53 protein-coding genes and 6 pseudogenes are annotated in these 55,773 nt (G+C 72.4%); 34 read left to right on the top strand and 25 right to left on the bottom strand.

Translation table 11 applies throughout. From position 1 onward, the window contains the following. Positions 1-140: 140 nt before the first annotated feature. From BJF80_RS20595 to BJF80_RS20960, 7 genes and pseudogenes are all read left to right on the top strand, one after another. A pseudogene (locus tag BJF80_RS20595) lies at positions 141-1,507 on the top strand (aldehyde dehydrogenase family protein). Positions 1,508-1,628: 121 nt separating this feature from the next. Further along, entirely contained in the window at positions 1,629-1,874 is a 246-nt protein-coding gene (locus tag BJF80_RS20600; protein ID WP_237767680.1) for a hypothetical protein, read from the top strand. Further along, complete coding sequence (locus BJF80_RS17010) at positions 1,865-2,998, top strand: aspartate aminotransferase family protein (RefSeq protein WP_237767684.1); 1,134 nt, start codon at positions 1,865-1,867, stop codon at positions 2,996-2,998. The genes BJF80_RS20600 and BJF80_RS17010 overlap by 10 nt, the downstream gene beginning before the upstream one ends. Before the next feature lie 8 nt (positions 2,999-3,006). Beyond that, positions 3,007-3,732: an aminotransferase class III-fold pyridoxal phosphate-dependent enzyme gene (locus BJF80_RS20945; RefSeq protein WP_202817247.1), complete on the top strand. Its 726-nt coding sequence runs from the start codon at positions 3,007-3,009 to the stop codon at positions 3,730-3,732. Beyond that, positions 3,654-4,340, top strand: coding sequence for an aminotransferase class III-fold pyridoxal phosphate-dependent enzyme (locus tag BJF80_RS20950; RefSeq protein WP_202817248.1), 687 nt, complete (start codon positions 3,654-3,656; stop codon positions 4,338-4,340). The genes BJF80_RS20945 and BJF80_RS20950 overlap by 79 nt, the downstream gene beginning before the upstream one ends. A gap of 10 nt (positions 4,341-4,350) precedes the next feature. Continuing rightward, entirely contained in the window at positions 4,351-4,602 is a 252-nt protein-coding gene (locus tag BJF80_RS20955) for an HIT family protein (protein ID WP_269087421.1), read from the top strand. Next, positions 4,560-4,757, top strand: a complete 198-nt coding sequence (locus BJF80_RS20960; protein ID WP_269087422.1) for an HIT family protein — start codon at positions 4,560-4,562, stop codon at positions 4,755-4,757. Before BJF80_RS20955 ends, BJF80_RS20960 begins: the two co-directional genes overlap by 43 nt. Positions 4,758-4,767: 10 nt before the next feature. Here BJF80_RS20960 and BJF80_RS17025 read toward each other — a convergent pair whose 3' ends face one another. Further along, entirely contained in the window at positions 4,768-5,487 is a 720-nt protein-coding gene (locus tag BJF80_RS17025) for a potassium channel family protein (protein WP_022924813.1), read from the bottom strand. Between the two features lie 120 nt (positions 5,488-5,607). Here BJF80_RS17025 and BJF80_RS17030 point away from each other — a divergent pair, with 120 nt between their 5' ends. The 3 genes from BJF80_RS17030 to BJF80_RS17040 are packed head-to-tail and all read left to right on the top strand — an operon-like array spanning position 5,608 to position 10,656. Then, positions 5,608-9,087 carry a TM0106 family RecB-like putative nuclease gene (locus BJF80_RS17030; RefSeq protein ID WP_075815468.1) on the top strand — a complete coding sequence of 1,160 codons (3,480 nt, stop codon included), beginning with the start codon at positions 5,608-5,610 and terminating at the stop codon, positions 9,085-9,087. Between the two features lie 20 nt (positions 9,088-9,107). After that, a complete protein-coding gene (locus BJF80_RS17035; protein WP_158068557.1) occupies positions 9,108-9,713 on the top strand; it encodes a class I SAM-dependent methyltransferase in 606 nt (201 codons plus the stop codon). Next, a complete protein-coding gene (locus tag BJF80_RS17040; RefSeq protein WP_075815472.1) occupies positions 9,706-10,656 on the top strand; it encodes a prenyltransferase in 951 nt (316 codons plus the stop codon). The genes BJF80_RS17035 and BJF80_RS17040 overlap by 8 nt, the downstream gene beginning before the upstream one ends. 120 nt (positions 10,657-10,776) lie before the next feature. Here BJF80_RS17040 and BJF80_RS17045 read toward each other — a convergent pair whose 3' ends face one another. Together BJF80_RS17045 and BJF80_RS17050 are read right to left on the bottom strand one after the other, a co-directional pair. Beyond that, entirely contained in the window at positions 10,777-11,169 is a 393-nt protein-coding gene (locus BJF80_RS17045) for a hypothetical protein (protein ID WP_158068558.1), read from the bottom strand. Then, positions 11,166-12,233, bottom strand: a pseudogene (locus tag BJF80_RS17050) (ATP-binding cassette domain-containing protein); the annotation flags it as partial. The gene BJF80_RS17045 and the pseudogene BJF80_RS17050, both read right to left, overlap by 4 nt. Before the next feature lie 104 nt (positions 12,234-12,337). Here BJF80_RS17050 and BJF80_RS17055 point away from each other — a divergent pair. Next, positions 12,338-13,399, top strand: a complete 1,062-nt coding sequence (locus BJF80_RS17055; protein WP_143554172.1) for a low temperature requirement protein A — start codon at positions 12,338-12,340, stop codon at positions 13,397-13,399. 440 nt (positions 13,400-13,839) lie between these two features. Here the strand turns inward: BJF80_RS17055 and BJF80_RS17060 are convergent, their stop codons facing one another. From BJF80_RS17060 to lipB, 7 genes are all read right to left on the bottom strand, one after another. Beyond that, positions 13,840-14,130 (bottom strand): DUF4192 family protein, encoded by a 291-nt coding sequence (locus tag BJF80_RS17060; RefSeq protein ID WP_075815476.1) that lies wholly within the window; start codon positions 14,128-14,130, stop codon positions 13,840-13,842. Between the two features lie 168 nt (positions 14,131-14,298). Further along, complete coding sequence (gene glnA / locus BJF80_RS17065) at positions 14,299-15,723, bottom strand: type I glutamate--ammonia ligase (protein ID WP_022924803.1); 1,425 nt, start codon at positions 15,721-15,723, stop codon at positions 14,299-14,301. Between the two features lie 142 nt (positions 15,724-15,865). Beyond that, positions 15,866-16,648 carry a DUF4191 domain-containing protein gene (locus BJF80_RS17070; RefSeq protein WP_075815478.1) on the bottom strand — a complete coding sequence of 261 codons (783 nt, stop codon included), beginning with the start codon at positions 16,646-16,648 and terminating at the stop codon, positions 15,866-15,868. Positions 16,649-16,653: 5 nt separating this feature from the next. Next, positions 16,654-17,700 (bottom strand): lipoyl synthase, encoded by a 1,047-nt coding sequence (gene lipA, locus BJF80_RS17075; protein WP_075815480.1) that lies wholly within the window; start codon positions 17,698-17,700, stop codon positions 16,654-16,656. Positions 17,701-17,817: 117 nt separating this feature from the next. Further along, positions 17,818-18,651 (bottom strand): ABC transporter permease subunit, encoded by an 834-nt coding sequence (locus BJF80_RS17080; protein ID WP_075815482.1) that lies wholly within the window; start codon positions 18,649-18,651, stop codon positions 17,818-17,820. A gap of 201 nt (positions 18,652-18,852) precedes the next feature. Further along, positions 18,853-19,824 carry an ABC transporter ATP-binding protein gene (locus BJF80_RS17085; RefSeq protein WP_321166440.1) on the bottom strand — a complete coding sequence of 324 codons (972 nt, stop codon included), beginning with the start codon at positions 19,822-19,824 and terminating at the stop codon, positions 18,853-18,855. A gap of 165 nt (positions 19,825-19,989) precedes the next feature. Then, positions 19,990-20,655 carry a lipoyl(octanoyl) transferase LipB gene (gene lipB / locus BJF80_RS17090; protein ID WP_075815484.1) on the bottom strand — a complete coding sequence of 222 codons (666 nt, stop codon included), beginning with the start codon at positions 20,653-20,655 and terminating at the stop codon, positions 19,990-19,992. 86 nt (positions 20,656-20,741) lie between these two features. Here lipB and BJF80_RS17095 point away from each other — a divergent pair, with 86 nt between their 5' ends. Then, on the top strand, positions 20,742-22,277 hold the full coding sequence (locus tag BJF80_RS17095) for a serine/threonine-protein kinase (protein ID WP_075815486.1): 1,536 nt from the start codon (positions 20,742-20,744) through the stop codon (positions 22,275-22,277). Next, positions 22,241-22,399 carry a hypothetical protein gene (locus tag BJF80_RS18980; protein WP_158068559.1) on the top strand — a complete coding sequence of 53 codons (159 nt, stop codon included), beginning with the start codon at positions 22,241-22,243 and terminating at the stop codon, positions 22,397-22,399. The genes BJF80_RS17095 and BJF80_RS18980 overlap by 37 nt, the downstream gene beginning before the upstream one ends. 2 nt (positions 22,400-22,401) lie before the next feature. Here the strand turns inward: BJF80_RS18980 and BJF80_RS17100 are convergent, their stop codons facing one another. From BJF80_RS17100 to BJF80_RS17105, 3 genes and pseudogenes are all read right to left on the bottom strand, one after another. Continuing rightward, positions 22,402-23,370 (bottom strand): TIGR01777 family oxidoreductase, encoded by a 969-nt coding sequence (locus BJF80_RS17100; RefSeq protein WP_075815488.1) that lies wholly within the window; start codon positions 23,368-23,370, stop codon positions 22,402-22,404. Between the two features lie 10 nt (positions 23,371-23,380). Continuing rightward, positions 23,381-23,734, bottom strand: a pseudogene (locus tag BJF80_RS21720) (2-oxo acid dehydrogenase subunit E2); the annotation flags it as partial. Beyond that, positions 23,635-25,362 (bottom strand): biotin/lipoyl-containing protein, encoded by a 1,728-nt coding sequence (locus tag BJF80_RS17105; RefSeq protein ID WP_414899306.1) that lies wholly within the window; start codon positions 25,360-25,362, stop codon positions 23,635-23,637. The pseudogene BJF80_RS21720 and the gene BJF80_RS17105, both read right to left, overlap by 100 nt. Before the next feature lie 189 nt (positions 25,363-25,551). Here BJF80_RS17105 and BJF80_RS18985 point away from each other — a divergent pair, with 189 nt between their 5' ends. Beyond that, positions 25,552-25,728: a DUF5302 domain-containing protein gene (locus BJF80_RS18985; RefSeq protein WP_022924794.1), complete on the top strand. Its 177-nt coding sequence runs from the start codon at positions 25,552-25,554 to the stop codon at positions 25,726-25,728. A gap of 72 nt (positions 25,729-25,800) precedes the next feature. Here BJF80_RS18985 and BJF80_RS17110 read toward each other — a convergent pair whose 3' ends face one another. After that, on the bottom strand, positions 25,801-27,327 hold the full coding sequence (locus BJF80_RS17110) for a leucyl aminopeptidase (protein ID WP_075815490.1): 1,527 nt from the start codon (positions 27,325-27,327) through the stop codon (positions 25,801-25,803). A gap of 130 nt (positions 27,328-27,457) precedes the next feature. Between BJF80_RS17110 and gcvT the strand changes: the two are divergent. Continuing rightward, positions 27,458-28,569 (top strand): annotated as a pseudogene (gene gcvT / locus BJF80_RS17115) (glycine cleavage system aminomethyltransferase GcvT). A 104-nt stretch (positions 28,570-28,673) separates the two neighbouring features. Here the strand turns inward: gcvT and BJF80_RS17120 are convergent. From BJF80_RS17120 to BJF80_RS17135, 4 genes are all read right to left on the bottom strand, one after another. Further along, positions 28,674-29,384 carry an HAD family hydrolase gene (locus BJF80_RS17120; protein ID WP_075815492.1) on the bottom strand — a complete coding sequence of 237 codons (711 nt, stop codon included), beginning with the start codon at positions 29,382-29,384 and terminating at the stop codon, positions 28,674-28,676. Positions 29,385-29,571: 187 nt separating this feature from the next. Further along, on the bottom strand, positions 29,572-30,129 hold the full coding sequence (locus BJF80_RS17125) for a bifunctional adenosylcobinamide kinase/adenosylcobinamide-phosphate guanylyltransferase (RefSeq protein WP_022924790.1): 558 nt from the start codon (positions 30,127-30,129) through the stop codon (positions 29,572-29,574). Positions 30,130-30,210: 81 nt separating this feature from the next. Continuing rightward, positions 30,211-30,765, bottom strand: coding sequence for a DUF937 domain-containing protein (locus BJF80_RS17130; protein ID WP_158068560.1), 555 nt, complete (start codon positions 30,763-30,765; stop codon positions 30,211-30,213). A gap of 29 nt (positions 30,766-30,794) precedes the next feature. Next, entirely contained in the window at positions 30,795-31,400 is a 606-nt protein-coding gene (locus tag BJF80_RS17135) for a DUF3043 domain-containing protein (protein ID WP_075815496.1), read from the bottom strand. 78 nt (positions 31,401-31,478) lie between these two features. On the opposite strand from BJF80_RS17135, the gene BJF80_RS17140 reads away from it, so the two are divergent. The 9 genes and pseudogenes from BJF80_RS17140 (at position 31,479) to ctaF (ending at position 40,576) form a co-directional block, all read left to right on the top strand. Beyond that, positions 31,479-32,870, top strand: coding sequence for a dipeptidase (locus tag BJF80_RS17140; protein WP_075815498.1), 1,392 nt, complete (start codon positions 31,479-31,481; stop codon positions 32,868-32,870). Then, the gene (locus BJF80_RS17145) at positions 32,860-33,834 is read left to right on the top strand and encodes a glutathione S-transferase family protein (protein WP_143553834.1); all 975 of its coding nucleotides are present in this window, start codon (positions 32,860-32,862) and stop codon (positions 33,832-33,834) included. The genes BJF80_RS17140 and BJF80_RS17145 overlap by 11 nt, the downstream gene beginning before the upstream one ends. Positions 33,835-33,938: 104 nt before the next feature. Continuing rightward, positions 33,939-34,997, top strand: coding sequence for a tryptophan--tRNA ligase (gene trpS, locus BJF80_RS17150; RefSeq protein ID WP_075815502.1), 1,059 nt, complete (start codon positions 33,939-33,941; stop codon positions 34,995-34,997). Positions 34,998-35,011: 14 nt separating this feature from the next. Continuing rightward, positions 35,012-36,118 carry a glycerate kinase gene (locus tag BJF80_RS17155; protein WP_083653062.1) on the top strand — a complete coding sequence of 369 codons (1,107 nt, stop codon included), beginning with the start codon at positions 35,012-35,014 and terminating at the stop codon, positions 36,116-36,118. 85 nt (positions 36,119-36,203) lie between these two features. After that, positions 36,204-36,554, top strand: coding sequence for an iron-sulfur cluster insertion protein ErpA (erpA, locus tag BJF80_RS17160; protein ID WP_022924783.1), 351 nt, complete (start codon positions 36,204-36,206; stop codon positions 36,552-36,554). 285 nt (positions 36,555-36,839) lie between these two features. Further along, a pseudogene (aat, locus tag BJF80_RS17165) lies at positions 36,840-37,444 on the top strand (leucyl/phenylalanyl-tRNA--protein transferase). 53 nt (positions 37,445-37,497) lie between these two features. Beyond that, positions 37,498-38,388, top strand: a complete 891-nt coding sequence (ctaC, locus tag BJF80_RS17170) for an aa3-type cytochrome oxidase subunit II (protein WP_022924781.1) — start codon at positions 37,498-37,500, stop codon at positions 38,386-38,388. Then, complete coding sequence (ctaD, locus tag BJF80_RS17175; protein ID WP_075815504.1) at positions 38,388-40,175, top strand: aa3-type cytochrome oxidase subunit I; 1,788 nt, start codon at positions 38,388-38,390, stop codon at positions 40,173-40,175. Before ctaC ends, ctaD begins: the two co-directional genes overlap by 1 nt. Next, positions 40,175-40,576: a cytochrome c oxidase subunit 4 gene (gene ctaF / locus BJF80_RS17180; protein WP_075815506.1), complete on the top strand. Its 402-nt coding sequence runs from the start codon at positions 40,175-40,177 to the stop codon at positions 40,574-40,576. Before ctaD ends, ctaF begins: the two co-directional genes overlap by 1 nt. Positions 40,577-40,594: 18 nt before the next feature. On the opposite strand, the gene BJF80_RS17185 is transcribed toward ctaF, so the two are convergent. The 3 genes from BJF80_RS17185 to BJF80_RS17195 are packed head-to-tail and all read right to left on the bottom strand — an operon-like array spanning position 40,595 to position 43,086. Beyond that, the gene (locus tag BJF80_RS17185; RefSeq protein ID WP_075815508.1) at positions 40,595-41,566 is read right to left on the bottom strand and encodes a quinone oxidoreductase family protein; all 972 of its coding nucleotides are present in this window, start codon (positions 41,564-41,566) and stop codon (positions 40,595-40,597) included. 24 nt (positions 41,567-41,590) lie between these two features. Continuing rightward, positions 41,591-42,673, bottom strand: a complete 1,083-nt coding sequence (trpD, locus tag BJF80_RS17190; protein ID WP_075815510.1) for an anthranilate phosphoribosyltransferase — start codon at positions 42,671-42,673, stop codon at positions 41,591-41,593. Continuing rightward, positions 42,670-43,086, bottom strand: a complete 417-nt coding sequence (locus tag BJF80_RS17195; RefSeq protein ID WP_075815512.1) for a response regulator transcription factor — start codon at positions 43,084-43,086, stop codon at positions 42,670-42,672. The genes trpD and BJF80_RS17195 overlap by 4 nt, the downstream gene beginning before the upstream one ends. Positions 43,087-43,265: 179 nt before the next feature. On the opposite strand from BJF80_RS17195, the gene ctaE reads away from it, so the two are divergent. The 6 genes from ctaE to BJF80_RS17225 are packed head-to-tail and all read left to right on the top strand — an operon-like array spanning position 43,266 to position 48,338. Then, complete coding sequence (gene ctaE / locus BJF80_RS17200) at positions 43,266-43,862, top strand: aa3-type cytochrome oxidase subunit III (RefSeq protein WP_075815514.1); 597 nt, start codon at positions 43,266-43,268, stop codon at positions 43,860-43,862. Positions 43,863-43,915: 53 nt separating this feature from the next. Beyond that, positions 43,916-44,719: a cytochrome bc1 complex diheme cytochrome c subunit gene (gene qcrC / locus BJF80_RS17205; protein ID WP_075815516.1), complete on the top strand. Its 804-nt coding sequence runs from the start codon at positions 43,916-43,918 to the stop codon at positions 44,717-44,719. 3 nt (positions 44,720-44,722) lie between these two features. Then, on the top strand, positions 44,723-45,841 hold the full coding sequence (gene qcrA, locus BJF80_RS17210) for a cytochrome bc1 complex Rieske iron-sulfur subunit (protein ID WP_075815518.1): 1,119 nt from the start codon (positions 44,723-44,725) through the stop codon (positions 45,839-45,841). Further along, entirely contained in the window at positions 45,838-47,643 is a 1,806-nt protein-coding gene (qcrB, locus tag BJF80_RS17215; protein WP_075815520.1) for a cytochrome bc1 complex cytochrome b subunit, read from the top strand. The genes qcrA and qcrB overlap by 4 nt, the downstream gene beginning before the upstream one ends. 55 nt (positions 47,644-47,698) lie before the next feature. Further along, positions 47,699-48,034, top strand: a complete 336-nt coding sequence (locus BJF80_RS17220; RefSeq protein WP_075815522.1) for a metallopeptidase family protein — start codon at positions 47,699-47,701, stop codon at positions 48,032-48,034. Between the two features lie 22 nt (positions 48,035-48,056). Further along, complete coding sequence (locus BJF80_RS17225) at positions 48,057-48,338, top strand: Lrp/AsnC family transcriptional regulator (protein WP_022924770.1); 282 nt, start codon at positions 48,057-48,059, stop codon at positions 48,336-48,338. A gap of 21 nt (positions 48,339-48,359) precedes the next feature. Here BJF80_RS17225 and BJF80_RS17230 read toward each other — a convergent pair whose 3' ends face one another. Beyond that, positions 48,360-50,165 (bottom strand): DEDD exonuclease domain-containing protein, encoded by a 1,806-nt coding sequence (locus BJF80_RS17230; RefSeq protein WP_075815524.1) that lies wholly within the window; start codon positions 50,163-50,165, stop codon positions 48,360-48,362. Positions 50,166-50,369: 204 nt separating this feature from the next. On the opposite strand from BJF80_RS17230, the gene BJF80_RS17235 reads away from it, so the two are divergent. Then, a complete protein-coding gene (locus tag BJF80_RS17235; protein ID WP_075815526.1) occupies positions 50,370-50,648 on the top strand; it encodes a hypothetical protein in 279 nt (92 codons plus the stop codon). A gap of 3 nt (positions 50,649-50,651) precedes the next feature. Here BJF80_RS17235 and BJF80_RS21835 read toward each other — a convergent pair whose 3' ends face one another. Together BJF80_RS21835 and BJF80_RS17240 are read right to left on the bottom strand one after the other, a co-directional pair. Further along, complete coding sequence (locus BJF80_RS21835) at positions 50,652-51,251, bottom strand: hypothetical protein (RefSeq protein WP_527251121.1); 600 nt, start codon at positions 51,249-51,251, stop codon at positions 50,652-50,654. After that, a pseudogene (locus BJF80_RS17240) lies at positions 51,234-52,351 on the bottom strand (AMP-dependent synthetase/ligase); the annotation flags it as partial. The gene BJF80_RS21835 and the pseudogene BJF80_RS17240, both read right to left, overlap by 18 nt. 178 nt (positions 52,352-52,529) lie before the next feature. Between BJF80_RS17240 and BJF80_RS17245 the strand changes: the two are divergent. From BJF80_RS17245 to BJF80_RS17255, 3 genes are read left to right on the top strand one after another with little or no spacing between them, the layout of a single operon-like run. Then, positions 52,530-53,486, top strand: coding sequence for an ROK family glucokinase (locus BJF80_RS17245; RefSeq protein ID WP_075815528.1), 957 nt, complete (start codon positions 52,530-52,532; stop codon positions 53,484-53,486). Beyond that, positions 53,483-54,505 (top strand): ROK family protein, encoded by a 1,023-nt coding sequence (locus tag BJF80_RS17250; RefSeq protein WP_075815530.1) that lies wholly within the window; start codon positions 53,483-53,485, stop codon positions 54,503-54,505. Before BJF80_RS17245 ends, BJF80_RS17250 begins: the two co-directional genes overlap by 4 nt. Before the next feature lie 59 nt (positions 54,506-54,564). After that, entirely contained in the window at positions 54,565-55,251 is a 687-nt protein-coding gene (locus BJF80_RS17255) for an endonuclease/exonuclease/phosphatase family protein (protein ID WP_075815532.1), read from the top strand. On the opposite strand, the gene BJF80_RS17260 is transcribed toward BJF80_RS17255, so the two are convergent. Beyond that, the gene (locus BJF80_RS17260) at positions 55,252-55,707 is read right to left on the bottom strand and encodes a hypothetical protein (protein WP_143554175.1); all 456 of its coding nucleotides are present in this window, start codon (positions 55,705-55,707) and stop codon (positions 55,252-55,254) included. Between the last annotated feature and the right edge of the window lie 66 nt (positions 55,708-55,773).

Consider the following 55,773-nt stretch of genomic DNA (forward strand, 5'->3'; position numbering starts at 1 on the left):
GGACCTGCACACCGCCTACGAGGCCGGGGTGGGGGTCGCGAAGAGCTGGCTGGGCGCCGAGATCTCGCGCCCGGCGACCCCGCCCCGGCGACCCGGTCGAGGTGTTCAGCCCGGCCGACCCCTCCGTCCTCGTGGCCCGGGTGCGCGCCGCCTCCCCGGGCGCGGTCGACGCGGCCGTCGAGGCCGCCCGCGCCGCCGGCCGGGACTGGGCAGCGACGCCCTGGCAGGAGCGGCTGCCGGTGCTGCGCGACGTCGCGGACCTCATCAGCGAGCGGGCCAACGAGCTCGCGGCCCTCATGACCATCGAGGTCGGCAAGAACCGGCTCGAGGCCCTGGGCGACGTCGAGGAGGCCGCGGTCTTCTTCCGCTACTACTGCGAGCAGGTGGAGAAGAACGGCGGATTCGAGGCCGCCATGGAGCAGCTCTCGGACACCGAGACCACCCGCTCGGTGCTGCGCCCGCACGGGGTCTGGGGCGTGATCAGCCCGTTCAACTTCCCCATGGCGCTCGCCGCCGGACCGGCCGCCGCCGCCCTGGTGGCGGGCAACTCGGTCGTGCTCAAGCCCTCGGTCCAGGGCACCCACGTCGCGTGGAAGCTCTACGAGACGATGCTCGAGGCCGGCCTGCCCGAGGGACTCATGCAGATCCTGCCCGGCGGCGACGACGTCGGGAAGGCGGTCGTCGCCCACCCCGGCATCGACGGCCTGACCTTCACCGGGTCCTACGCGGGAGGCCGGGCGGTCATGGACGCCTTCCGCGGCGACTACCCGCGCCCGGTCATCACCGAGATGGGCGGCAAGAACCCGACCATCGTCACCGCGTCGCCGACCTCGACGCGGCGGCCAAGGGGATCACCCGGTCCATCGCCGGGGCCTCGGGCCAGAAGTGCTCTGCCTGCTCCCGGGTGTATGTCGACGCCTCGGTCCACGACGAGCTGGTCCAGACCCTGGGCAAGGCGGTGAGCGAGGTCGTCGTCGGGGACCCGCTGGAGCGAGCGACGTTCTGCGGCCCGGTCATCGACGCCGAGGCGGTCGAGCGATTCCGCGCCGCGGTGGAGCACGCCCGCGAGGCCGGAGGCACGGTCGTCGCCGGGGGCGAGGTGCTGCAGGGGGCCGAGGGCCACCCGGGCTACTTCGTCCAGCCCACCCTCATCTCCGGCCTCCCGGCCGACGACGAGCTCTTCAGCACCGAGCTCTTCGTGCCGCTGGCGGTCGTCGCCCCGGTCGACTCCCTGGACGAGGCGCTGGAGCGGGCCAACGACACGGTCTTCGGGCTCACCGCCGGCCTCTTCGCCGGCGAGCAGGACGAGATCGACCGCTTCCTCGCCCAGATCGAGGCCGGCGTCGTCTACGTCAACCGGCCGGCCGGCGCCACCACAGGCGCCTGGCCGGGAGTGCAGCCGTTCGGAGGCTGGAAGGGTTCGGGCAGCTCGGGCAAGGCCGGTGGCGGCCTGCACTACGTCCAGCTCTTCATGCGCGAGCAGTCGCAGACGATCGTCAGCGGCTGACGCGCCCGAGCACTCCCGACCGGACACCCCTTCCGTCCACACCCCGACCACACCCCTCCCGCCCGAACACCCCTTCCGTCCGGCGGAGGGGGCATACCAGAACCTTCGTCAAGGAGACCCGATGACCGACACCGCCCTGGCGCCCAGCGAGCCAACCACTGACTGGGCCGACCCCACCCGTCCCGTCCCCGACCTGCGCACCGAGCTGCCGGGGCCGCGCACCCGCGAGATCGTCGCGGGCGACCAGGCCGTGACCAGCCCCTCGCTCCCGCGCGCTTACCCCTTCGCCCCGCACCGCGGCGCGGCTGCCGGATCGAGGACGTCGACGGCAACCTCTTCCTCGACTTCAACGCGGGCATCGCGGTGAACTCGACCGGGCACGCCCACCCGGAGGTGGTGCGCGCCGTCCAGGACCAGGCCGCCGACCTGCTGCACTACTCGGCCAGCGACTTCTTCCTGCCCGTCTACTCGCAGATGTGCACCGCCCTCGCGCGCACCGCTCCCATGAGCGAGCCGGTCCGGGTCTTCCTGACCAACTCCGGCGCGGAGGCGGTCGAGGGCGCCCTCAAGCTGGCCCGCTACGCCACGAAGCGGCCCTACGTCGTCAGCTTCTACGGCGCCTTCCACGGCCGCACCATGGGCGCGGTCTCGCTCACCAGCTCCAAGCCGAAGTACCACCAGGGGTTCGGGCCGCTGCTGCCCGGCGTGATCCACGTCCCGTACGCCGACCCCGCCAAGGTCGCCGCCGGGCAGGACGAGCAGGACACCGCGACCTTCGAGGCGCTGGAGACGATCTTCCGCCACGACGTGGCCCCGAGCGAGGTCGCCGCGATCTTCGTCGAGCCGATCCAGGGCGAGGGCGGTTACATCGTCCCGGGCGACGGCTGGATGCGACGGTTGCGCGAGCTGTGCGACGAGCACGGCATCCTGCTGATCGCCGACGAGGTCCAGTGCGGGATGGGCCGGACCGGCACGATGTGGGCGATCGAGCAGACCGGCGTCGAGCCGGACGTGCTGCTGTCCGCCAAGGGCATCGCCTCCGGTCTCCCGCTCGGCGCCTTCATCGCCCGCGCCTCGCTCATGGAGAGCTGGGGCGTCGGCACCCACGGGTCGACCTACGGCGGCAGCCCGGTGCCGTGCGCCGCCGGGCTGGCGACACTTCGGGTCATCGAGTCCGAGAGTCTCCTGGGCCACGCGCGCGAGGTCGGTGACCAGCTCCTGACCGGGCTGCGCGAGATCCAGGCGCAGCACCCGGACGCCGTCGTCGACGTGCGCGGCGTCGGGCTGATGATCGGCGTCGAGTTCGCCGACGGAGCCCTGTCGGGCGCGGTCCAGCAGGCGGCCTTCGAGCGGGGGCTGCTCGTCCTCGAGGCGGGCGAGAGCGTCGTGCGGATGTCGCCGCCGCTCGTGGTCACGCCGGAGGAGGCGCGGATCGGGCTGCGGATCTTCGGCGAGGCGGTCGCGACCGCCGTCGCCGACCGACAGGGCTGAGCCCCGTCGTGGCCTCGGCGCACGTCTTCTCCCGCGGTGGCGCCGAGCGGGTCCGCGTCGACCACGGCCGCGGTGCCGAGCTGGTCGACGTCGAGGGCCGGCGCTACCTCGACGCCGCGGGCGGCGCCGTCGTCGTGGGCATCGGTCACGGCGTCACCGAGGTGGTCGAGGCGGCCGCCGCCCAGGCCTCCCGGGTCGCCTACGTCCACGGCTCGGCCTTCTCCAGCGAGGTCCTGGAGGAGTATGCCGACGCCCTGGGCCCGCTGCTCCCGCTCGAGAACCCCCGCATCTACCCGGTCTCGGGAGGGAGCGAGGCGGTGGAGTCCGCGCTGAAGATGGCGCGGGCCTACCACCTCGCGCGGGGCGAGGACCGGGACGTCGTCATCGGACGGCACGGCTCCTACCACGGCAACACCCGCGGGGCACTCAGCGTCTCGGGACGGCAGGGGCTGCGGCAGCCCTACCTGCCCTGGTTGACCGGGGTCGCGCACACCAGCACCCCGTACGAGTACCGCTGCCCCTTCCCCGAGGCCCATCCCGACGGCTGCGCGCAGCGGCACGCCGAGGCGCTGGAGGCGGAGATCCAGGGGCTCGGGCCGGCGCGCGTGGCCGCCTTCGTCGCCGAGCCGATCTCCGGGGCCGGGCTCGCGCCTGCGTGCCGCCAGACGACTACTGGCCGGCGATCGCCGAGGTGTGCGCGCGCCACGGCGTCCTCGTCGTCGCCGACGAGGTGATGACCGGTTTCGGTCGCACCGGCGCCTGGTTCGGCGGCGACCACTTCGGGTTGCGCCCGGACCTGCTCGTCGCGGGCAAGGGCACCGCCTCCGGTTACTGGCCCCTGGGTCTGGCGGTCGCCAGCGGTGCGGTGCACGACACGTTGCGCGAGGGCGGCTTCGTCCACGGCTTCACCTACTCCCACCACGTCGTCGGCGCCGCCACCGGGCTGGCGGTGCTGCGGGTCCTGCAGCGTGAGGGCCTGGTCGAGGCCTCCGCTCGGCAGGGGGAGCGGCTGCACGCGGCGCTGCGCCGGGAGCTCGCCGACGTGCGCGTGGTCGGGGACGTGCGGGGCCGCGGCCTGCTGCAGGCGGTGGAGCTGGTCGCCGACCCGGCGACCCGGGAGCCCTTCGAGCGCAGCGAGCGCGTCACCGAACGCGTGCTGGAGGCCTGCCGGGAGCAGGGGGTGCTCGTCTACCCGGGCACCGGCTGTGCCGACGGACGGCGTGGTGACCTGCTGCTGCTCGGCCCGCCGCTGGTGGTCACCGACGACGAGGTGGACCGGATCGCCGCCGGGGTGGCGCAGGGCCTACGTGACGTGCTCGGCGGTGTCGGTGCCGGCGGCTAGCGTTCGGTCCATGTCCTGCCTGTTCTGCCGCATCGTCGCCCGTGAGGAGCCCGCGCACGTGGTCCTGGACCGTGAGCACGTGGTGGGTTTCCTCGACGTCCGTCCGGTCTTCAAGGGCCACGTGCTCCTCGTCCCGCGCGAGCACGTCGACACCCTGACCGAGCTGCCGGACGCCTGGTCGAGCCGTTCTTCGCCACGGTGCGCGAGGTCGCCGCGGTCGTGCGCGACGAGCTCGGGGCGCAGGGCACCTTCGTCGCGATGAACAACACCGTCAGTCAGTCGGTGCCGCACCTGCACGCGCACGTGGTGCCGCGGACGAAGGGTGATGGTCTCCGGGGCTTCTTCTGGCCTCGGGTGAGGTATGCCGACGGTGAGGCCGCGCGGTATGCCGAGGAGCTGCGGGCGGCTCTGAGCTGAGGCGGCGCGGTCAGGGTCCCTCCTCCCCGCGCAGGGCCGCGACCTCGGCCCGCAGCTCGCGCACCTGCTCGGTGAGCGCCGTGACGTCGGCGGCGGTGGCCGGCTGCCTGGCCGGGTCGGGCTCGGCGATCCGCTCGATCAACCAGGAGGCCAGGCTGGCGGTGACGATGCCGAGCAGGGCGATGCCGCAGAGCATGAGCCCGACGGCGAAGAGCCGACCCTCGACCGTGACCGGCGAGTAGTCGCCGTAGCCGACGGTCGTCACCGTGACGAAGGACCACCACAGGGCGTCCTGCCAGGTCTCGATGCTGGCCCCCGGCTCGCCGCGCTCGACGTTGAGGACGGCGAGGGAGGAGATGGTGACGACGAGGATCGTCGCGACACCGACATACATCGCGACGTGGCCCCGCAGCTTCTCCCCGGCCACCTGGTGCACGAAGGACAGCGCGGCGACGAGACGCAGCGGGCGCAGGGCGGGGAGTGCGACGGCCGCGAGGTCGATCGGGTGCCTGCGGACGAACTCCCACTTCTTCGGTGCCACGACGAGGCGGTAGACGTAGTCCACCAGGAAGATCACCCAGACGACGTCCTGGACCGTCATGAGGGTGCCCCGCAGCCCCGTCGGCAGGCCGGGGTCGACGATCGGCACCGCGAAGGCGACCAGGAAGACGAGGGCGGCGATCATGAGGGGGATCTGGGTGCGGGACTCCCAGCGCTCCAGGCGGTTCATGCGGCCATGATCCCAGGGGCGTGGAGCGTGGCCGGGGCGTCGCCTCCTGCGCCCGGCCCGCGGCCGCGGCAGGCCCGACCCGGCCGCGGGTCCGTCGGTGCCATCGGGGAGGGTAGGGCCATGTTCGCGCTCGACGGTCATCGGCTGGTGTGGAGCCCGTCCGACCTCGGGGCAGCGCTGGACTGCGAGTTCTCCTTCCTCCGCGGTCTCGACGCGCAGCTCGGGTGGGCCGAGCCGCCCGCCACCGCACCCGATCCCATGGGGGAGCACCTGGCCGCGCTCGGGCAGCGGCACGAGGACGAGCTGCTCGCGGCCTACCGGGAGCAGGGCGAGGTGCTCGAGCTGGCGCGACCGCAGTGGCCCCCGACGCTCGACGGGCTGCGGGAGTCGGCACAGGCCACCGTCCGGGCGCTGCAGGGCCCGGCCCGGACGCTGTCCCAGGCCTGCGTCTTCGACGGGGAGATGCTCGGCTTCGCCGACGTCGTGGAGCGGGCCGAGGACGGCTGGCGGGTGTGCGACGCCAAGCTGGCCCGCTCGGCATCGGCCCGGGCGCTGGTCCAGCTGGGTGCCTACGCCGAGCAGCTGCGCGGGCTGGGTGTGCCGACCTCGGCCACGGTCAGCCTGCTGCTGGGTTCGGGGGAGCGGCTCGACGTCGCGACCGCCGACGTCGCCGGGGTCTTCCGGGAGGTGCGCGCCCGCTTCCGCCGCCTGGTGCGCGGGCACGTCGCCGCGGGCGAACCCACGAGCTGGGAGCAGGGGAGGTATGCCGCGTGCGGACGCTGCGAGGAGTGCCGGCGGGCGGTCGAGGAGCACCAGGACCTCCTCCTCGTCGCCGGGGTGCACGGCGTGCAGCGGGAGCAGCTGCGCGCCACCGGGCTGCGCACCGTCGCCGACCTCGCCCGGGCGACCGAGCGGCCGCCGGACATGCCTGCGGAGAGCTTCGAGCGGCTGCGGGCCCAGGCGGCGCTGCAGGCGGGCACCCCACCCGGGGAGGCGGCATACGCCCTGCTCGGGACGGCCGCGACGACCCTGGCCCTGCTGCCGGCACCCAGCGAGGGCGACCTCTTCTTCGACTTCGAGGGCGACCCGCACCACCACGAGGGGGACCGCTCCCGGACCGGGCTGCAGTACCTCTGGGGGACGACCGACACGGCGGGCACCTACACCGCGGTGTGGGCGCACTCGTTCGCCGAGGAGCGTGCGGCCTTCGTGGCGTTCGTGGACGACCTGGGTGCACGCCGTCTGCGGTGGCCGGACCTGCACGTCTACCACTACGCGCCGTACGAGACGTCCGCGCTCAAGGCGATGGCCATGCGCTACCAGGTGCGTGAGGAGGAGCTCGACGCCCTGCTGCGCGCGGAGGTCTTCGTCGACCTGTATGCCGTCGTCCGCGGCTCGGTGATGACCTCGGCGCCGTCCTACAGCATCAAGGCGCTGGAGCCGCTCTACATGGGTGCCGAGCTGCGGTCCGAGGACGGCGTGGTCAGCGGCGACGCGTCCATCCTGGCCTACCACGAGTTCCGGCTCTGGGCGCAGGAGGACCCGGAGCGGGCCATGGAGCGGCTGGACGCGCTCGCCGATTACAACGCCTACGACTGCCGGTCGACCCTGGGGCTGCGCGACTGGCTGCTGGAGCGGGCGCAGGAGGCGGGTGTCCGTCACCTCGTCGTGCCGCGCGCCCTCGACGACGAGCCACGGGAGGCGGCGCAGGAGCAGGACGCCCTCATGGCGGCGCTGACCGCGCGCTCCGGGCCCGACACCCGGTCGCGCCGCTCCACGGCCGAGCAGGCCTACGCCATGCTGGCCACGGCGCTCGGCTACCACGCCCGGGAGGCCAAGCAGTTCTGGTGGGGGCACTACGACCGGTTGGGTCATCCGTTGGGGTCGTGGGCCCGTTCCCGCGACGTCTTCGCGGTCGAGTCCGCCGAGGTGGTGGCGGACTGGGAGCACCCGGGAGGTCGGGCCCGCTCGCTGCAGCGCACCGTCCGGCTGACCGGCGACTGGGGCCGGGGCAGCACGGTCCGTGACCGGGGCCAGCTGGTCTACCCCACGCCCGCACCGACCGGGTCCCGAGGCCCGGAGGGTGCGCCGTTCGCCGCGGCTGATACGTCTGCGGTCGCGCCCGACCCGCACGACGCGCGCGTGCTGGTCGTGTCCGAGCGGCGCAAGGAGGCCGAGACGTTCGCCGACCTGCCGGTGGCGCTGGTGCCCGCGGCACCACCGGACGCGAGACAGCTCGCCGAGGCCATCGCCCGGGTGGCGCAGGAGTCGGCACGAGCGCCCGACCTCCCGGCCGCACCCGCCCTCGATCTGCTGGCCCGTCGGCCGCCGCGGCTGCTCGGGCGGGAGGCGCTGCCGCACTCGGGTGACGTGGTTGAGGACGTCGTGTCGGCGCTGCTCGCGCTGGACCGCAGCTACCTCGCCATCCAGGGTCCGCCCGGCACCGGCAAGACCTACACCGGCTCGCTGGTGATCCGACGGCTCGTCGAGGAGCACGGCTGGCGGGTCGGGGTCGTGGCGCAGTCGCACGCGGTGGTGGAGAACGTCCTCGGCGGCGTCGTGGACGCCGGCCTGGACCCCGAGCTGGTCGGCAAGTCGAAGAACGAGACGCCCCACCGTCCCTGGGTCGACGTGACGGACACCGTCGGTGGCCGGGCGGCCTTCCTGGGGGACCACCGCGAGACCGGGTGCGTGCTCGGCGGGACGGCCTGGACGTTCTCCCACCCCGACCTGGTCCAGCCGGGTGGGCTGGACCTGCTCGTCGTGGACGAGGCCGGGCAGTTCGCCCTCGCGCCGACCATCGCGGTGGGCGCTGCGGCAGCCCGTCTGCTGCTGCTCGGCGACCCGCAGCAGCTGCCGCAGGTCAGCCAGGGCACGCACGCGGAGCCGGTCAACGAGTCGGCGCTGGGATGGCTGATGCACGGCGAGCCCACGCTGGACCCGGCGCACGGGTACTTCCTCGAGCAGACCTACCGCATGCACCCGGCGGTCACTGCGACCGTGTCGGAGCTGGCGTATGCCGGTCAGCTCGGGTCGGCGGCGCCGGCCGCTGCCCGGTCGCTCGACGGGGTCGAGCCCGGGCTGGAGGTCGTGCGGGTGGCTCACGCAGGCAACCGCACCGAGTCGCCGGAGGAGGCCGCCGAGGTCGTCCGCCAGGTGCGGGCCTACCTCGGCGCGACCTGGGAGGACCCGGCAGACCCCGCCACGCCCCGGCCGCTCGGTCCCGCTGACGTGCTGGTCGTGGCGCCCTACAACGCCCAGGTGGTGCTCATCCGCGGCGCGCTCGAGGAGGCCGGGCTCGACGGGGTCCGGGTCGGCACGGTCGACAGGTTCCAGGGCCAGGAGGCGGTGGTCGCGATCCTGTCCATGACCGCGTCCTCGGCGGCCGACGTGCCGCGCGGCATGGGCTTCCTCCTCAGCCGCAACCGGCTCAACGTGGCGATCTCCCGCGCGCGGTGGAGGGCGGTGCTCATCCGCTCCGAGGCTCTCACCGCCCACCTGCCCTCGAGCGCCGACGCGCTGCTGCAGCTCGGTGCCTTCGTCGCCCTGTGCGACGCCGGTGCCTCGCGCGCTGACGGCGACGGCGGGCGGGCCGGGTGAGCGTGGGGCGCTACGGACCCTTGACCGCACGCGCCTATGACCTGCTGTCCGGTGAGCCGGTCTATGTCGTGGGCCGACGCCTCGCGATCCCCGCGCTGGGGCTGCGGCCGGGGGAGCGCGTGCTGGACGTCGGCTGCGGGACCGGGCTCAACCTGTCTGCCCTCATGCACGACGTGGGTCCGACCGGGCTCGTGGTGGGGCTGGACCGCAGCGCCGCGATGCTCGGGCGGGCCGGCCGGCGTCGGACCAGGAGCCACGATGGTCGCCTGCGCCTCGTGGAGGGCGATATGACAGACCCGAGGGCGCTGGTGGAGGCGGCCGCAGGACACGCGTTCGACGCCGTGCTCTTCACCTACTCGCTGTCGCTCGCCCCCGACGCCGGCCAGGCGTGGCGCGCCGTCCGCGACGTGCTGCGGTCGGGGGCACGCGTCGGCGTGGTCGACATGGCCCGTCCCACGGGGAACGCGGCCTGGGCCTCGCCGCTCGCCCAGGCCGCGTGCTGGCTCGGCGGCGCCGACATCGACGCCCACCCGTGGACCGTCGTCGAGCCCGACTTGAGTGGCACGAGGTCCTGGAGCCGCTGGGGCGGGCACGTCCGGGTCTGCGTCGGGACCTGGGGTGGGTGAGGGGCGACGCCGTCGGCCGTGGGCCGGGCGCGGTGCCGCCGCGTTCCGGCTGAGCCGACCGGACCAGGTGCTGCTCGTCCTCGTGGTCGCGGCGGTCGGCTGGCTGGCCGGATCGAGGGGTGCGTCGACCGAGCAGGGATCGACGCTGGCCGGGTGGCTGGCCGGGGCCGGCGGTGCGCCCTGTGGTGCCGGGTTGGCGCCTCTCGGCGTCCTGACGGCGGCTGCCGGTGTGATCGCCGTGGCGGTGAGCGTGCATGCCGTCAACGAGTTCGCGGACGCTGCCACCGACGCCCGCACCGTGCGGACACGCTTCTCCGGGGGCAGCGGCGCGCTCGCGGACCACGGGCTGCCCGCGGTCTTCGCCCTGCGGGTCGCTCTGGCTGCGGGCGGTGCCGCGGTGGTCGTGGTCGGGGTGGGGCTGGTGACCGGGTGGGTGAGCGGGCTCGTCGCGGTGCTCCTTCTCGTCGGGCTCGTCGGGGGATGGACCTACTCGGTGGGGCCCTGGCCCTGGTCGCGGCACGGCTGGGGCGAGGTGGTCAACGCGGTGCTCGGCGGCCTGCTGCTTCCGGCGACCGGGGCCGTGGTCGCCGGGGCGCCGCTCGGCTGGTCCGTGCTGGTCTTCGTGCCCTTCGCGCTGCTGACCTTCGTCAACCTGCTCGAGACCCAGTGGCCAGACCGCGAGGCCGACTGGTCCGTCGGCAAGCACACTCTCGCCTCGAGGCTGTCCGCGCCAGTGCTGCGACGCGCCGGCGCAGTGGCGATCGTCGCGGCATACCTGGTGAGCGTGGTCGTGCACCCCTGGCCGGTGGCAGCCGCCGGCCTGCTCGTCGCGCCGCTGTCGGTGTATGCCGTCGCCCGCCTCGGGCACGGCCCGCCCGGCCCGTCGGTCGCGGCCATGGTGCTCTTCCTGCTGCTGCACGGTGCCGCCTGGGTGCTCGCCTGAGCTCCCGCCGACGGCTCCGTTCTCCCCGTGTCCATCACCCACCTACGTTAATCCTCGTTCCCTGAGGTGGGAGAACCCACCTGGCAGCCCTCGTGGCCGTGGCCTGGCAGCCCGGACAGCTCAATCGGATGACGTGAGGCCCCGGATGTTCGCACCGGGCGGTTGCCTTGCAGTCCGCTCACGCAACCACCTAGTGGTGCCAGCAGCCATGCCCCGCGACTTGGGCGTCTGGTGCACGGGGACCACGATCAGCGAAGCCTCACCCTCCAGGGACCACTTGATGGCGTGATAGACCGCTGACAGCGACTCGGTGCTGTCCACGGCGACCAGCCCGGGCGCCACAAGCCGAGCCTCGTGCCACGGCCCCTCCAGGTCAGGCAGGTCCTCCGAGGTCCACGCGAGATACACGGTCATGCCTTCATCTTTCATGACATGTACGGATTCTTCTTGGCGTGATGCCTCCGCGCCCGCGCGCCAGCCTGACGGCACACCGCCCGCCCGCACCCGGCTCATGTCCGCTCGAACCGCCGCGAGAGGTAGGGTGCGGTCGCGCTGCCCTCGGCCCTCGCGATGTCGGCCGGCATGCCGGTCGCGACAACCCGACCGCCGGCGTCTCCTCCGCCCGGACCGAGATCGATGACCCAGTCCGCGGTGGCGATCGCGTCGAGGTCGTGCTCGACGAGGACCACCGTGTTGCCGGCGTCGACGAGCCGGTGCAGCTGGCGCAGCAGCAGAGCGATGTCTGCGGGGTGGAGTCCGGAGGTCGGCTCGTCGAGCAGGTAGAGGGCATGGCCGCGGTGAGCGCGCTGGAGCTCGGTGGCGAGCTTGATGCGCTGTGCCTTCCCGCCGCTGAGCTCGGTCGCCGGCTGTCCAAGTCGCAGATAGCCCAGACCCACCTCGCGAAGCTTCTGCAGGCTGCGTGCGGCGGCCGGTACGTCGGCAAGGAACGTGGCGGCGTCGTCGACGGACAGGTCGAGGACCTCCGCGATGCTCTTGCCGCGGTAGGTGATCTGGAGCGTCTCGGGGTTGTAGCGATCGCCGTGGCACGCCGGGCAGGGAGCGTAGGTGCCAGGCAGAAACAGTAGCTCGACGGAGATGAATCCCTCGCCCTGACAGGTCTCGCAGCGGCCCCCGGCGACGTTGAAGGAGAAGCGGCCGGCGCCGTAGCCGCGGGCCCGGGCCGCGTCCGTGGCGGCGTACACCTTCCGCACGGCATCGAACATCCCCGTGTACGTCGCGAGGTTGGACCGCGGCGTCCGGCCGATCGGGCGCTGATCGACCAATACCAGCCGGTCGAATGACTCACGAGCAGTCGGGTCCTCGGCCAGGACCTGGGTGACCAGGGTCGACTTGCCGGACCCGGACACCCCGGTGACGGCGGTCAGCACGCATAGCGGGAAATCGACAGACAGGTCGCGCAGGTTGTGGCGATGTACGCCGGTCAGTCGCAACCAGCCCTGCGGGGCCCGCGCATCGTGCACGAGCCGCTCAGCGCGACCGAACAGGTAGGCGCTGGTGACCGACTCAGTCACGTCCTCCAGGCCCGCAACAGGGCCGCTGTGAAGCACTCGACCTCCGAAGTATCGCGTCCCCCGAAGAGTGCTTGAGACTCCCACGGCGAAACGGGCCCGCCCTCCGAAGCCCACTGTGCGTTGGTGTAGGCAAGCATCAAGGTCGGCGAGTGGGTGAGGAGCACCGAATGCGTGACGATGATCTCGACAATGCGGATGAGCACGCAGCCGAAGACACAGCAGATCGGTCGGTCGGAACGCTGGAGTTGTTCTTCGACCTGGTCTTCGTCTACGCGATGTCGCAGGTCACTGTCCTGATGCTCGCGGACATCTCCTGGGCGGGGTTCGGCCGCGGGATTCTGGCGCTCGCTGCCGTGTGGTGGGCGTGGGCCTGCTACGCCTGGCTGACGAACACCTCCGACCACGACGGACCCGGGCCTCGCCTGCTGCTCTTTCTCGCGATGGCGGCCATGCTGATGGCGGCGGTCGCGCTGCCGCAGGCGTTCGGCGCGCGGGCGCTGGTCTTTGCGCTTGCCTTCCTGGCGGTCCGACTGATCCACGTCGTGCTGCTGGCTCTTGACGTGCGGGGCGAGGCGGACGTGGGTTCGGCCGCGCTGCGACTAGTCCCCACCCTGCTCGCCGGCCCGGCAGTGCTGGTGGCCGCGGCGTTCTTCGACACGCCAGAACGAGAGTTGCTGTGGATCGTGGCCGCGGTGATGGATCTGTCGGGGCCGGTCCTGGTCGGGACCACCGGTTGGAGCGTGACACCTGCCTACTTCGTGGAGCGGCACGGGCTGATCATCATCATCGCGCTGGGTGAGGCGATCGTCGGGGTAGGCGCTGGCGCCGAAGCCGCTCTTCCGCGCCCGAGTGTTGTGACGGCCGTCCTCCTCGCCGTGCTGATCGCGGCCGGTCTGTGGTGGTCCTACTTCGGTTATCTGCGCGGCGGTGCCGAACGACGGCTGCGCGGCACCACTGATCGGGAGCGGTCAAGGCTCGCGCGCGACTCCTACAGCTACCTGCATCTGCCGCTCGTGGCCGGGGTGGTGTTCTTCGCTCTCGGGGTGCACGAGGCAGTCGCGGCACCGGTGGAGCCACTCCCCTTGTTGCCGGCCGTCGCCCTGGCCGGTGGCGTCGCGATGTTCTACGTCGCGACGTCGCCTACCGATGGCGCGACCACCACCAGCTCGCCACCGGTCGCCTGGTGGCCGCAGTGGGGGCTGCTTCGCTGATCCCGGTCGCGGTGGTGGCGCCTGCTTTGGCGGCGCTCGCCGGGCTCACCCTCGTCTGCGTGCTGCACACCAGCTGGGAACTCTGGCACCACCCGGCGATCGGCCCGGTCGACGACTCCTGATCGTCCAGTGCCATCGCGGCGCAGATTCTCGCAACTACGGCTTGGGACGACCTCACCGGACGGCGTTTCGCAGGGGCTCGCCGACGGAGGCACGGCCCAGTCGCCACGCGCGTGTCGCCAGGTGCAGGTTGAGGACGGAGCTGTGTAGGCGGCTCTCGTCGGGTTCCGTCATAGCGACAGTCCACGGTTGAGCGGGTCGCCGGACACCAATGGCTGTGGGAACTCGCGGTGGTAGGCGAGCATCGCCTCCGCTTCGTGCGCGTTGCCGATGACGACGCCGACCGGACGGAGCATCTCGCCCGCCCGGTGAAGGTCTCACTAGACTCGATAGGCGGCCGACCGAGCCTTCGGCGCGTCAGCTGGCGCCCACTGCGCATTCCGGTGCCGTCCGTCGTGGTACTCCGCGATCTGATGGAGCGACTGGCTCAGCGACGCGACGGCCGAGGGACTGCCCCGGGTTCGGGGCAGTCCCTGAGTCGGTAGATCGACGCGAGCGACGGGGAGATCGGATCGCATCGGTAGGAACACGATCGACTCTTCGGGCTTGAAGCCCAGCAGGTGCGGGATCACCGCGATCAGCTCGTCGGGGGAGTGGACGGAGAGTGCCATACCTCCCAGGTGTGTGGCACGGACCGCGCCAAACGGTCTGCCTCGGGGGCCGCACTGGGGCCGCAGAACAACGAAGAACGGCCCCTGACGCTGGAAGACGCCGAAAGACGTTTTCCCAGGTCAGGGGCCGTTTTCGACCACTGCTGACAGGGGGTGAAAACCCTCACATCAGATGTCGAAGTAGAGCTCGAACTCGTGCGGGTGCGGACGCAGGCGCATCGGCGTGATCTCGTTGGCCCGCTTGTAGTCGACCCAGGCGCCGAGCAGGTCCTCGGTGAAGACCTCGCCCTCGGTGAGGAAGGCGTGGTCGTCTTCGAGCGCGTCGAGCACCTCCGGCAGCGACGTCGGCAACTGCGCGATGTCGGCCAGGTCCTCCGGCGGCAGCTCGTAGAGGTCCTTGTCGACCGGCTCCGGCGGCTCGATGCGGTTCTTGATCCCGTCCAGGCCGGCCATCAGCTGGGCGGAGAAGGCCAGGTAGGGGTTCGCCGACGGGTCCGGCACGCGGTACTCCACGCGCTTGGCCTTGGCCGAGGACCCGGTGATCGGGATGCGGACGCAGGCCGACCGGTTCCGGGCCGAGTAGACCAGGTTGATCGGCGCCTCGAAGCCGGGCACCAGGCGGTGGTAGGAGTTCAGCGACGGGTTGGTGAAGGCCAGCAGTGCCGGGCCGTGCTGCAGCAGACCACCGATGTACCACCGGGCGATGTCGGACAGGCCGCCGTAGCCGTTCTCGTCGTAGAACAGCGGCTCGCCGTCCTTCCACAGGCTCTGGTGGGTGTGCATCCCCGAGCCGTTGTCACCGAAGAGCGGCTTGGGCATGAAGGTCGCGGTCTTGCCGGCGGCCCAGGCGCTGTTCTTGATGACGTACTTGAACTTCATCATGTCGTCGCCGGAGTGGAGCAGGGTGTTGAACTTGTAGTTGATCTCCTGCTGCCCGGCGGTGCCGACCTCGTGGTGCGCGCGCTCGACGTCGAGCCCGACGGTCGCCAGGTCCAGCACCATCCGGTCGCGGATGTCGGCGAAGTGGTCCACCGGCGGCACCGGGAAGTAGCCCCCCTTGAAGCGGGGCTTGTAACCGCGGTTGCCGCCGTCCTCCGAGCGACCGGTGTTCCACGCCGCCTCGATCGAGTCGATGTGGTAGTAACCCCCGCTCGGCCCGGTCGCGAAGCGCACGTCGTCGAAGACGTAGAACTCCGCCTCGGCGCCGAAGAAGGCGGTGTCCGCGATGCCGGTCGAGGCCAGGTGCTCCTCCGCCTTGCGCGCGATCTGCCGCGGGTCGCGCTCGTAGGGCTCGTCGGTGAACGGGTCGACGATCGAGAAGTTCATGATGAGCGTCTTCTCGGCGCGGAACGGGTCCACGTATGCCGTCTGGGGGTCCGGGATGAGCTTCATGTCCGACTCGTGAATCGACTTGAAGCCGCGGATCGAGGACCCGTCGAACATCTGGCCGGTGTCGAACGCGTCCTGGTCGAAACTACCCGCCGGGACGTTGAAGTGCTGCATCACACCGGGCAGGTCGCAGAACCTGACGTCGATGAACTTGACGTCCTCGTCCTTGATGTAGGCGAGCACCTCATCGGCATTGCTGAACATTCCAGTTCCTCCTGTCGCGGACCAGGCGATGGCTCGGGGTTCGGGTCCGGTAGGAACAACCTACGTGCAGGCGGTTTCCGCGGGGTCACTCGGGTGTTACGCCCGTGTTACACCCCGGTATGCCTGTGCGTGCGCTCGTGCGTCAGCGCCCGCGAAGCGCGCGGCGGCTCGCACGCGGCGGCCGCGTCGGGTCCATGCCCGCCGGGACCGCCGGCTTGTTGCGGTTGCCCAGCGCCTTCACGCGCTGCTGCACGACGAGCGCCTCGTCGTTGGTGAGCGCCTTGTCGAAGCGCTTGATGGTCTTGACCACCGAGCGCAGCGGGGTCTGCCCCTCGCCGTTGCCCACCGTGATGGTGTGCACCGGCACCTCGCCCCCGACCACCCGGGCCACCTTGCGCTCCTCGGCCTTGACCAGCCGCTGTGCGGAGCCCCGTGGCCCCTCGGAGATGAGGACGACGCCGGGGCGGCCGACCGCGCGGAAGACCATCGCCGCGTTGTTGAGGTCGCGCATACCGCGCACCTGGCCGCCCGCCTCGGCGGCCACCGGCTCCTGGTCGTAGTACCACCCGCGGCGCAGCTGCTGCAGCACCGCCGAGGACGCCCCGGGCTGACCCTCGATCTGGGTGAAGGCGGCGCGCTCAGCGCGACGGCCGAGGATGACGACAGCCGCGAGCAGCGCCAGCGGCACACCGATGATCATGAGGTAGACCACCTGGTCCAGCCACAGCCCGACGAGCAGGGCCACGACGAGCACCGCGAGCGCGGCGAGCACCATCCACCACACGGCCGACGGGTCGGCCTTGCGGGTCATCGAGAAGACCTGGCGCACCTGCGCGATGCGACCGGGCTTGTTCGGGTCCTTCGGCTTGCGGTTGCGACCGAAGCGGCGCTTCTTCGGCTCGGGCTCGGTGGTGGCGCTCGACATGGGGATCAGGATACGCGGGCGGTGGCCAGCTTCTGCTCCGCCGCGGCGACGAGCGAGGCCGCCTCCTGCCGGGCCGGGACGTCGGCCTCGGCCTGCTGCCGCAGGTGCGACAGGTTCTCGGGCACCTCGCGGCCCCAGCGGCGCATGGCCTGCGCGTAGAGCTTGCCGGCGCGGTAGGAGCTGCGCACCAGCGGCCCGGCCATGACGCCCTTGAAGCCGATCTCCTCGGCGCGCTCGGACCAGTGCACGAACTCCTGCGGCTTGACCCAGCGGTCGATGGGGTGGTGCAGCTTGGAGGGGCGGAGATACTGCGTGATCGTGAGGATGTCGCAGCCCGCGTCGTGCAGGTCCTGCATCGCCTGGTCGATCTCCTCCTCGGTCTCGCCCATGCCGAGGATGAGGTTGGACTTGGTCACCAGCTCATTGTCGCGCGCCATCGACAACACCCGCAGCGACTTGTCGTAGGTGAAGGCCGGGCGGATCTTCCTGAAGATGCGCGGCACCGTCTCCAGGTTGTGCGCGAAGACCTCCGGCCGGGCGTCGAAGACCTGCTGCACCAGCTCGGGCACGGCACCGAAGTCCGGGGGGAGGATCTCGACGCCGGTGGTCGGGTTGAGCTCGTGCACCTTCCGGATGACCTCGGCATACAACCAGGCCGCGCCGTCCTTCTGGTCGTCCCGGGCGACGCCGGTGATGGTGGCGTAGCGCAGCTCCATCGTCCGGATCGACTCGGCGACCTTGCGCGGCTCGTCCAGGTCCAGCGGCAGCGGGCGGCCGGTCGAGATGTCGCAGAAGTCGCACCGCCGGGTGCAGATGTCGCCCCCGATGAGGAAGGTGGCCTCGCGGTCCTCCCAGCACTCGAAGATGTTGGGACAGCCCGCCTCCTGGCAGACCGTGTGCAGCCCACCCTTCTTCACCATGGAGTGCAGCTCCTGGTACTCCGGCCCCATCTTGGCGGTGGTGCGGATCCACTCCGGCTTGCGCTCGATCGGGGTCTCCGCGTTGCGCGCCTCCACGCGCAGCAGGCGACGGCCCTCCGGTGCGACGGTCACAGGTGCTCCCTCGTTGTCGATGCGTGTGGCCTGGTCTCGGTCCAACGCTGCACCACTCCAGGGTATGCCCGGTCCCACCCGTCGCGGACGCCGCCCCGGGGAGGCCGGTTCAGGTCGTCAGTCGATGTCGGAGCGCAGGAAGCGCAGCAGACCCAGCCCCAGGACGACCACGAGGACGACCGAGAGGGTGAGGACGCCCTGCCCCAGGCTGAGCTGCTGCGTCACCTCGCGGCATCCCTCGACCTCCCGGCAGTTGGTGTAGGTGATCCACTCGACCCCGTCGCGCACGACCGCCTCGACGTTGCGCCCGACGGAGAAGCGGCTGATGCCGGGCAGCAGGCTGCTCAGCAACCCCTCGACCACCATGAGGTAGCCCACCAGGAGCCCGATGACCAGGGCGCTGTGCCGCAGGACGAAGGCGGCGGCCGCGCCGAGGGCCCCGGCTGCGAGACCGAGACCCAGGATGCGCACCGACATCCAGAACGAGGGCAGGACGCCGTCGGCCAGGATGCTCGGGTCGTTGCCGGTGAGGCGGTAGACCGCCGGGACGCCCAGGACCAGCGCGACCAGGCAGACCGCGACGACCGGCACCGACAGCAGGGCACCGGCGAGGACCTTGGCGCCGAAGACCGGGGCCCGGCGGGGGACGAAGGTGAGGAAGGACCCCATGGTGCGGTGACCGAACTCGGCGGCCACGCCGGTCGACCCGACGGCCAGGGCGAGCAGCAGCAGCGGGTAGACGGCGATGGCGAGCAGCTCGGTGTACTGCTCCCCGACGGGCGGGAGGTCGCCGTACCACTGCTCCGCCGAAGGCGCCTCCATCTGGTCGCAGCCCCAGTCCACGCTCGCGTCCCCGGCGGCACGACGCTCGTCCTCCTGCCCCTGCAGGCACTCCTGCAGGTATTGCTCACCGTTCTCCTCCCAGTCCGCGATGGCCTGCTCCAGCGCCACGTCGCGCCCGCCCGTGCCTGCGCGATCTGCCGCGCCTGGCCGTGCACGCCGATGAGGGCGATCACGGAGATGATCACCGCGGCCAGGACCGCCAGCGCGGGGACACGACGCCACAGCAGGCGCCGAACCTCGACGACCGTGAGCCGCATCACGCCGCTCCTCCCCGCTCGTCCATGGTGCTGGCGAGCGCATCGTCCTCGGTCAGCTCGAGGAAGATCTGCTCCAACCCGCGACGCTCGGCACGAGCCGCTCGACCCACAGCCCCTGGCCGGCCAGCAGCCGGGTGATCTCGGCCGGCTGGGCGCCGGTGACGGTGAGCAGACCGGACTCCTGCGAGCCGTCGGCCCGGGCCAGCGCCTCGGCGGCGTCCTCGCCCTGCGGGAGCGCCCGCCAGTCCACGGTGAAGCCGGCGTCACGCAGGAGGCGGGCGGCGGCGCCGGGGTGTCTCACCCCGACCTCGACGCTCTCCCCGCCCCCGCCGATCAGTCCGGCCACCGAGCCCTGCGCCAGCACCCGGCCACGCCCGATGATGGTGACCGTGTCGGCGATCTGCTCGACCTCGGACAGGATGTGGCTGCTCACGAGCACGGTGCGGCCCTCGTCGGCGAGGCGGCGCATGGTCCGGCGGATCTCGTGGATGCCCGCCGGGTCCAGCCCGTTGGTGGGCTCGTCGAAGATGAGCAGGTCCGGCGACTTGAGCAGGGTGGCCGCGATGGCCAGCCGCTGCTTCATGCCCAGCGAGTAGGACGTGAAGGTGTCGCGCCCTCGGGAGCCCAGCCCGACCTCGTCGAGGACCTCGCCGACCCGGCTCTGCGGGGTGCCGATGGCCTGGGCCAGCAGCGCCAGGTTGCGCGCCCCGGTGAACGTGGGGAAGAACTTCGGCGACTCGACGATGGCCCCCACCCGGTCGACCACCTGTGGCAGCTGTTGCGGCACCGGTGTGCCGAAGATCTGCACGTCGCCGCGGTCGGGCCGCACCAGCCCCAGCAGCATCCGGATGGTCGTGGTCTTGCCCGAGCCGTTCGGCCCGAGGAAGCCGTGCACCCCGCCCGCGGGCACGTCCATGTCCAGCCCGTGCACCGCCACCCGGCGTCCCCGCACGGTCCGGTAGGTCTTGCGCAGCCCACGGGTGGTCACCGCGGGGCCCTCGTCGGTGAGGGCGACGTGCGGCACGCTCAACAGCTGTCCTCCTGGCGTCGGTGGGCAGCCTCACGGCCGAACCCCTGCAGGCTCAGTCAACCCTGCTTGTGTCCGTAGGGAGGCGTGTGTTGCAGCGTGTCCGGAATCCCGTCCGGAACACGGGTATGCGGTCGTGGCGAGAGTACGCCGGGGCCGTGGTCAGCGGGTCGGCACGGTCGGCTGCCCCGGGGTCACGGGGTCGAGCACCCGGGCGAGGTGGTCCTCGACCAGCGGCAGCACCTCGGCGACGGGGACGTGACGACCGAGCTCCGCGGTCAACGAGGTCACCCCGGCGTCGGCGATCCCGCAGGGGATGATGGCGTCCGCCCAGCCCAGGTCGCAGTCGCAGTTGAGCGCGAAGCCGTGCATGGTGACGTCCTGGCTGACCCGGATCCCGATGGCGCCGATCTTGCGCTCCGGGCGCGTGCCGTCGGCCGGGAGCCAGACCCCTGACCTCCCCTCGACCCGGGTGGTCTCGACGCCCAGCTCACGGCATACCCCGATCATCACGTCCTCCAGCCGGCGCACGTGCGCGACCACGTCGACGGGGGAGGGGAGCCGAACGATCGGGTAGCCCACGAGCTGCCCCGGGCCGTGCCAGGTGATCTTGCCCCCGCGGTCGACGTCGACGACCGGCGTGCCGTCGAGCGGCCGCTCATGGGCCTCGGTGCGCTTCCCGGCGGTGTAGACCGCCGCGTGCTCCAGCAGGAGCACGGTGTCCGGGAGGCTGCCCGCGACGACCTCGGCGTGCACCTCACGTTGGTGCTCCCACGCCTGCTCGTAGTCCACGAGGTCGGGGGCCAGACCGAGGTGCTCGACGCGCATAGGCCCACTGTAGTCCGTGCGCGTCCGCGCCCTGGGGCTGTGGACAACTCCTGCGGCGCTCGCGCCGCTCACGGCAGGCTGGGCTCATGAACCTGCCGACCGTCCCCGGATACGACGTGCTCGGCCGGCTAGGTCGAGGCGCGAGCGCCGAGGTGTGGCGGGGCCGTCGGCACGCGGACGGTCTGCCGGTCGCGCTCAAGCTCGTGCGCCCGAAGGGTGGGGCGGCCGACGTGCCGGCCGTGCTCGCCGAGGCGGGCCTCATGGCGGGGCTGCGGCACGAGCACGTCCTGCGGCTCTACGACGTGCTGCCGCTCGGGTCACCGCAGGACCCCACCGTGGCCCTGGTCACCCAGCTCGCGGCCGGAGGCTCGCTGGCCCAGGTCCTGCAGAGCCGGAGGCTGCTGTCGCCGGGGGAGCTGGTGACCGTGCTGCACCCGGTCTCCTCGGCGCTGGCCGAACTGCACCGGCTCGGCGTCGTGCATGGTGACGTGTCGCCGGGCAACGTGGTCTTCCGCAGCGACGGTATGCCCCTGCTCGGCGACCTCGGCACTGCCCGTGTGACCGGGGAGGACGGCCTGCGCGGCTGGGGGACCCGTGGGCCCGACGGCATGGTGGCGCCCGAGGTCGTCGAGGGTTTCGCTGCAACCTCTGAGTCCGACGTCTACCAGGTGGGTGCGCTGGCCTGGCTCGCGCTGGTCGGCGACGTGCCCGGCCCGGGCTTCGACCGTCCGCCGCTGGCCGAGGTTGCGCCACTGCTGGCCCCGGACCTGGTGGACCTGGTGCGGCGGTGCATGGCTCCACAGCCGGAGGACCGTCCCGGGGCCGAGGAGCTGCCGGCGCTGCTGCTCGCGGTGGCCGACCCGGAGCCGGTGGAGGTGGCGCCGGACGTGGACGCCGCCGTCGGGGTCACCGAGCGGCTGCGGCAGGTGGCGCTGACCGACGCCGCGCAGGCGCAGCCGCCGCGGGGCGGGAGGTGGAGGAGACTCCTGGCACGGGGCGTCGGGCGGGCCCGGCCCGAGCCCGCGCGGGTGCCGGACCCGACATCGCCCAGGGTGGCGGCGTCGCGCCGTCGTGGGGCGCACCGGGAGAGCGGCGCCCCCGCCGGTGCGCGGCGGCGCCGCCCGGGCCTCGTCCTCGCTGCTGTCCTGGTGCTGCTGGTGGGGGTGCTCGGCGTCGTGGTCGTCCTCCGCCCCACGCGTCGGTGTCGCACGGGGATGGGCCCCCGTCCGTCGGTCCTGCTGTGGCGAACGTGCCGGCGGCCACTGCCCCGGCCCCGCCGGTGCGGGCCGTGCCACCCGCGGGAGGAAAACCCGACACGGCCACCCCGTCGGCGGGACCGGATCGACGGGACGGGATCTGGGACGAGGCCCGGGCCTCGGAGGTCGTCCAGGGGCTCCTCGACGGGCGTGCCGCAGCGTGGGAGGAGGTCGACCCCGGACGGCTCGAGGAGGTCGTCGCCCCGGGCTCCCCGGCGGCGAGGGCAGAACTCTCCCAGTTGTCCGAGGCCGACCGGGCCGGGGTGTCGTATCCGCAGGTCGACTTCACCGTCTCCCGGGCCCGCACCGCGTCGGTCCAGGACGGGCGCGTGGAGGTCGACCTCACGGTCCGCCGTGCACAGCTGACGGTGCGGCGCGACGGGGAGGTCGTGCACACCGCCGGTGCGCGGGAGGACGAGGTCCGGGTCGTGCTGAGCCGCCACGGGGGACGGTGGCTGCTGCAGGAGTGGGGGCCGCCGGCGCGCTGAGGTCAGGCGGCCTGGTCCTGCTGCACCACCCAGGCTGCTGCGGCCTGGAGATCGGCGTGGTCGAAGGTGAAGCCCGCTCCGGTCAGCACCTCGGGCAGGGCCCGGGTGGAGGAGAGGATCTCCGAGGACATCTCGCCCAGGACGATCCGCAGCGCGAATCCCGGCGCGGGCACGATGGCCGGACGGTGCAGCTCGGCGGCCAGCGCCCGGGTGACCTGGAGCTGGGTCGCCGGGGCGGGCCCGACGAGGTTGACCGGGCCGGTGATCTCCGGGTGGTCGAGAAGGAAGAGCAGCGCCCGCACGTGGTCGTCCAGGGTGATCCACGGCCACCAGGCGTCGCCGCCGGCGAGCGGCCCACCGAGACCGAGGCGCACGAGCGGGAGCAACCGCCCCAGCGCGCCGCCGCCGGGCGCCAGGACGATGCCGGTCCGGATGTGCGCCACCGGCACCCCGGCCTGCTCGGCGGGCCCGGTAGCACCCTCCCAGTCCTGGCAGAGCTGCGACAGGAAGCCCTCACCAGGTCCGCTGGACTCGGTGAGCACCTCCTCGCCGCGGTCCCCGTAGTAGCCCACGGCCGAGCCGGACACGAGCCGGGGCGCGCCCGAGGCGCCGCCCTCACGATCCGCGAGCGCGGCGAGCGCGTCAGCGATCGTGCTGGTGCCGTCCAGCCGCGAGGAGACCAGCACCTTCTTGCGCTCGTCCGTCCACCGCTTGTCCCCGATGCCGGCACCCGCCAGGTGCACGACCCCGTGCACCCCGGCGAGCACCTCGGGGTCGAGCGCCGCCCCGGGGTCCCAGGTCTGCTCCCGGACCCCTGCGGGCAGCTGCTCGGAGGGGCGCGTGTCGCGGCGCACGAGGTGCACGACCTCGTCGCCGCGCTCGCGCACCGCCTCGCTGAGCGCCGACCCGATGAGCCCGCTGGCTCCGGTGATCGCGACGACGCGCGTGCTGCTGGATGCGGGATCGGTCATCGCCGGCTCCTCAGACCTCGAACTTCCCGTCCTCCAGGCGCTCCTTCATCGTCGCCAGGAAGCGCGCGGCGTCCGCGCCGTCCACGACCCGGTGGTCGTAGCTGATCGCGAGGTAGACCATGTCGCGGATCGCGATCGTCTCCATGCCGTCCTCGTCGACGATGACCACCGGACGCTTGACCACCGCGCCGGTGCCGAGGATGCCGACGTTGGGCTGGTTGATGATCGGGGTGTCGAAGAGCGCGCCGCGCGACCCGGTGTTGGTCAGGGTGAAGGTGCCGCCGGACAGCTCGTCCGGCGTGACCTTGTTGTCGCGGGTGCGCTCGGCCAGGTCGGCGATCTTGCGTGCCAGGCCCGCGATGTTGAGGTCACCGGCGTCCTTGATGACCGGCACGAGCAGGCCGCGCGGGGTGTCGACCGCGACGCGAGGTGCTCCGCCGCGTGGTAGACGATGGAGTCGTCCTCGACGCTGGCGTTGACGATCGGGTGCTCCTTGAGCGCCTCGATGGCGGCCATCGCGAAGAACGGCATGAACGAGAGCTTGGTGCCCTCCCGCTTGAGGAACTCGTCCTTGGCGCGCTTGCGCAGCCGGGAGATCTTCGTGACGTCGACCTCGATGACCGTGGTCAGCTGGGCGCTCGTCTGCAGCGACTCCACCATGCGGGCCGCGATGACCTTGCGCAGGCGCGACATCTTCTCGGTCGTGCCCCGCTTGGCCTCGCTCTCCGGGCTCGGGGACCCGCCCCCGGACGGGGCGGAGGTCTCCGGCGTGGCGGCCTTCTCCTCCTGTGCCGCCGGTGCCTCGGCAGGCTGCTCCTTCTTGGCCTGGGCGGCGTCGAGCACGTCCTGCTTGCGGATGCGGCCTCCCACACCGGTTCCGGTGAGCGAGCCCAGGTCGACGTCGTGCTGGGCGGCGAGCTTGCGCACCAGCGGCGTGACGTAGGCACTGACGTCCTGGCCCTGCGGCGTTGAGGCCGTGGACTGCTGACGCTGCTCCACGTCCCGCGTGCCGTCGCCGTCGGCGTCCTTGTGCGAGGTGGAACCGGCCTCGGCGGAGGTGGTGCCGACACCGACCGCCTCACCGCTGTCGTCGGCCTGCGAGGTCGAGCCCGAGGCCTCGGAGGCCTCCTGCGCGGCCTGCTCCTGCTTGTCCTGCTCCTCGGCGAGGTCACCGTCGGAGGAGTCGGAGTCGTCGGACGACGCGTCCCCGGAGGTCTCCTGCCGGGGCTGCTCGTCGTCCGCGGCCTGCTCCTGCTCGTCGGCGGAGGAGCTCGCCTGCTCGTCCGAGCCGCCCGAGGACTCGCCACCGATGACGGCGAGCTCGCCGCCGACCTCCACGGTCTCGTCCTCCCCGGCGAGGATCGAGGTCAGGACGCCGGCGACGGGGGAGGGGATCTCGGTGTCGACCTTGTCGGTGGAGACCTCCAGCAGCGGCTCGTCGACCTCGACGGAGTCGCCCTCGGACTTGAGCCAGCGGGTGACGGTGCCCTCGGTCACCGACTCGCCCAGCGCCGGCATGGTCACGGTCTCGCCCTCCGAGCCACCGCCGCCCCCGGAGGAGCCATCCGAGTCCCCGGACCCGGTGTCCTCGCTGCTCTTCTCCTTCGAGTCGCTCGCGTCCTGGCTCTCACCGGAGTCCCCGGACTCCTGCTCCTGCTCGTCGGACTCATCAGCGTCGCCGGAGTCCTCCTGCTGGGAGTCCTCCTCGTCGGCCTGCGCGTCCGAGCCGCCGGAGTCGCTGCTGTCGCCCCCGTCGCCGTCCCCGACGACGCACAGGTCGGCGCCGACCTCGACGGTCTCGTCCTCCTCGGCGAGGATCTCCTGCAGCGTGCCCGCGACGGGCGAGGGGATCTCGGTGTCGACCTTATCGGTAGAGACCTCGAGCAGCGGCTCGTCGACCTCGACGGAGTCGCCGACGCTCTTGAGCCAGCGGGTCACGGTCCCCTCGGTGACGGACTCACCGAGGGCGGGCATCGATACACGTTCCGACATGTCTGTTGACTCTCTCCTCGTCCGGGGTCTGCAGTCTACGGGTGATGCTGCCGTTGGGTCAGGCGTGGTGCCACCCTGGAAGGCCGTCCGTGGACCATCCTGCCACCTGCCCGGAATTCGGTGGCGGACGCTCCGATCGGCGTGCCAGGGTGGGCGCGTCATGTCCGGCGAGAGTGAGGAGGTGGCCCGATGAGCGACGATCCGGTCACGGACGACGTCAAGGCCAAGTTCCGCGAGGCACTGGCCAAGAAGCAGGCCCACGGCGGGACGGATGTCTCGGACCACTCCGAGCACGGCAAGGTCGCGCAGGAGCGTGACGCCAAGACCTCGGGTGCCCAGCAGATGTTCCGCCGCAAGAGCGGCTGACGTCGCCCGGCAGACGGACGCGAGGGGCACCACCCGCGACGGGTGGTGCCCCTCGTGCGTACTGCGGCCCGGTCAGCCGGCGTAGGACCGGGCGAGTGCCACCAGCGAGCGGACTCCGGCACCGGTCGCGCCCTTGGGGTAGTAGCCCCAGGCCGACTTCTCGTTGAACGCGGGACCGGCGATGTCGAGGTGCGCCCAGGGGATCTGGGTGGCGTCCTCGCCCTCGACCGCGCCTCGGGTGCCGACGAACTCCTGGAGGAAGGTCGCGGCGACCATGGCCCCGGCGGAGCGCTCCCCGGTGTGCTTCAGGTCCGCCACCGGGGTGTCGAGGGTGGGACGGATCTCCTCCGGCATCGGCAGCGCCCAGGCGGTGTCCCCGGCCTCGGTGCCCATCCGCACGATCGAGTCGCGCAGCTCGTCGTCGTTGCCCATGACGCCGATGGTCCGCTCGCCCAGCGCGACGATGCAGGCACCGGTCAGCGTGGCCACGTCGACGATGGCGTCCGGCTGCTGCTCGGTGGCCAGCGCCAGGCCGTCAGCCATGACCAGGCGCCCCTCGGCGTCGGTGTTGATGATCTCGACCGTGCGTCCGCCGCGCATCGTCACGACGTCGCCCGGGCGCTGGGCCAGGTCGCCGGTCATGTTCTCCGCCAGGCAGAGGTATGCCGTCACCTGGACCGGCAGGCCCAGCTCGGCGATGGCGAGGGTGGCGGCGGCGCACGCCGCGGCGCCGCCCATGTCCATCTTCATCGTCACCATCGAGGCGCCCGGCTTGAGGCACAGGCCGCCGGAGTCGAAGGTGATGCCCTTGCCCACGAGGGCCAGGTGCCGGGTGGCTCCCTCGGGGGTGTAGCGCAGGGTCACCAGGCGCGGACCGCGCGCCGAGCCCTGGCCCACCCCGATGATGCCGCCGCAGCCCTCCGCGGCGAGCTGCTCCGGGTCCCACACCTCGACCTCCACGCCGGCGGCCTGCGCCCGCTCCACGACGTCCGCGGCGAAGGTCTCGGGGTAGAGCAGGTTCGGCGGGGTGTTGACCAGGTCACGGGCGTAGGACACGGCAGCGACGACCGCCGACACCTCGGCCTGCGCGGTCGTGGCGTCCTCGCCGTCCAGGCCTCGCACGAGGACCGAGCCCAGCGGGTCCTTCCTCGATCCGGCCTTGCCCGCGCCGTGCTGCTCGACGTAGCTGTAGGCCCCCAGCGCGGCGCCCTCGGCGACCGCGACGGCCTGGTCGCGGTCCTGCTGCCCCAGGGCGAAGAGGGCCGAGCCGCGACCGGCGAGGGACCGTGCGGCGACGCCGGCGGCCCGCTTGAGCTGCTCGGTCCGCGGCGCGGGGCCGCTCCCGCCCACCCCGACGACCAGGATCAGCCCCGCTGCGACGCCGTCGACCCCGGCCAGCCGGGTGAGCTCGTCGGTCGTGCCCTCCGCGCCCAGCGTCGACAGGGCCGCGGAGAGCGCCTGCGCCGTGCTCTCGTCCAGCCCGTGCCCCTCGAGCAGGGCGAGCGCACCGTCGCGCTTGGTGGCCCCCAGGACGAGGGCGTCGACCTCGGCGGTGGCGAGCTCGACGGTCGTGAAGCTCACGGGCAGGCGGTCGCTCATGGATGTCGTCCTTGTCTGACGCGGTCACGAGGCCTCTCCGGTCCCGCGTCGCTCGCTCGGTGACCCGACGGTCGGGTCGGGCTGTCGACTCCGAGACTAGGGCACCGCACCGCCCACTAGGGTGAGCCCCATGAGCGATTCCACGACGACGACGTCCCCGCTGCACGACCGGCACCTCGCGCTCGGGGCCAAGATGGCCGACTTCGGCGGCTGGTCCATGCCGATCGAGTACCCCGGTGGTGGCGTCGTCGCCGAGCACACCGCCGTCCGGGAGCGGGTGGGCCTCTTCGACGTCTCCCACCTCGGCAACGCCTGGTCAAGGGGCCGGGCGCCAAGGACTTCCTCAACAGCTGCCTGACCAACGACCTGGACCGCATCGAGCCCGGCAAGGCGCAGTACACGATGTGCTGCTCCTCCGACGGGGGCGTCGTCGACGACATGATCGCCTACCTGCGCTCCGAGGACGAGGTCTTCCTCATCCCCAACGCCGCCAACACCGCCCGGGTGGTCGAGCTGCTCCAGGAGGCGGAGCAGCGCCCCGAGGACGTGAGCGTGGAGAACCAGCACCACGACTACGCCATCCTCGCGCTTCAGGGGCCGCGCGTCGACGAGGTCATGGACGAGCTCGGGCTGCCGACCGGCCACGACTACATGAGCTTCGTCGAGGCGCAGTGGCAGGGCGTGCCGGTCACCGTGTGCCGCACCGGCTACACCGGGGAGCGCGGCTACGAGCTGGTCTGCGCCAGCGCCGACGCGCCCGCGCTCTGGGACGCCCTCACCGCCGCGATGGAGCCGCTGGGCGGCCTGCCCTGCGGCCTGGGCGCGCGCGACACGCTGCGGACCGAGATGGGGTATGCCCTGCACGGCCACGAGCTCTCCGACGAGATCACCCCGGTCATGGGCCGCACCGGCTGGGCCGTCGGGTGGGGCAAGAAGGCCTTCTGGGGCCGGGAGGTCCTCACCGCGCAGCGGGAGGCCAAGGAGTGTCGGCTGGGAGGCGGGCTGGTCGTCACCGGCCGGGGCATCCCGCGAGCCGGGTGCCGGGTGCTCGACTCCTCCGGTCAGGAGGTGGGCGAGGTGACCTCCGGCACCTTCAGCCCGACCCGCAAGCAGGGGATCGCGCTCGCGCTCCTGGACCGGGGCACCGAGCAGGGCACCGAGCTCGTGGTCGAGGTCCGCGGTCGGGAGGTCCCGGTGGAGGTCAGCAAGCCGCCCTTCGTCGAGGGTGGCGCCGCGGGCTGAGTTCTCACCGCCCGTTGCTGGCACCGACCACCGGTTGCCTCATGGCCCTGGGGCCGGCGTGCCAGCTCGTTGTCGACGGTGGTGGCGTCGTCCGCAACCCCAGATCAGTGCGGCAACGGCTCCTGCGGGTCGTCCGAGCCCAGCGGTGGCTCGGCCCGACACAGCTCGCCCCAGTCGGCAGTGATCAGGTCTCGGGGGCCATCGACGATCAGGACGGCCCCGGCGTCTCGCAACTCCTGCACCCCGAACCCACCGGAGCGCACCACGACGCAGGGCGCACCCATCCGTGCTGCGGAGGCCACGTCATACGGTGTGTCACCGACGAGGACGGCGCGCTCACCTCCTGCCCGTCGCAGGGCGACCCCGAGGATGTCCGGCGCCGGCTTGGACTGTTCGGCGTCCTCAGAGGTGGTGACGGTGCTGAGCACCCCCTCGGGCAGGTCCAGCAGCTCGATGATGTGATCGGTGAACCGCTTCTTGCCCGAAGAAGCCAGGGCCACCCTCAGCCCGCGCTCGTGCAGCGACAGCACCAGCTCACTGGCCCCCTCCAGCAGCACGACCTCGCCGAGGATGCGGGAGTACTCCTGTTCCCAGGCGTTCCGCAGGTCGTCACCGATACGGGCTTCCACCTCGTCATCGGTCACCACAGCGACCAGCTTGTCCCCACCCATGCCGATCGCTCGGTGCGCCCGCCAGAGCGCAGGGGTGAGGCCGAAGCGGGCGAACGCCCGGGCCCAGGCCAGGGCGTGGTGGTAGGTGGAGTCGGCCAGGGTGCCGTCGACATCCAGCAGCACGGTGTCGCGTGTCGAAGTCATGCGTCCTGCCCCGGTGTGGTCGTCATGGGCGCGACACTATCGGTCGGACGACCCTCGGCAGGCGTCGGAGGACGCGTGATGACCAGGGCGAGCGAGCGCAGTGACGCGCAGCCGTCGACCGTGGAGCACGAGCTGGAGCCTCAGGTGCGGTCGTTGGTGGCTGCTGGAGAGCCGGTGCGGCTTCGCCTCAGCCGGCCGGGACCGGCCGCGCGCCCGACAGGTCGAGCACCCGGCCGGCGGTGACGACGTGCACCTGGGCGCAGGCCGCCGACAGGCGGGTGTTCGCCACCCCGAGCAGCTCGGCCAGGAGCAGCGTGTCCCGGTCGTCCGACGCGGTCGGCGCAGCGGGCTCGTTGCTCACCAGCACCACGTCGAAGGGCACGGCGCGTAGCGCGACCGCAGCCTCCTCCAGCATGGGCTCCATGTGCCGGGCGGCGGCACGAGGGTCGGCCCACAGGCCCTCGGCCTCGACGACCGACCAGAGCCAATCAGGGACGCTGCTCAGCAGGACCGGCCGCCGGGAGGCGAGCAGGGCCATGGCCAGGCTGGTCACCGGCACCTCGGTCCAGCCCTCCGGCCGCTCGCCGGGCACCTGGCCCAGCCGCTCACGGAAGTCGGCGATCCCGGCGGGGACCGGCGGGCTGGCAGTGACCAGGCAGGTCACCGCGTCGTGACCGCGCAGGAGGGAGGTGGCATGGCGGGCGACGCCGCTACCGTCGCTGCCGAGGACCAGGGTGGACGTCATCGTGGCCGGCGCTCCTCGGGCTCGGGGCTGGGGAACTGTCGCCGGTCAGCATACAAAGCGTCGCGACGGGTGCCGGCGCCCTCAGCGGCGACCCAGGATGCCGCCCGGCACGTCGCCGAGGATGCCGCCGGAGGACCCCGAGGAGCCGGTGCCGGTCGCGCTGCCCAGGGCGGAGCCGAGGACGTCCTGCAGCACGGAGGTCAGGTCGGTGGACCGCTGCTCCGTCGGGTCCTCGGTGGTGGCGCGTCCCTGCCCGAGCGGGCCGTTCGGCTGCCCGGGCGTCGACTGCCCCGGGGTCGCCGTGGATCCGCCGACCACCTGCTTGGCCAGCCAGGAGAGCACGATGGGCGCCAGGATCGGGAGCAGCTTGCGGACGAGGGACGAGGTCTGCGACCCCGACATCGCCCCGAGCCGGTTGACGACGCCGTCGGTGTTGCCGCCGAAGACGTGACCGACGATCTTCTCCTCGTCCTGCACGTCGATCTGGTCCAGCGCTGCCCCGTCGGCGAGGCCGTTCTGGTGCGACCGAGGGCCGACAGCAACGACCGGGCGCCGTCGGTTCGCTCGGCGGAGCCGGTGCGGGTCCGACCCTAGGGCACCGGTGGCCGGTCCGCCCTGGTGAAGCACGGAAGCCACGGCGCCACGGTGCGTCCCAGGTGCGCGGGTCAGCGCCGGCGCAGCTCCTCGCCACGTGCCACGGCGGGGCGCGGGATCCGGCTGCGCCGCATCTGGAAGGCCCGGAGCACGACATACCACGCCGAGCCACGGCCCGGCTCCTGCCCGAAGGTCGCGGTGAAGCGCTTCTTGGTGCGGCGCCACAGCAGCCACACGTCGATGACGCCGCCCAGCATGAGGGTGTAGGCCACGAGGAAGGTGCCGCCGCGGGCCCACTCGAAGGGCAGCAGCGAGACCGCGAGCACGAGGATCATCGCGGGCAGCAGGATCTCGCCGACGTTCCACCGCACGTCCACGGCGTCGCGCAGGAAGCGGCGCTCGGGTCCCTTGTCCCGGGCGGGGAGGTACTTCTCCTCACCGCTGAGCATGGCCTCGCGCATCCGGGCCCGCTCGGTGCGGACCTTCGCCTTCTGCTCGGCGCTCATGGTCTTCTTGTCCACCACCAGCGGCCGGCGGTTGGCGCGCTCGGCGTCCCGACGCTTCGGGGTGGGCCGGCCCTTGCCCGCGGGGCGCGCGGGGTCGACCGTCGCCTGGGCCTGCTGCTGGGCCGCCTCGAGGTTGGTCTCGGTCAGCTCGCTCGACCTCTTCCCGAACATCACCCCCCGAGTGTAGGTGAGCCCGAGGGGTGCTGCTGCGGGCCCGCGGCGCCAGGACACGCGGATAGCCTGGGGTTCATGGAGCACCTCGCCGCCGACGCCGACGCCGACCGCACCGCCGATCTCACCGCCCGGGTCCGGGACCTCATGCCGGGGGTGCGCTCGGACCTCGAGGCCCTGACCCGCATACCGTCGGTGTCCCTGGACTCCTTCGACCAGCGGCACGTGGACGACAGCGCCCAGGCCACCGCGGACCTGCTCCGTGCCGAGGGCCTGGACGTCCGGATCGTGCGCGAGGGCGGGCGACCGGCGGTCATCGGTCACCGTGACGGCCCGCCCGGGTCGCCCACGGTCCTGCTCTACGCCCACCACGACGTCCAGCCGCCCGGTGCGCAGGAGGACTGGGACACCCCGGTCTTCGAGCCGACCCAGGTGGGCGAGCGCCTGTATGCCCGTGGCGTCGCGGACGACAAGGCGGGCATCATGGCGCACGTCGCGGCGCTGCGCGCCCACGGCGGTCGGCCGCCGGTGGGGGTGACGGTCTTCGTCGAGGGTGAGGAGGAGGTGGGCTCGGACTCGCTGCCGACGATCCTGCAGCAGCACGGCGAGTCGCTGCGGTGCGACGCCATCGTGCTCGCCGACTCGCACAACTGGAAGATCGGGGTCCCCGCCCTGACGACCACGTTGCGGGGGATGGTCCGCGTCGTCGTGGAGGTGCGGGCGCTGGAGCACGGGCTGCACAGCGGCCTCTACGGTGGCGTCGTGCCCGACGGGCTGACCGCGCTCTGCCGCCTGCTCGCGACGCTGCACGACGAGGCGGGCGACGTGGCCGTCCCCGGTCTGCGCACCTCCGAGGCGGCCGACCTCGACTTCACCGAGGAGGACCTGCGCGCGGACGCCGGGCTGCCCGAGGGCGTCCGGCCGATCGGCACCGGCTCGCTGCTCTCCCGGATGTGGACCCGGCCCTCCCTCACCGTGATCGGGATCGACGCCCCCTCGGTGGACACCGCGGCCAACCTGCTCACCCCGGTCGGCCGGGCCAAGCTGTCCATGCGGCTGCACCCGGAGGAGGACCCGGCGACCGCCGCCGAGGCCCTGCGGACCCACCTGCTGGAGCACGCGCCCTGGGGCTGCCGGGTCGACGTCGAGGTCGTCGACGACGGGGTCGGCTTCGCCGCGGACGCGCGCGGACCGGTCTACGACGTGGCGCGGTCGGCCTTCCGGGACGCCTGGGACGGGGTGGACGCGGTCGACATCGGCGTCGGCGGGTCGATCCCGTTCGTCGCGGCCTTCGCCGAGCGCTTCCCGGACGCGGCGATCCTCGTCACCGGGGTGGAGGACCCGGACACCCGGGCGCACGCCGCCAACGAGAGCCTGCACCTCGGTGAGTTCGAGCGGGTCTGCGTGGCCGAGGCGCTCCTGCTGGAACGTCTGGCCGCGACGGGGCATGATGGGGACCATGATGAGTGACGGTTCAACTAACGGCGGCGCCGAGTCCGGTGGCGGCAGCTACGTCAACCCGGACGGTGGGTTCGAGCGCAAGACCCGCTACATCCCGGACCGGATCACCCGGGACGGGCGCGACGGCTTCCCGGTGGAGCCGGGACGCTACCGGCTGATCACCTCGCGGGCCTGCCCCTGGGCGCACCGGATGATCCTCACCAGGCACCTGCTGGGGCTGCAGGACGTGATCGGTATGGGCGTGGCCGGCCCGGTGCACGACGCCGACTCCTGGACCTTCGACCTGGACCCGGGCGGGGTGGACCCGGTCCTGGGCATACCTCGGCTGAAGGACGCCTACGACGCGCGGCCCGAGGGCTACCCGGAGTCCGGCATCACCGTCCCGGCCTTCGTCGACACGACCTCGGGCAGGGTCGTGACCAACGACTTCCACCAGATGGTCAAGGACCTCGTCACCGAGTGGGGCGACCACCACCGGCCGGGCGCCCCCGACCTGTGGCCCGAGCACCTGCGGGACCAGATCGAGGAGGTCTCCGACCTCGTCTACACCGACGTCAACAACGGCGTCTACCAGTGTGGTTTCGCCGGCAGCCAGGAGGCCTACGAGGAGGCATACCAGCGGCTCTTCTCCCGCCTCGACTGGCTCTCGGACCGGCTGGAGCACCAGCGCTACCTCGTGGGTGACCAGCTCACCCTGGCCGACGTCCGGCTCTGGCCGACGCTCGTGCGCTTCGACGCGGCGTACCACGGCCACTTCAAGTGCAACCGGCACAAGCTCACCGAGATGCCGGTGCTGTGGGCCTACGCCCGCGACCTGTGGCAGACGTGGGACTTCGGCGCCACGACCGACTTCGAGCAGGTCAAGGCGCACTACTACGCCACGCACCGCGACATCAACCCCACCGGGGTCGTGCCGCTGGGCCCGGACACCAGCGGGTGGACCACGCCGCACGGTCGCGAGGAGCTCGGCTGAACCACCCCGCTACGATCGGCGCTCGTGACTGATCAGACCCAGCAGCCCGACGACCCCTCAGGCAGCACGGGCGCGACCTCGCCGACTCGACCTCCGACGCCTCGCTGCAGCGCAGCGTCGTGCGCTCCGCGCAGATCGCCGAGGACCTCGACGTCCACCCCGGCCGCTACCGGATGCTCACCGGTGACCGTCCGACCGGGCACCTGCACCTAGGGCACTACTTCGGCAGCCTGCGCAACCGGGTGGCGCTGCAGGACAAGGGCGTCGACACCTGGGTCCTCATCGCCGACTACCAGGTCATCACCGACCGCGACACCGTCGACTCGATCCAGGAGCGGGTCTACTCGCTGCTCACCGACTACCTCTCGGTGGGCATCGACCCGGCCCGCACGACGATCTTCGCGCACTCCCAGGTGCCGGCGCTGAACCAGCTCATGCTGCCCTTCCTGTCGCTGGTCACCGATGCCGAGCTGCGACGCAATCCCACGGTCAAGGCGGAGCAGGAGGCCACTGGCGGTCGGCCGATGACCGGGCTCATGCTGACCTACCCGGTCCACCAGGCCGCCGACATCCTCTTCTGCAAGGCCAACGTCGTCCCGGTCGGCAAGGACCAGCTGCCGCACCTGGAGCAGACCCGGGTCGTGGCGCGCCGCTTCGACGAGCGCTACGGCCGGGCGGGCGACGGCAGCGCGCCGGTCTTCCCTGCACCGGACGCACTGCTCTCGGAGGTGCCGAACCTGCTCGGCACCGACGGGCAGAAGATGAGCAAGTCGCGCGGCAACGTCATCGAGCTGCGGATGAGCGCCGACGAGACGGCCCGGGCGATCAAGAAGGCGGTCACCGACGCCGACCGTCGCATCACCTACGACCCCGACGGTCGCCCCGAGGTCTCCACCCTGCTGCTGCTGGCCTCGCTCACCACGGGCCGCGACCCGCGTGCGGTGGCCGAGGAGATCGGCGACGGCGGTTCGGGGACGCTCAAGAAGCTCGTGACCGAGGCGGTCAACGAGCACCTCGCGCCGGTCCGCGCCCGTCGCGCGGAGCTGGAGGCAGACCCGGCCGAGCTGCGGCGCGTCCTCGCGCGGGGCAACGCGCACGCCGACGAGGTCGCCGAGGCGACCCTCGCCGAGGTGCGCGAGGCCATGCACATGGTCTACGCCTGACGTCCCCCGCCGGTATGCCCGCACCTCGCGTCCTCGTCGTCGCCGACCGGTCCGCCGGCCGGCTGGCCCCGGGCGACGCCGAGCAGGTCGCCCAGGGGTGGGCCCGGTCGGCCCCGCACGCCGACGTCGAGGCGCACGCCTCGCACGACGGCGGCGCCGGCTTCGCCACGCTCGTCGCCGAGCGGTCCGCGGCGCTCGGCCTTGCCGTCACCAGCCACCCCGTGCTCGTCGCCGACCCCACCGGCGCCGAGGTGCCCGCGGACATCGCCGTGGTCGAGCGTCCGGACGGGGCGACGGCATACCTCGACACCGCGCAGGTGGCCGGGCGCCACCTGGTCGCCGCTGACGACCTGGCCGACCCGGCCGGGCTGGGCAGCGAGGGTCTCGGGGCGCTCCTGACCTGCGCGCGCGACCTCGGGGTGTCGCGGGTCGTCGTCGGTGTCGGAGACCTGGCCTGCCACGACGGCGGCGCCGGGCTGCTGCGCCGGCTCGGCGCGGGGCAGCGGCTCGAGGACCTCCCTGCGCTGCGCGACACCTGGTCGCGGACCCGGCTGGTGCTCGCCACGACGACGGAGGCCTCGCTCCTGGGCTTCCACGGCGCCAGCGCCTCCCTCGGGGAGCACGGGGTGCGCCCGGAGGTGACGCAGCAGCTGGAGACCGAGCTCGGCGGGCTGAGCGACCGGGTCAACGCGGTGCTCCCGCCGCAGCGCGACCTGCTCACCGGGCTGCCGCGCCGACCCGAGCGGGCCGCCGGGGCAGGGGCCGGTGGGGGCGTGGGCTACGCGCTGCAGCTGCTCGGCGCGCGGACCGACACCGGGGCCCGGCTGCTCCTGGACGAGCTGGACGTGCGCGACCGCCTCGCTGGTGCGCTGGTCGTGCTCGTCACCGACGCCTACGACTACACGACGGTCCACGACGGCGTGGTCGCCGACACCGCACGGGCGGCGCTCGAGGTCGCCGCCCCGACGGTCGTCCTGGCGCGGGAGGTCTCCGTCGGGCGCCGTGAGGGGATGTCGCTGGGGGTCAGCGGCTCCTACGCCCCGCGCGGCGACGAGGGCGCAGATCTCGCGGCGCTCGCGACGCGGGTCGCCCGCACCTGGACCCCGCCCGCCCGGGCGTGACGTACGCTGGTCGGGACGGGAACAGGACCGGCCACCACCGGCGTTCCCCCTGCACCACTTCCCCTCACGAGAGGACCCGCGGCCCATGACCGACACCCAGACCACGCAGACGCACGGCGTCACCCTGACCGACCTCGCCGCCGGCAAGGTCAAGAGCCTGCTGGAGCAGGAGGGCCGCGACGACCTGCGGCTACGCATCGGCGTCCAGCCGGGTGGCTGCTCGGGCCTGATCTACCAGCTGTACTTCGACGAGCGCACCCTTGACGGCGACCTCGTCGCCGCGTTCGACGGGGTCGAGGTCGTGGTGGACCGGATGAGCGCCCCCTACCTCGACGGCGCGTCCATCGACTTCGCCGACACCATCGAGAAGCAGGGCTTCACGATCGACAACCCCAACGCGGGCAGCTCCTGCGCGTGCGGGGACAGCTTCAGCTGAGCCCGAGAAACGCGAGCGTAGCGAGCCTGTTTCTCGGAACATAAAGAGTGGGCGAGCGAAGCGAGCACCGCGCAGTTGCCATCGCCGCGGGCGCGACGGCGCCGCCGCAGTTGCCGACGGCGCCGCCGCGGGCGACGGCGCGGACGCCGCGGTCGCCGTAGGCGGTGACGCCGGAGGCGCGAGCGGACCGGTGGAGCCCGAGCCGACCGTCTGGGACCTCTCGACGGCGGGGGCGGTGCCGGGTGAAGACCTCGTCGCATCGGTGCCGACCTCGAGCCGGGGACCATCCTCGCCGCCTACCGGGCCGGGGTCTTCCCGATGGGGCTGGGGGAGGGGGGCGCCGACCCGGTCGGGTGGTGGTCGCCGGACCCGCGCGGGGTGCTGCTCCCCGGCGACCTCCACCTCAGCCGCTCCGCCCGGCGCTCCCGCCGGTCCTGGGCCGTGACCGTCGACCAGGCCTTCGAGGACGTCGTCGCCGGCTGTGCGGACCCCTCGAGGGACGGGGGCTGGATCACCGGACAGATCGCGCGGGCCTACGGCCGGCTGCACGACCTCGGGTGGGCCCACTCCGTCGAGGTGTGGGACGAGGGACGGCTCGTGGGCGGGGTCTACGGGCTGGCGATCGGGCGGCTGTTCGCGGGGGAGTCGATGTTCCACCGGGCGCCGACGCCTCCAAGGCAGCGCTGGCCGGCCTGGTCGACGTGCTCGCCGAGGACGGTGAGCCCTGGGTGCTGGACACGCAGTGGCAGACGCCGCACCTGGCTTCCCTGGGGGTCGTCACCGTCCACCGACCCGACTACCTCCGCCTCGTGCGGGAGGCCTCAGCCCGGGAGTTGCCGCGGCGGTGGCGCGGCACACCCCCCTGCGGCGAGGACGGCAGGCAGGCGTGAGGGTAGAGTGGGGTCTGTGATGCTCGACGGTCCCAGCAGCAAGAGGTGGCTCAGTGCGACGGCGTGAGGACGGGGGCGGGAGCGCCCGATCCCGGACCCGCAGGCTCGGCCTCGCGCTCGCCGTCACGACGGCGGCGCTGATGCTGTCCGGGTGCGGCGAGGCGGTGACCCGGGGTTACCTGCCCGAGCCCGCCACCGAGGTCGGTGCCGACGTGGTCGGGTTCTGGAACGCCACATGGATCGCGGCCCTGGCGGTGGGTGTCCTGGTGTGGCTGCTCATCCTGTGGGCGGTCTTCGCCTACCGCCGCCGTTCCGAGGACGAGGTCCCGGTGCAGTTCCGCTATCACGTCCCGTTCGAGATCCTCTACACCGTCGTGCCGATCCTCATGGTCGCGACGATGTTCGGGCAGACCGTCACCCTCCAGAACGCCATGCTCGACACCGAGCCCGAGCCCGACGTGGTCGTCAACGTGGTCGGCAAGAAGTGGAGCTGGGATTTCAACTACGTCGAGGAGCAGGTGTTCGTCACCGGCCAGCAGGCGCGCGAGATCAGCGAGGGCGAGGAGGGCGTGCCGGACACCCTGCCGACCCTCGTGCTCCCGGTCGACAGCCGGGTCGAGTTCGTGCTCACCTCGCGCGACGTCATCCACTCCTTCTGGGTGGTCAACTTCCTCCAGAAGATGGACATGGTCCCCGGCCGGGTCAACATCTTCCAGGTGACCACCACCGAGGAGGGCACCTTCGCCGGCAAGTGCGCCGAGCTGTGCGGCGCCTACCACTCGGAGATGCTGTTCCAGGTCGAGGTCGTGTCACAGGAGGACTACGACGCCTTCATCGCCGACCTGGAGGAGTCCGGCAACACCGGTCAGCTCGGCCCTGACCTCGACATGTACGAGCTGCAGCAGGACCAGCAGGGCAAGCTGCCCGAGGGAGTGGAGAACTAATGGCCATCACGACCGAGCGGCCAGGGACCGCCGCCACTGCTGCCACCGCCGCGAAGCCGCCGGTCGCCGAGCGCAGTTCCTTCGTCCGCAACGCCGTCCGGGTCCTCACGACCACCGACCACAAGGTCATCGGCAACCTCTACTTCGTCGCGACCATGGTGTGGTTCATCCTTGGCGGGCTCATGGCCCTGGTCATCCGCGCCGAGCTCTTCGTTCCCGGGCTGCAGGTCGTGGACAACCCCGAGATCTACAACCAGATGTTCACCATGCACGGCACGGTGATGCTGCTGATGTTCGCCACCCCACTGTTCGCGGGCTTCGCCAACGCGCTGGTGCCGCTGCAGATCGGCTCCCCGGACGTAGCCTTCCCGCGACTCAACATGCTGGCCTTCTGGATGTTCCTCTTCGGCAGCCTCATCGCCGTCGGGGGGTTCCTCACCCCCAGCGGTGCGGCGAGCTTCGGCTGGTTCGCCTACCAGCCGCTGGCCGGGCCCACGCACAGCCCGGGCCTGGGGGGCGATCTGTGGGTCGTGGGCCTGGCGGTCAGCGGCTTCGCCACGATCTTCGGCGCCGTCAACTTCATCACGACGATCGTCTGCATGCGGGCACCCGGCATGACGATGTTCCGGGTGCCGTTCTTCACCTGGACGGTTCTGGTGACCTCGATCCTGGTGCTCGTGGTCTTCCCCGTGCTCGCCGCCGCCCTCTTCGGGATGGCGGCGGACCGCATCTTCGGGTGGCACATCTACGATCCCGAGCACGGGGGCGCCCTGCTCTGGCAGCACTTGTTCTGGTTCTTCGGCCACCCCGAGGTCTACATCATCGCGCTGCCGTTCTTCGGGATCATCTCCGAGGTCATCCCGGTCTTCTCCCGCAAGCCGCTGTTCGGTTACAAGACGCTCGTGATGGCCACCATGGCGATCGCCGCACTGTCGGTCTCGGTGTGGGCTCACCACATGTATGCGACCGGCGCGGTCCTGCTGGAGTTCTTCGCCATCATGACGATGCTCATCGCCGTCCCGACCGGGGTGAAGTTCTTCAACTGGATCGGCACCATGTGGCGTGGCTCCATCAAGCTGGACACCCCCATGCTGTGGGCGGTCGGCTTCCTCGTGACCTTCCTCTTCGGTGGCCTGACCGGCGTCATCCTCGCGAGCCCGGCGCTGGACTTCGCCGTCACGGACACCTACTTCGTCGTGGCCCACTTCCACTACGTCGTCTTCGGCACCGTCGTCTTCGCGATGTTCGCCGGCTACTACTTCTGGTGGCCCAAGTTCACCGGGCACATGCTCGACGAGCGGCTGGGCAAGATCCACTTCTGGATGCTCTTCCTCGGCTTCCACGGCACCTTCCTCATCCAGCACTTGCTGGGTGTCAAGGTCATGCCCCGCCGGTATGCCGACTACCTCCCCGAGGACGGCATCACCTGGATGAACCAGCTGTCGACGATCTCCTCCTTCCTCCTCGCCGCCTCGATGCTCCCCTTCTTCTACGCGGTGTGGAAGAGCTTCAAGACCCCCAAGGTCACGAGCGACGACCCGTGGGGCTGGGGCATGTCGCTGGAGTGGGCCACCTCGTGCCCGCCGCCCCGCCACAACTTCGACTCGCTGCCGCGGATCCGCTCCGAGCGTGCCGCCTTCGACCTGCACCACCCTCAGATCGGGACGCTGGAGTCGCCGGAGCCCGACAAGGGCGTCGCCGAGAAGCTCCTCGGCGGACCGGACACCGACCCCGACGGGCAGGTCGGCACCGACTCCGGCGGCTACACCGGGAAGGAACAGCACTGATGCGCGCCGAGGTCAAGATCTTCGCCTATCTGGTGCCCTTCTTCGCACTGGCGACGGCGCTGTACGCCTACTTCACCGACCCCAAGGAATGGGTCGGCATCATCGGCCTGCTGCTGACGACCTTGTTCTCCGCCTTCATCGCGTTCTACCTCTGGGTGACCGGCCGCAAGACCGACCTGCGCCCAGAGGACGACCTCGAGGGCGAGATCGGGGACCTGTCCGGCGACTACGGCCACTTCGCCCCCTACTCCTGGTGGCCGCTGTGGCTGGCCCTGTCGGTCTCGGCGCTGGCGCTCGGCCTGGCGGTCGGCTGGTGGCTGCTCATCTGTGCGGTGCCGTTCCTGCTCATCTCGATCCTCGGGTGGACGTTCGAGTTCTTCCGCGGCGAGAAGGCGATCTGACCGGCGGCCGGACGCCGCTCAGGGCACGAGGATGAGCTTGCCGGTCGTGCCGCCGCCCTCCAGGTCCTCGTGCGCGCGACGGGCGTCTGCCAACGGGTAGCGGCCCGAGACCCGCACGTCCAGTTCGCCGTTGGCGATGAGGTGCAGGATGTCGTCGGCGCGAGCGGTGAGCTCGGCGCGGTCGGCGACGTAGTGCGCGAGGGTGGGGCGGGTCAAGAAGAGCGACCCCTTCTGGTTGAGCACCTGCGGGTCGATCGGGGGGACCGGACCGCTGGCTGCGCCGAAGAGCACCATCATGCCGCGCGGCCGGAGCAGCTCCAGCCCGGTCTCGAAGGTGTCCTGGCCCACGCCGTCGTAGACGACGTGGACGCCGTCGTCCCCGGTCACCCGGCGCACCGCGTCCAGCAGGTCGGTCTCGCGGTAGAGGATCACCTCGTCCGCCCCGGCCTGCGTGGCCAGCTCGGCCTTGTCCGGTGAGCCGACCGTGCCGATCACGCGCACGCCCGCACGGTGCAGGAGCTGGGTCAGGAGGAGCCCCACCCCGCCGGCGGCAGCCGTGACCAGCGCGGTATGCCCGGGACCGGCGGGGAAGGTCGTCCGGGCGAGGTAGTGGGCGGTCAGGCCCTGCAGCATCACGGCCGCGGCGGTCTCCAGCTCCACCTCGACGGGGACGACGACCAACCGGTCGGCGTCGACCACCGTCTGCTCGGTGTAGCCGGTGCCGGGCGCCATCGCCCAGGCGACGCGGTCGCCGACGGACAGCCCCGAGGTGCCCGGGCCCAAGGAGCGGACCGTGCCGGCCCCTTCGCTCCCGAGGACGAAGGGCGTCGGGAGCGGGTAGGCGCCGGAGCGCTGGTAGGTGTCGATGAAGTTGACGCCCGCCGCGGCGACGTCCACCAGCGCCTGGCCCGGTCCGGGCTCGGGGGTGGGGCGGTCCACCAGGGTCAGGGCCTGCGGCCCACCGGTCTCCTCGACGACGATCGCGCGCATGGGCCTGACGCTACCGGAGCCGGGTCAGCGCGTCGCGCGCACCCAGCGCTCCACGACCCGGGCCGCGCCGCCGTCGTCCAGGGCAGCGATCGCGCGGCTCATGCCGTCGACCACTGCGGACCGCAGCTCCGCCTCGGAGGCGGGGTGGGTGCCGGCCTCACCAGCGGCGACCAGGGCCAGGGCGGTGCCGGCGTTGAGCAGGACCGCGTCGCGCACCGGGCCCTGCTCCCCGTCGAAGAGCCGTCGGGCCACCTCCGCGTTATGCGCGGCGTCGCCGCCGCGCAGGGCCTCCAGCGGGTGCGCCGCGAGCCCGAGCTCCCGGGGGTCGAGCGACCAGCGCCGGACCGATCCGTCGTCGCCGGCCCACCAGAGGGTGCTCGTCGTGGCGCTGGTGATCTCGTCCAGCCCGTCGTCGCCGCGGAAGACGACCGCGCGGGTGCCCCGTCCGGCGAAGACCTCGGCCATGAGCGGGGCCATGCGCGGGTCCGCGCAGCCGACCGCGGCATAGCGTGGCTGGGCCGGGTTCGTCAGCGGGCCGAGGAAGTTGAAGGCGGTGCCGATGCCCAGCTCGCGCCGGACGGCGCCGGCATACCGCATCGCCGGATGGAAGGTGAGGGCGAAGCAGAAGGTGATGCCGGCCTCCGCGACGACGTCGCGCACCTGGTCGGGGGTGAGGTCCAGGTCGATCCCGAGCGCCTCGAGCATGTCCGCGGAGCCGGACCGGCTGGAGGCGGCCCGGTTGCCGTGCTTGACCACGGTCGCCCCGGCGGCCGCCATGACGACGGCGGACATCGTCGAGATGTTGACCGTCATCGCGCGGTCGCCACCGGTCCCGACGATGTCGACGGTGGGGCCGGGGACCTCGAAGCGGTGGGCGTGCCGCAGCATCATGGCCGCCAGTCCGGACATCTCCTGCGCGGTCTCACCCTTGGCGCGCAGGGCGGTGAGGAAGCCCCCGAGCTGGGCGTCGGTGGCAGACCCGGACATCACCTGGTCCATGGCCCAGGCCGCCACGTCGGCGGACAGGTCCTGCCCTTGGGTGAGCGCGGTGAGGACGTCTGGCCAGCTCGGGTGCGCCGCGCCGTCCGCCCCGGCGCCGGAGGTCACCGGCGGGCCAGGTCGGCGATCGCCGCGGTCAGCCGGGCCTCGTCGAGCGGTCGCGACAGCACGGCGTCCGCCTGCGACCACGTGGCCAGCCAGCCGTCGCCCGGCCGTCCGGTGAGCACCAGGACGGGCGGGCAGTCGAAGAGCTCGTTCTTGAGCTGGCGGCACACGCCCATCCCGCCGTAGGGCTGCGACTCGCCGTCGAGCACCAGCAGGTCGTAGTCCCCGGTCTGCGCCTCCAGGAGAGTGACCTCGGGCGTGGCGCACTCCATCCACCGCTCCACGACCACGTCGTCCGCGGGCCGCTCGCCCACGGCGACGCGGACCGCGTCGCGCACGCTGCGGTCGTTGCTGTAGAGCAGGATCGAGACCGAGGTGGTGCCCGTGGGGGTGGCGGGGACGGCAGGAGAACTCATGCGGCCGATCCTACCGAGGCCCGCGGGCCGGAGAAAGACTGCCCGACGGGCGGCGGGGTGGTCGCGCGACGGCGCCCGAAGTCGCCTACCATGGGTGTGTGGCGACAACTCCTGCGGCAACCCTGAGCGATGTTGACCGGTTCCATGCGACGGCGCATGGACCGGCCACCCGGCCCAACATGGTCGCGGTCGGCACCATGGTGTGGCTGGGCAGCGAGATCATGTTCTTCGCCGGCCTGTTCGCGATGTACTTCACCATCCGCTCGGTCTCGCCCGACCTGTGGGCCGAGCGCACCGAGTACCTCGACGTGACCTTCGCCTCGATCAACACCATGATCCTGGTGATCTCTTCGGTCTGGTGCCAGTTCGGCGTCTGGAAGGCCGAGCGCGGCATCCCCCACCGCACCGGCAGCATCTTCAAGCTCGGCAACCCGCTGGGGGACACCGGCTGGGGCATGCGCGAGTGGTACGTCCTCACCTACCTCTTCGGCGCCACCTTCATCGCGGGCCAGGTCTGGGAGTACGCCACGCTCACCAGCGAGGGGCTCACCCCGACCGCCGACCCCTACGGCTCGGTCTTCTTCATCACCACCGGCTTCCACGGCCTGCACGTCACCGGCGGTCTCCTCGCCTTCTTGCTCATCATCGGGCGCAGCTTCACCGCCAAGCGCTACACCCACGCCCAGGCCACCGGCGCCGTCGTGACCTCCTACTACTGGCACTTCGTCGACGTCGTCTGGATCGCCCTGTTCGCCGTTATCTACATCGTGCGGTGAGCGGTATGCCTGACCGCCCCCATCCTGCCCCCTCACCCCGGAAGGACCGCCGCGTGAGATCTCTCGCCGCCCGCCGCCGCAGCCCACTGGCGCTGCTGGTGCTCATCGTCCTGGCGCTGTCCTTCACCGGCACGGCCTACGCGGCGATGCAGGCGAACGTCCCGCCCGGCACGTCCTCCGAGGAGGCCACCGAGGAGCAGCTGGAGGAGGGGCGCCAGCTCTTCCTCGCCAACTGCGCCTCCTGCCACGGTGCCAACGCCCAGGGCAACGGCGAGGCCGGCCCGTCGCTGCACGGCGTGGGTGCGGCCTCCGTCGACTTCCAGGTCGCGACCGGACGCATGCCGCTCCCGGCCCCGGGCGTGCAGGCCGAGCGCAACATCTCCCAGGTGCAGTTCAGCGACGAGGAGATCACCGCGCTCGCGGTCTACATCGACTCCCTCGCCCCCGGTCCGGACGTGCCCGAGGAGCAGTGGCTCGACGCCTCCGAGGGTGACCCCTCCAACGGCGGCGCGGTCTACCGCACCAACTGCGCCATGTGCCACAACTCCTCCGGGACCGGTGGCGCGCTGACCCGCGGCAAGTACGCCCCCACCCTCATGGGCGTGGACGAGCAGCACATCTACGAGGCGATGGTCACCGGCCCGCAGTCGATGCCCGTCTTCAACGACCAGAACATCACCCCCGAGGAGAAGCGCGACGTCATCGCCTTCCTCAAGAGCGTCGAGGAGGGCGCCAACGACCAGGGCGGGCACACGCTGGGCAGCCTGGGCCCGGCCGGCGACGCGCTCTTCGCGTGGACGATCGGCATCCTGGCCTTCATCGGCGCCGCCGTGTGGCTCGGACGAAAGGCGGCCTGACCAGTGACCGACGCGACGAACTCCCAGCACGGCGGGCCCGAGGGCAGCACCGCCCCGGCCACCCGCGAGCAGGCCGGCGCCCCGGCGCTGACCGACCGCTTCGAGAACCCCGGGCTGCCGCCGCACGTGCCGCGGCGTGCCGACGAGGACCCGCGCGCCGCGAAGCGCGCGGAGATCCAGGTCGTCGGGCTGTTCACGATCTCCGCGCTCGCCTCGATCGCCTTCGTGGTCGCCTACTACGCGATCGACCCCGAGCTCAAGGGCTACCTGCTCGGCATCGGTGAGGTCAACCTCTTCCACGTCGCCCTCGGCGTCACCATGGGACTGTCCCTGCTGTGCATCGGCCTGGGGGCCATCCACTGGGCCAAGACACTCATGCCGGACCAGGAGGTCGTCGAGGAGCGTCACCCGCAGCCCTCCGACGAGGACGACCGGCTGGCGGTGGGGCGGCAGCTCTCGCACGGCTGGCGCAGCTCGCAGCTCAACCGCCGCGCAGCGATCCTCGGCTCGGCCGGTGGTGCGCTCGGGCTCTTCGCGCTCCCGCTGGTCCTGCCGGTCGCCGCAGGGCTGGGGCCACGTCCCCGGGACGAGCTCTACACCACCCACTGGGACGAGGGCACCCGGCTGATGATCGACCCCTCGGGGGCGGCCATCCGGGCGGCGGACGTCACCCAGGGCTCGGTCTTCCACGTCATGCCGGAGGGCTGGGTCGGTCACGAGGCGATCGAGGAGCACGGTGCCGAGGAGGCGATGATCTCCAAGGCCAAGGACCAGGTCATCCTGGTCCGGCTCGACCCCTCGACGATCAAGAGTCAGAAGCAGCGCGAGTGGGGCTACGAGGGCATCGTCGCCTACTCCAAGGTCTGCACCCACGTCGGGTGCCCGGTGGCGCTCTACGAGCAACAGACCCACCATCTGCTGTGCCCCTGTCACCAGTCGACCTTCGACATGACCGACGACTGCAAGGTGATCTTCGGCCCGGCGAAGCGGGCGCTGCCGCAGCTGCCCATCACCGTCGACGGCGAGGGCTACATCGTCGCCGCAGGCGGCTTCCGCGAACCAGTCGGACCGAGCTTCTGGGAACGCGAGCGTCCCGGGCTGTTGGGAGTTGACGACGCATGACCACACACGTCCCTCAGGGAGCGGGCGGCCTGCGCTCCGAGGACAAGGCTCCGGAGCGGCCCTTCGACCAGACCGACCAGTCCAGCCCGGACGCGAAGTTCCCCGGCGCCCTGGTCTGGGCCGACGAACGGGTCGGCGCGGCCAAGGGCCTGCGCTTCGCGCTCAAGAAGGTCTTTCCGGACCACTGGAGCTTCCTGCTGGGCGAGATCGCGATGTACTCCATGATCATCGCGCTGGTCACCGGCACCTTCCTCACCCTGTGGTTCGTCCCGAGCATGGGCCACGTCACCTACGACGGCTCCTACGTGCCGCTCAAGGGTGTCGGCATGTCCGAGGCGTATGCCTCGACCCTCGACATCAGCTTCGAGGTCAAGGGCGGTCTGCTCATCCGGCAGCTGCACCACTGGTCGGCGCTGTTCTTCATCGTCGGGATCGCGCTGCACGCGGCCCGGGTCTTCTTCACCGGCGCCTTCCGCAAGCCGCGGGAGATCAACTGGCTCATCGGCGTGGTCCTGTCGCTGCTGGCCATCATCGAGGGCTTCGCCGGCTACTCCCTCCCCGACGACCTGCTGTCGGGCACCGGCATCCGGGCCATGAACGGCTTCATGATGTCGGCCCCGGTCATCGGCACCTGGATGACCTTCTTCGTCTTCGGCGGAGAGTTCCCGGGCGAGTCGATCATCCCGCGCCTCTACATCGCGCACGTGCTGCTGCTGCCGGCCATCATCGTCGGCCTCTTCGTCGCGCACCTGGCCCTGGTCGTCATCCACAAGCACACCCAGTACCCCGGCCCCGGCCGAACCAACGACAACGTGGTGGGCTTCCCCATCATGCCGGTCTACGCGGCCAAGGCGGGCGGCTTCTTCTTCGTCGTCTTCGGCATCACCGCGCTCGTGTCGGCCCTGGTGCAGATCAACGGTGTGTGGGTCTACGGACCCTACGACCCGACCCAGGTGACCGCGGGCAGCCAGCCCGACTTCTACATGTGGTTCTCCGACGGCGCGCTGCGGCTGCTCCCGGGCTGGCTGGAGTTCACGCTCTTCGGCACCGTCTGGAGCTTCAACATCTTCCTCGGGTCGTTGGTCCTGCTGCCCCTGGTGTGGGTCGTGCTCGCGGTCTACCCCTTCCTCGAGGCGTGGGTCACCGGCGACAAGCGGGAGCACCACATCCTGCAGCGGCCGCGCAACGCCCCGACCCGCACCGCCATCGGGGCCGCGGCCATCTCGATGTACCTCGTGCTGGCGCTGGCGTGCGTCAACGACATCCTGGCCATCAAGCTCGGGCTGTCGATCAACGACCTCACGATCCTGTTCCGGACGTTGTTCTTCGTGCTCCCGGTGCTGGTCTTCGTCGTCGTCAAGCGGTTGTGCCTGTCGCTGCAGCGCCACGACCGCGAGCGGGTGCTGCACGGCAACGAGACCGGGCGCATCGTCCGCACCCCCGAGGGCCGCTTCTTCGAGGCGCACGAGCCGCTGGACGAGTACGAGCGCTGGGGCCTCGTGGACTACGACACCCCGACCCCCCTCGGGCTCACCCAGGGCCCGGAGGTGGACGAGCGTGGCGTGGCCCGCCGCCGCAGCCCGCTGGCCGGGGCCCGCGACGCGCTGTCGTCCTTCTTCTACAAGGACACCGTCTCGGCGGTCACGCCGGCCGAGCTGGCCGCGGCGCACCACCACGGCGAGCACGACGCGCTGGAGGAGTCCGCCACGCCGCAGCTGGGTGTGCCGGTCAACGACAGCGTCGGCGACGACGACTTCACCGACGCGCACGGCTCGGCCGTGCACACGCCCCGCCATCACTGAGGTCCCGCCCGACGGTCAGCGCCCCGCCCCCGAGCCGGAGGACGGGGCGCTGACCATGTCGGCGCAGGAGTTCGAGGAGGCGGTCGGTGACTCGCTCGACCTCGTGCCGGTCGCCCTCATGGACCGGCTCGACAACGTCGTCTTCCTCGTCGAGGACGAACCCCCGCCGGAGGACCCCGACCTGCTCGGTGTCTACGACGGCATACCCCTGACCGAGCGAGACCACGGGGTGCAGCTGCCGGACCGGATCGTCATCTACCGCGGGCCGCTGCTGCGGATGTGCGAGGACCGGGAGGACCTGCTCGACGAGATCGCGGTGACGGTCGTGCACGAGATCGCCCACCACTTCGGGATCGACGACGCCCGGCTGCACGACCTCGGGTGGGGCTGAGACGGGACGCTAGAGTGGTGGCGTGATTTCCGCCATCGTCGTCATCAGGGCCGAGGTCGGCCGCATCCCCGAGGTCGCCCAGGAGATCGCCGAGATCGAGGGCATCCGGGAGGTCTACTCGGTCACCGGTGACGTCGACCTCATCGCCATCGCCCGGGTGAACCGGCACGAGGACTTCGCCGACGTCATCGCCGACCGCCTCAACAAGGTGCAGGGTGTCCTGGAGACGACGACGCACATCTCCTTCCGCACCTACTCCTCCTCCGACCTCGAGGCCGGCTTCTCCCTCGGGCTCGACCACTGACCTGACGCGCCCCGACGCGGCTCAGGCCGGCAACGTGCCGGTGGGCCGGTCCAGGGGCCGCACCCCGGTGCGGGCGACGCAGCCGTCTGCGGGATCGTGCTCGGACCAGGTGCCGGCCTGCGGCTCCAGCTGCGCCCTGCTGGCCCCGGCGCCCCCGACCGGGCAGGTCCACTCCCCGTCGAGGTCCACCAGGCGGACCCCCGGCGACTCCAGCCAGCGCAGCACGAGCTCGGTCTCCTCCGGCAGGACCGCCGGGTGGGCCCGGCCGTCCCGGTGGCCGGCGTCCTCGAGCACGACCTCCGCCGTCTCCCGCAACGCCGCGACGTAGGGCATCGGGTCGGCACCGCGGGGGCTGACGCACGCGCCGGCCAGCCGACCGTGGCGCACGCACACGAGCTCCCACCCGCCGTCCTCGCCGGGGCGGGCCGCGATGAGCTGCGGGGCGGCGGTGAGCGGCCGGAGCCGCTGGCTGCGCGCGGTCGCGCGGACCAGCGCCATCATGCGGTCGCGCAGCGTGCGCGCCTCCTCGAAGCGTTCCTGGGACGCCAGCTCCTCCAGCCGCCGGCGCAGCGCGTCCACCGCGTGGCTCGTGCTGCCGGTGAGCGCCTGCCCCGCCCGCCGCGTGACCTCGGCGTAGTCCTCACGGGTCTGGGCACCGACGCACGGGCCGCCGCACCGCCCGATCTCGAGCAGCACGCACGCCGCGTCCCCCGGGCTCCTCGCCGAGAGCCGACGGGTGCACTGACGCAGCGGGACCACCTCGTGCAGAGCCGTGATCGCCGCCTCGGCACCGCGCCGGGAGCCGAACGGCCCGGCATACTGCGCGCCGTCGCGGTCGGTGACCGATCGCACGACGGACAGTCGGGGGAAGGCCTCGTCGGTCAGGCGGACCCAGACCGCCTTCTCCGGACGCCGTGAACGGCGGTTGTAGCGCGGCCGGTGCTCGGCGATCAGCCGCAGCTCGCGCACCGAGGCCTCCAGGGCGGTGGCGCAGACGATGGGGGTGAGCGACTCGGCCAGACCCACCATCTCCGACATCCGCCGCCGCGTCTCCGAGGCGGTGAAGTAGGTCAGCGTGCGACGGCGCAGGTCGGTGGCGGTGCCGACGTAGAGCGGGGTGCCGGAGGCGTCGCGGAAGACGTAGACCCCGGGGGCCGACGGCATCGCCTCGGCGAGGAACCGCTTGCGCCGCTGCGCCGTGCTGACCCGGGAGCTGTAGGACTGCAGCTCCTCCAGCGTGTGCACCCCGAGGTTGCCGACCCGCTCGACGAGGCCGTGCAGGACGTCCACGGTCGCGCGGGCGTCGTGCAGCGCCCGGTGGTCGGGGGTCGTGGTCGCCCCGAAGAGCTGCGCCAGGCTCCCGAGCTTGTGGTTGGGTGCCTCGTCCTTGTGCACCAGCTGCCGCGCCAACCGCACGGTGTCCAGCACGGGGAACCCGGGCCACGGATGACCGGTCTCCTGCGCCGCGGCCTTGAGGAAGGAGACGTCGAAGCCGGCGTTGTGCGCCACGAGCACGCTGCCGCGGGCGAACTCCAGGAACTGCGGGAGCACGGTCGCGATCCGTGGCGCCTCGATCACCATCGCGTTGGTGATGCCGGTCAGGACGGTGATGAAGGCCGGGATCGGGGTCGCCGGTCGGACCAGGGTCTGGAACTCGGCGAGCACCTCGCCCCCGCGCACCTTGACCGCGCCCACCTCGGTGATCTGGGACCCGGAGGGCGAGCCGCCGGTGGTCTCCAGGTCGACCACCACGAAGGTGACGTCGGACAGCGCGGTGCCCAGGTCCTCGAAGGTCTCCTGGGTGAACCCGGGGTGCACCATCTGCATGCCCCCGACGCTAGGTGCCGCCACCGACAGACCGGGGCAGGCGGCTCGGCAGGGCGGCAGACCCACCGGTCGGCCCGAGGGGCGGGAGGGGTATGTCGGTGGCCGCCCCTAGCGTCGTCGGCGAAGGAGGTGGACCGATGAACCCGACCACACCACCCCACCCGGAGCGCGTCCACGGCGCTCATCGACTGCGAGACCTGCCCGGTGCGCGGGCGTCACTGCGGTGACTGCTTCGTGCCGGTCCTGGGGCGGATCTGGCTGCAGACCCCCGAGGTCGTGCCCGAGCAGGCACCCGCGCCGCGTCGGTCGTCGCCGCCCTCGCCCGACGTCTCTCCCGGGACGGAGGTGTGGGAGGGCCGTGCCGGTCTCGACAGCGACGAGCTGGCTGCGGTCGGTGCCTTCGTGCGTGCCGGCCTGGTGACGCCGCAGGAGGCGGACGCCGCGCGGGCGGTCGTGGACCGGCCCCGTCGTGCCACCGGGTGAGTCTCAGCGCCGGGAGTAGATCGCCTCGATCTGCTCCGCGAGCGCCTCGGCCACCCGGGCGCGCCGCACCTTCAGCGAGGGCGTGAGCAGGCCGGAGGCGATCGTCAGGTCCTCGGGCAGCACGGTGAAGGCGCGGATCGACTCGGCACGGCTCACGGTGGCGTTGGCCGCGTCGACCGCCTGCTGGATCTCCTCCTGCACGCGGGGGTGAGCAGCCACCTGCGCGGCGTCCAGCCCGGCGAGCCCGTGGGTGTCCAGCCACTCGGGCAGCACCTGCTCGTCCAGGGTGACCAGCGCCGCGACGAACGGTCGGCCCTCGCCGACGACGACGCACTGGGAGACCAGCGGCGCAGCCCGCACCCGGTCCTCCAGCGGGCCGGGGGAGACGTTCTTGCCGCCGGCGGTGACGATGAGGTCCTTGAGCCGCCCGGTGATGCGCAGGAAGCCGTCCTCGTCGAGCTCGCCGAGGTCGCCGGTCCGCAGCCACCCGTCCTCCAGGGCGGCCCGCGTCGCCTCGGCGTCCCCGTGGTAGCCGCGGAAGACCCCGACCCCGCGCACCAGGATCTCCCCGGTGTCGTCGACCCGGACCGCGGTGCCGGGCACCGGCCGCCCGACCGTGCCGATGCGGATCATGTCCGGCGTGTTGACCGTGGCCGGAGCTGTGGTCTCGGTCAGCCCGTAGCCCTCGAGCACGACCAGGCCCATCCCGCGGTAGAAGTGCCCGAGACGCTCCCCGAGCGCCGCCCCGCCGGAGATGGCGTAGCGCACCTCACCGCCGAGCGCGGCGCGCAGCCGCCGCAGCACGAGACGGTCCGCGAGCGCGTGCCGCGCCCGCAGCGTCACCCCGACCGTGCCGGAGTCCAGGCCGCGGCTGTAGGTCTCGGCGACCCCGGCCGCCCACCGGAAGAGCCGCAGCCGGGCCGCACCGCCGCGGGCGGCGCTCTGCTCGGCGGAGGTGTGGATCTTCTCGAAGACGCGCGGGACGGACAGCAGGAAGGTCGGGCGGAAGCCCGCGAGGTCGTCGAGCACCGTGCTCGGGTCCGGCGTGTGCCCCATCCGGACCCCGGAGTGCAGGCAGACCACCTGGATGAAGCGGGCGAAGACGTGCGCCAGGGGGAGGAAGATCAGGTTGGCCGCACCGGGTGCGTCGACGATCTCGGCCAGCCGTTCGGTGGCGTTCTCGACCAGCGACATGAGGTTGTCGTGCGTGATCTCGCAGCCCTTGGGGCGCCCGTGGTGCCCGAGGTGTAGATGATCGTGGCCAGGTCGCCGCGGTCCAGGGCCGTGCGCCGCTGCTCCAGGGCCTCGTCGGCGACCTCCGCACCGGCCGCGGCGAGCTCCGCCAACGACCCGGTCTCGATCTGCCAGACGTCCCGGAGCCCGTCGAGGCCGTCGCGGGCGTGGGAGACCGTCGCCATCATGGCGGCGTCCTCGACGACGACGGCCACCGCGCCGGAATCCTGGCAGATCCAGCGCACCTGCTCGGTAGAGCTGGTCTCGTAGATCGGGACCGGCACGGCGCCGACCGTCCACAGCGCCAGGTCCGTCAGGGTCCACTCCAGCCGGGTGCGGCTCATCAGCCCGACACGGTCACCGACGTCGATGCCGGCGGCCACGAAACCCTTGGCGAGCGCGTCCACCCGCCGCTGCAGCTCGCTCGCGGTGAGGTCCTGCCAGGCGCCGTCGTGCCGTACCGAGACCATCACCCGGTCCGGCTGGGTGCGGGCCCAGCGCCGCGGGTAGTCGGCGACGGTGCCCGGTCGGGCGTCGGGGACGAGTGAGGGCACGGTCACCTCGGGCACGCGGGTCTCCAGTTCGGGCGTGGGCAGGTCGTGGCGCGATCAGCCTGGTCACCCTACCCGTGCCCGCTAGGGTGACCGGGTGAGCATCTGCGTGGGCGTGGACATCGGTGGGACCAAGATCGCGGCCAGCGCGGTGGCCGAGGGAGCGATCCTGGAGCAGGCGCTGCGGGAGACCCCGGCCCAGGCGCCCGACGACATCGTCGCGGCCGTCGGTGACGTGGTCCGAGAGCTGCAGGAGCGGCTGGGGGCCGACGCCCCGGTGGAGGCGGTGGGCGTGGCCTGCGCCGGGTTCATCGACCGCGGCGGCGACGTCGTGGTCTTCGCCCCCAACCTCGCCTGGCGCGACGAGCCGCTCCGCTCCCGCCTCGAGGAGGCGACCGGCCTCCCGGTGGTGCTCGAGAACGACGCCAACGCGGCCGCCTGGGGCGAGTTCCGTTTCGGGGCGGCCCGCGACGTCGAGGAGATGGTGCTCATCACCCTCGGCACCGGGGTCGGTGGCGGCATCGTCGTCGACGGCGAGCTGGTGCGCGGCAGCCACGGGATGGGGGCCGAGGTCGGGCACATGCGGATGGTCCCCGACGGGCACCGCTGCGGCTGCGGCAACAAGGGGTGCTGGGAGGTGTATGCCTCCGGCAGCGCCCTGGTGCGCGAGGCCCGCGAGCTGGTGGCCGGGGGCAGCCCGCACGCCGGCGCCCTCGCCGACGCCTGCGCGGGCGACCCCCAGGCCATCAACGGCGTCATGGTCACCACCGCCGCGCAGCAGGGTGACCCCGCGGCCCGGGAGCTGCTCGAGGACGTCGGACGGTGGGCCGGCGAGGGGCTGGCCAGCCTCGCCGCGATCCTGGACCCCGGGCTCCTGGTCATCGGCGGTGGCGTCTCCGCCGCCGGCGACCTCGTGCTCACCCCGGCCCGGGCGGCCTTCGCCCGCAACCTCACCGGGCGGGGACACCGCGACGTCACCCCCGTGGTGCTCGCCGAGCTCGGCAACGACGCCGGGATGATCGGCGCCGCGGACCTGGCCTCGCGACGCGTGTGAGCGAGCCCTCCGGCAGCGACCACCCGGCCCTGGCGGTCGGGATCGACGTCGGTGGGACCCGCATCAAGGGCGGGCTGGTCGACGACGACGGTGCTCTCCTCGACGTGCGGGTGCGGTCCACACCGGGACGGTCCGCACCTGCCGCCGAGGTCGAGGACGTCATCACCGCTCTGGTCGGCGACCTGACCGGGCTCGCGGCGGCGCGTCGTTGGGACGTGGCGGCGGTCGGGGTCGGCGCCGCAGGCTTCGTGGACGCCCGGCGCGGGACGGTCGTCTTCGCACCGCACCTGTCCTGGCGGGACGAGCCGCTGCAGGAGCGCCTCGGGCGGCGGCTCGACCGGCCGGTGCTGGTCGACAACGACGCCCACGCCGCGGCCTGGGCCGAGCACCGGTTCGGGGCGGGCCGGGGCGAGAGCCACCTCGTCATGCTCACCCTCGGCACCGGCATCGGTGGTGCGATCCTCACCGACGGCCGGCTGCAGCGGGGCAGGCACGGCCTGGCCGGCGAGTTCGGGCACCAGCAGCTCGTCCCGGACGGGCGTCGCTGCGAGTGCGGCAACCGGGGCTGCTGGGAGCAGTACGCCTCGGCCGGCGTGCTGGCCCGGACCGCGCGCGAGGTCGTCCAGGCCGGTGGCGAGCACGCGACCGCGCTGGCCCGGGCCTGCGGGGGCGACCCCGGGCTGCTGCGTGGCGAGCACGTGACGCAGGCGGCGCAGGAGGGCGACCCGGCGGCGCGGGAGATCCTCGCCGACGTCGGCCGGTGGCTCGGGACCGGTCTGGCCGGGGTGGTCGCGGCCCTCGACCCGGGGACCGTCGTGATCGGGGGCGGGGCCGGGCTCGCCGGCGAGCTGCTGCTCGGCCCGGCCAGAGAGAGCCTGGCCCGCCGTCTGGTGGGCCGCGGGCACCGCCCGCTGCCGGTGGTGGTGGCCGCCTCGCTGGGCGCCTCGGCGGGGTTGGTCGGCGCTGCGGACCTCGCCCGCGCCGAGGTCTCCCGCCGCGGCGGCGACGGTCGCGGGTGAGGCGGCGCCCGGCATACCCGCATCGCGGACCGGCGCGAGGCCTGGGGGAGGATGGACCCATGACCTCGCTGCGCGTCGCCTCCTACAACATCCGAGGACTCAAGGACGACGCCGCGGCCGCCGCGCAGGTGGTCCGCGCCCTGGCCCCGGACGTGCTCCTGCTGCAGGAGGTCCCGCGGTACCCGGCGTCGGAGTACGCCATCAGCGCCTTCGCCCGCTCTTGCGACCTGCTGTGGTCGGGGCGGACGAGGCTGGTGAGCGGCACCGGCCTCATGACCGCGCTCCGGGTGACCGCCGAGGACTCGCAGGACCGCCGGCTCGCCGTCGGGCTGCGGGAGAACCCGCGCAGCTACACCGTCACCCGGGTGCGGCTGCCCGACGGTCCCCGAGCCAGCGTGGTCTCGATCCACCTCTCGCTGCGGCCCGACCAGCGCGCGCAGCACGCACGCACGGTGCTGACCGAGCTGGCGGCCGACCCGCGCTTCCCCGACGACGAGCCGCTGGTCGTGGGGGGCGATCTCAACGAGGAGCGCGACGGGGCCGCGTGGGGAGCCATCGGCGAGGCGCTGGTCGAGGTGTCCGCGGACCGACCGACCTTCCCCGCCCACCAGCCGCACCGTCTCATCGACGCGATCTTCGCCCGCGGCCACGCGTCCGCGACCCCCGGGGACCCGGCGCTGCTCGACGGGATGCCCGTCACGAGGGCGAGCGACCACCTGCCGGTCTGGGTCGACCTCGAGCTCTGATCAGACCCGGGCCCCGTCGTCCCCGTCGAAGGGTTGCCGGCGTCGGGGCTGACGCAGGACGAGGAGCACGAAGCCCGCGACGGCGAGCAGCATGCCGAGCGCGGCGAACCACCGGTCCAGCAGCGGCACGATCGCCGAGAAGACCACGAGCAACGGACCGACGACCAGACCGACCACGATGCCCCAGAAGTGGAGATCGCCGGCGGGAAGCGGCGGCGGCGGGGGAGGGACGAAGTGGTCCTCCTCCTCCGGCGGCTCGTAGGAGCGGTGGTCGGTCGCCATCCCCTCCGGTGTCCGGGTCCCGTGGTGGGAGGCCGGTGGCTCGGCGGGCCACGGCGGGTTCACCGTATGTCCCTGCGCCCCGGCACCGTCCTCGCGCAGCCCGGCGACGATGTCCCGGAACGCGCGGTCGACGTCGGGGTCGCCGGGGCCGTTCTCGGGGCTGGACGAGTTCACCCCGTCAGTCTCGCACGGCCCTGTGGCGCCAGCATGGTCGATCCGGGTGGTCAGGGGTAGAGTCGG

Source organism: Serinicoccus sp. CUA-874 (assembly GCF_001942225.1).
GTDB lineage: Bacteria > Actinomycetota > Actinomycetes > Actinomycetales > Dermatophilaceae > Ornithinicoccus > Ornithinicoccus marinus.

Coding starts and splice junctions, on each gene's coding strand:
- BJF80_RS17145 (WP_143553834.1), top strand. CDS start 32,860: ATGATGAGTGACGGTTCAACTAACGGCGGCGCCGAGTCCGGTGGCGGC.
- erpA (WP_022924783.1), top strand. CDS start 36,204: ATGACCGACACCCAGACCACGCAGACGCACGGCGTCACCCTGACCGAC.
- glnA (WP_022924803.1), bottom strand. CDS start 15,723: ATGTTCAGCAATGCCGATGAGGTGCTCGCCTACATCAAGGACGAGGAC.
- BJF80_RS17140 (WP_075815498.1), top strand. CDS start 31,479: ATGGAGCACCTCGCCGCCGACGCCGACGCCGACCGCACCGCCGATCTC.
- BJF80_RS20955 (WP_269087421.1), top strand. CDS start 4,351: ATGTCCTGCCTGTTCTGCCGCATCGTCGCCCGTGAGGAGCCCGCGCAC.
- BJF80_RS18985 (WP_022924794.1), top strand. CDS start 25,552: ATGAGCGACGATCCGGTCACGGACGACGTCAAGGCCAAGTTCCGCGAG.
- BJF80_RS20600 (WP_237767680.1), top strand. CDS start 1,629: ATGACCGACACCGCCCTGGCGCCCAGCGAGCCAACCACTGACTGGGCC.
- lipB (WP_075815484.1), bottom strand. CDS start 20,655: ATGCGCGTCGAGCACCTCGGTCTGGCCCCCGACCTCGTGGACTACGAG.
- BJF80_RS17105 (WP_414899306.1), bottom strand. CDS start 25,362: ATGTCGGAACGTGTATCGATGCCCGCCCTCGGTGAGTCCGTCACCGAG.
- ctaF (WP_075815506.1), top strand. CDS start 40,175: ATGCGCGCCGAGGTCAAGATCTTCGCCTATCTGGTGCCCTTCTTCGCA.
- BJF80_RS17195 (WP_075815512.1), bottom strand. CDS start 43,086: ATGAGTTCTCCTGCCGTCCCCGCCACCCCCACGGGCACCACCTCGGTC.
- BJF80_RS17095 (WP_075815486.1), top strand. CDS start 20,742: ATGAACCTGCCGACCGTCCCCGGATACGACGTGCTCGGCCGGCTAGGT.
- BJF80_RS17230 (WP_075815524.1), bottom strand. CDS start 50,165: ATGCAGATGGTGCACCCCGGGTTCACCCAGGAGACCTTCGAGGACCTG.
- BJF80_RS17135 (WP_075815496.1), bottom strand. CDS start 31,400: ATGTTCGGGAAGAGGTCGAGCGAGCTGACCGAGACCAACCTCGAGGCG.
- BJF80_RS17100 (WP_075815488.1), bottom strand. CDS start 23,370: ATGACCGATCCCGCATCCAGCAGCACGCGCGTCGTCGCGATCACCGGA.
- BJF80_RS17120 (WP_075815492.1), bottom strand. CDS start 29,384: ATGACTTCGACACGCGACACCGTGCTGCTGGATGTCGACGGCACCCTG.
- ctaE (WP_075815514.1), top strand. CDS start 43,266: ATGGTCGCGGTCGGCACCATGGTGTGGCTGGGCAGCGAGATCATGTTC.
- BJF80_RS17220 (WP_075815522.1), top strand. CDS start 47,699: ATGTCGGCGCAGGAGTTCGAGGAGGCGGTCGGTGACTCGCTCGACCTC.
- BJF80_RS17060 (WP_075815476.1), bottom strand. CDS start 14,130: ATGGCACTCTCCGTCCACTCCCCCGACGAGCTGATCGCGGTGATCCCG.
- BJF80_RS17125 (WP_022924790.1), bottom strand. CDS start 30,129: ATGACGTCCACCCTGGTCCTCGGCAGCGACGGTAGCGGCGTCGCCCGC.
- BJF80_RS17070 (WP_075815478.1), bottom strand. CDS start 16,648: ATGTCGAGCGCCACCACCGAGCCCGAGCCGAAGAAGCGCCGCTTCGGT.
- BJF80_RS17155 (WP_083653062.1), top strand. CDS start 35,012: ATGCCCGCACCTCGCGTCCTCGTCGTCGCCGACCGGTCCGCCGGCCGG.
- ctaD (WP_075815504.1), top strand. CDS start 38,388: ATGGCCATCACGACCGAGCGGCCAGGGACCGCCGCCACTGCTGCCACC.
- BJF80_RS17110 (WP_075815490.1), bottom strand. CDS start 27,327: ATGAGCGACCGCCTGCCCGTGAGCTTCACGACCGTCGAGCTCGCCACC.
- BJF80_RS17045 (WP_158068558.1), bottom strand. CDS start 11,169: ATGAGCCGGGTGCGGGCGGGCGGTGTGCCGTCAGGCTGGCGCGCGGGC.
- qcrB (WP_075815520.1), top strand. CDS start 45,838: ATGACCACACACGTCCCTCAGGGAGCGGGCGGCCTGCGCTCCGAGGAC.
- BJF80_RS17025 (WP_022924813.1), bottom strand. CDS start 5,487: ATGAACCGCCTGGAGCGCTGGGAGTCCCGCACCCAGATCCCCCTCATG.
- BJF80_RS17185 (WP_075815508.1), bottom strand. CDS start 41,566: ATGCGCGCGATCGTCGTCGAGGAGACCGGTGGGCCGCAGGCCCTGACC.
- BJF80_RS17030 (WP_075815468.1), top strand. CDS start 5,608: ATGTTCGCGCTCGACGGTCATCGGCTGGTGTGGAGCCCGTCCGACCTC.
- BJF80_RS17255 (WP_075815532.1), top strand. CDS start 54,565: ATGACCTCGCTGCGCGTCGCCTCCTACAACATCCGAGGACTCAAGGAC.